Origin of the sequence: Buttiauxella warmboldiae, from assembly GCF_003818135.1 — a bacterium.
GTDB classification, from domain to species: domain Bacteria; phylum Pseudomonadota; class Gammaproteobacteria; order Enterobacterales; family Enterobacteriaceae; genus Buttiauxella; species Buttiauxella warmboldiae.
The window spans coordinates 1-42467 of sequence record NZ_RPOH01000023.1 but is presented as its reverse complement, the minus strand read 5'-3'; the positions used below and the strand labels follow the sequence as shown (position 1 = coordinate 42467).

41 protein-coding genes are annotated in these 42467 nt (G+C 51.2%); 14 read left to right on the top strand and 27 right to left on the bottom strand.

The features are described 5' to 3' along the window. Positions 1-97 precede the first annotated feature (97 nt). The 5 genes from EHN07_RS07190 to ftsY all read right to left on the bottom strand — a co-directional run bounded on the left by EHN07_RS07190 (position 98) and on the right by ftsY (position 5881). Positions 98-1201, bottom strand: coding sequence for a branched-chain amino acid ABC transporter substrate-binding protein (locus tag EHN07_RS07190; RefSeq protein ID WP_124023497.1), 1104 nt, complete (start codon positions 1199-1201; stop codon positions 98-100). Between the two features lie 221 nt (positions 1202-1422). Further along, complete coding sequence (gene rpoH, locus EHN07_RS07185) at positions 1423-2277, bottom strand: RNA polymerase sigma factor RpoH (protein ID WP_124023496.1); 855 nt, start codon at positions 2275-2277, stop codon at positions 1423-1425. 259 nt (positions 2278-2536) lie between these two features. Beyond that, positions 2537-3592, bottom strand: coding sequence for a permease-like cell division protein FtsX (gene ftsX, locus EHN07_RS07180; RefSeq protein ID WP_124023495.1), 1056 nt, complete (start codon positions 3590-3592; stop codon positions 2537-2539). Beyond that, positions 3585-4253: a cell division ATP-binding protein FtsE gene (gene ftsE / locus EHN07_RS07175; RefSeq protein ID WP_124023494.1), complete on the bottom strand. Its 669-nt coding sequence runs from the start codon at positions 4251-4253 to the stop codon at positions 3585-3587. Before ftsE ends, ftsX begins: the two co-directional genes overlap by 8 nt. A 2-nt stretch (positions 4254-4255) precedes the next feature. Next, positions 4256-5881: a signal recognition particle-docking protein FtsY gene (ftsY, locus tag EHN07_RS07170; RefSeq protein WP_124023493.1), complete on the bottom strand. Its 1626-nt coding sequence runs from the start codon at positions 5879-5881 to the stop codon at positions 4256-4258. Positions 5882-6041: 160 nt separating this feature from the next. Between ftsY and rsmD the strand changes: the two genes are divergently transcribed. Next, on the top strand, positions 6042-6617 hold the full coding sequence (gene rsmD / locus EHN07_RS07165; RefSeq protein ID WP_124023492.1) for a 16S rRNA (guanine(966)-N(2))-methyltransferase: 576 nt from the start codon (positions 6042-6044) through the stop codon (positions 6615-6617). A 10-nt stretch (positions 6618-6627) separates the two neighbouring features. Beyond that, positions 6628-6897, top strand: coding sequence for a DUF1145 family protein (locus tag EHN07_RS07160; RefSeq protein WP_124023491.1), 270 nt, complete (start codon positions 6628-6630; stop codon positions 6895-6897). Here the strand turns inward: EHN07_RS07160 and EHN07_RS07155 are convergent, their stop codons facing one another. Beyond that, positions 6898-7254 (bottom strand): DUF2500 domain-containing protein, encoded by a 357-nt coding sequence (locus EHN07_RS07155; RefSeq protein WP_124023490.1) that lies wholly within the window; start codon positions 7252-7254, stop codon positions 6898-6900. A 125-nt stretch (positions 7255-7379) separates the two neighbouring features. Here EHN07_RS07155 and EHN07_RS07150 point away from each other — a divergent pair, with 125 nt between their 5' ends. From EHN07_RS07150 to EHN07_RS07135, 4 genes are all read left to right on the top strand, one after another. Continuing rightward, positions 7380-8006 (top strand): lysoplasmalogenase, encoded by a 627-nt coding sequence (locus EHN07_RS07150; protein WP_124023489.1) that lies wholly within the window; start codon positions 7380-7382, stop codon positions 8004-8006. A gap of 106 nt (positions 8007-8112) precedes the next feature. Further along, the gene (gene zntA, locus EHN07_RS07145; protein ID WP_124023488.1) at positions 8113-10320 is read left to right on the top strand and encodes a Zn(II)/Cd(II)/Pb(II) translocating P-type ATPase ZntA; all 2208 of its coding nucleotides are present in this window, start codon (positions 8113-8115) and stop codon (positions 10318-10320) included. 143 nt (positions 10321-10463) lie between these two features. After that, positions 10464-10775: a type II toxin-antitoxin system HigB family toxin gene (locus EHN07_RS07140; protein WP_124023487.1), complete on the top strand. Its 312-nt coding sequence runs from the start codon at positions 10464-10466 to the stop codon at positions 10773-10775. Beyond that, positions 10772-11182 (top strand): helix-turn-helix domain-containing protein, encoded by a 411-nt coding sequence (locus EHN07_RS07135; protein WP_124023486.1) that lies wholly within the window; start codon positions 10772-10774, stop codon positions 11180-11182. The genes EHN07_RS07140 and EHN07_RS07135 overlap by 4 nt, the downstream gene beginning before the upstream one ends. Before the next feature lie 37 nt (positions 11183-11219). Here the strand turns inward: EHN07_RS07135 and EHN07_RS07130 are convergent, their stop codons facing one another. The 4 genes from EHN07_RS07130 to tusA all read right to left on the bottom strand — a co-directional run bounded on the left by EHN07_RS07130 (position 11220) and on the right by tusA (position 14466). Then, positions 11220-12509, bottom strand: a complete 1290-nt coding sequence (locus tag EHN07_RS07130; protein ID WP_124023485.1) for a TRAP transporter large permease — start codon at positions 12507-12509, stop codon at positions 11220-11222. 14 nt (positions 12510-12523) lie between these two features. Beyond that, positions 12524-13033: a TRAP transporter small permease gene (locus tag EHN07_RS07125; protein WP_124023484.1), complete on the bottom strand. Its 510-nt coding sequence runs from the start codon at positions 13031-13033 to the stop codon at positions 12524-12526. Between the two features lie 25 nt (positions 13034-13058). Then, positions 13059-14042 (bottom strand): TRAP transporter substrate-binding protein, encoded by a 984-nt coding sequence (locus EHN07_RS07120; RefSeq protein WP_124023483.1) that lies wholly within the window; start codon positions 14040-14042, stop codon positions 13059-13061. 178 nt (positions 14043-14220) lie between these two features. Continuing rightward, the gene (tusA, locus tag EHN07_RS07115; RefSeq protein WP_124023482.1) at positions 14221-14466 is read right to left on the bottom strand and encodes a sulfurtransferase TusA; all 246 of its coding nucleotides are present in this window, start codon (positions 14464-14466) and stop codon (positions 14221-14223) included. A 174-nt stretch (positions 14467-14640) separates the two neighbouring features. Between tusA and EHN07_RS07110 the strand changes: the two genes are divergently transcribed. From EHN07_RS07110 to EHN07_RS07095, 4 genes are all read left to right on the top strand, one after another. After that, complete coding sequence (locus EHN07_RS07110) at positions 14641-15306, top strand: 7-cyano-7-deazaguanine/7-aminomethyl-7-deazaguanine transporter (protein WP_124023481.1); 666 nt, start codon at positions 14641-14643, stop codon at positions 15304-15306. Between the two features lie 72 nt (positions 15307-15378). Next, on the top strand, positions 15379-15930 hold the full coding sequence (locus EHN07_RS07105) for a DcrB family lipoprotein (protein WP_124023480.1): 552 nt from the start codon (positions 15379-15381) through the stop codon (positions 15928-15930). 198 nt (positions 15931-16128) lie between these two features. Next, positions 16129-17178, top strand: a complete 1050-nt coding sequence (locus EHN07_RS07100) for an AI-2E family transporter (RefSeq protein ID WP_124023479.1) — start codon at positions 16129-16131, stop codon at positions 17176-17178. Positions 17179-17240: 62 nt separating this feature from the next. After that, positions 17241-18632, top strand: coding sequence for a M24 family metallopeptidase (locus EHN07_RS07095; protein ID WP_124023478.1), 1392 nt, complete (start codon positions 17241-17243; stop codon positions 18630-18632). A 17-nt stretch (positions 18633-18649) separates the two neighbouring features. Here EHN07_RS07095 and EHN07_RS07090 read toward each other — a convergent pair whose 3' ends face one another. From EHN07_RS07090 to EHN07_RS07080, 3 genes are all read right to left on the bottom strand, one after another. Beyond that, positions 18650-19897 carry an MFS transporter gene (locus tag EHN07_RS07090; protein WP_124023477.1) on the bottom strand — a complete coding sequence of 416 codons (1248 nt, stop codon included), beginning with the start codon at positions 19895-19897 and terminating at the stop codon, positions 18650-18652. An 89-nt stretch (positions 19898-19986) separates the two neighbouring features. Continuing rightward, positions 19987-20334 (bottom strand): DUF1294 domain-containing protein, encoded by a 348-nt coding sequence (locus EHN07_RS07085; protein ID WP_124023476.1) that lies wholly within the window; start codon positions 20332-20334, stop codon positions 19987-19989. Between the two features lie 29 nt (positions 20335-20363). After that, on the bottom strand, positions 20364-21560 hold the full coding sequence (locus EHN07_RS07080; RefSeq protein ID WP_124023475.1) for a BaiN/RdsA family NAD(P)/FAD-dependent oxidoreductase: 1197 nt from the start codon (positions 21558-21560) through the stop codon (positions 20364-20366). A 229-nt stretch (positions 21561-21789) separates the two neighbouring features. Here EHN07_RS07080 and pitA point away from each other — a divergent pair, with 229 nt between their 5' ends. Next, the gene (pitA, locus tag EHN07_RS07075) at positions 21790-23292 is read left to right on the top strand and encodes an inorganic phosphate transporter PitA (RefSeq protein ID WP_124023474.1); all 1503 of its coding nucleotides are present in this window, start codon (positions 21790-21792) and stop codon (positions 23290-23292) included. A gap of 73 nt (positions 23293-23365) precedes the next feature. On the opposite strand, the gene uspB is transcribed toward pitA, so the two are convergent. Continuing rightward, entirely contained in the window at positions 23366-23701 is a 336-nt protein-coding gene (uspB, locus tag EHN07_RS07070) for a universal stress protein UspB (RefSeq protein WP_124023499.1), read from the bottom strand. Positions 23702-24065: 364 nt separating this feature from the next. Here uspB and uspA point away from each other — a divergent pair, with 364 nt between their 5' ends. After that, positions 24066-24503: a universal stress protein UspA gene (gene uspA / locus EHN07_RS07065; RefSeq protein WP_124023473.1), complete on the top strand. Its 438-nt coding sequence runs from the start codon at positions 24066-24068 to the stop codon at positions 24501-24503. A 47-nt stretch (positions 24504-24550) separates the two neighbouring features. On the opposite strand, the gene rsmJ is transcribed toward uspA, so the two are convergent. Next, complete coding sequence (gene rsmJ, locus EHN07_RS07060; RefSeq protein ID WP_124023472.1) at positions 24551-25303, bottom strand: 16S rRNA (guanine(1516)-N(2))-methyltransferase RsmJ; 753 nt, start codon at positions 25301-25303, stop codon at positions 24551-24553. An 8-nt stretch (positions 25304-25311) separates the two neighbouring features. Beyond that, positions 25312-27354, bottom strand: coding sequence for an oligopeptidase A (prlC, locus tag EHN07_RS07055; protein WP_124023471.1), 2043 nt, complete (start codon positions 27352-27354; stop codon positions 25312-25314). Positions 27355-27521: 167 nt separating this feature from the next. Here prlC and EHN07_RS07050 point away from each other — a divergent pair, with 167 nt between their 5' ends. Both EHN07_RS07050 and gorA read left to right on the top strand, forming a co-directional pair. Further along, positions 27522-28364, top strand: a complete 843-nt coding sequence (locus tag EHN07_RS07050; protein ID WP_124023470.1) for a 23S rRNA (adenine(2030)-N(6))-methyltransferase RlmJ — start codon at positions 27522-27524, stop codon at positions 28362-28364. An 83-nt stretch (positions 28365-28447) separates the two neighbouring features. Next, a complete protein-coding gene (gorA, locus tag EHN07_RS07045) occupies positions 28448-29800 on the top strand; it encodes a glutathione-disulfide reductase (RefSeq protein ID WP_124023469.1) in 1353 nt (450 codons plus the stop codon). Between the two features lie 184 nt (positions 29801-29984). On the opposite strand, the gene EHN07_RS07040 is transcribed toward gorA, so the two are convergent. The 11 genes from EHN07_RS07040 to EHN07_RS06990 form a co-directional block, all read right to left on the bottom strand. Then, positions 29985-31046 (bottom strand): galactitol-1-phosphate 5-dehydrogenase, encoded by a 1062-nt coding sequence (locus tag EHN07_RS07040; protein WP_124023468.1) that lies wholly within the window; start codon positions 31044-31046, stop codon positions 29985-29987. 222 nt (positions 31047-31268) lie between these two features. Beyond that, positions 31269-31538, bottom strand: a complete 270-nt coding sequence (locus tag EHN07_RS07035; protein ID WP_124023467.1) for an HPr family phosphocarrier protein — start codon at positions 31536-31538, stop codon at positions 31269-31271. Between the two features lie 23 nt (positions 31539-31561). Next, entirely contained in the window at positions 31562-32422 is an 861-nt protein-coding gene (locus EHN07_RS07030) for a class II aldolase (RefSeq protein WP_124023466.1), read from the bottom strand. An 11-nt stretch (positions 32423-32433) separates the two neighbouring features. After that, entirely contained in the window at positions 32434-33171 is a 738-nt protein-coding gene (locus tag EHN07_RS07025) for a GntR family transcriptional regulator (RefSeq protein WP_124023465.1), read from the bottom strand. A 186-nt stretch (positions 33172-33357) separates the two neighbouring features. After that, positions 33358-34392: a zinc-dependent dehydrogenase gene (locus EHN07_RS07020; RefSeq protein WP_124023464.1), complete on the bottom strand. Its 1035-nt coding sequence runs from the start codon at positions 34390-34392 to the stop codon at positions 33358-33360. After that, positions 34392-35906, bottom strand: coding sequence for an FGGY-family carbohydrate kinase (locus tag EHN07_RS07015; RefSeq protein WP_124023463.1), 1515 nt, complete (start codon positions 35904-35906; stop codon positions 34392-34394). Before EHN07_RS07015 ends, EHN07_RS07020 begins: the two co-directional genes overlap by 1 nt. Positions 35907-35987: 81 nt before the next feature. Next, positions 35988-37382, bottom strand: a complete 1395-nt coding sequence (locus EHN07_RS07010; RefSeq protein ID WP_124023462.1) for a PTS galactitol transporter subunit IIC — start codon at positions 37380-37382, stop codon at positions 35988-35990. An 11-nt stretch (positions 37383-37393) separates the two neighbouring features. Further along, on the bottom strand, positions 37394-37675 hold the full coding sequence (locus EHN07_RS07005; protein ID WP_124023461.1) for a PTS sugar transporter subunit IIB: 282 nt from the start codon (positions 37673-37675) through the stop codon (positions 37394-37396). A gap of 43 nt (positions 37676-37718) precedes the next feature. After that, positions 37719-38183, bottom strand: coding sequence for a PTS sugar transporter subunit IIA (locus EHN07_RS07000; protein ID WP_124023460.1), 465 nt, complete (start codon positions 38181-38183; stop codon positions 37719-37721). Positions 38184-38725: 542 nt separating this feature from the next. Next, the gene (locus EHN07_RS06995; RefSeq protein ID WP_124023459.1) at positions 38726-39799 is read right to left on the bottom strand and encodes a fimbrial protein; all 1074 of its coding nucleotides are present in this window, start codon (positions 39797-39799) and stop codon (positions 38726-38728) included. A 13-nt stretch (positions 39800-39812) separates the two neighbouring features. Further along, the gene (locus EHN07_RS06990; RefSeq protein WP_244202375.1) at positions 39813-42326 is read right to left on the bottom strand and encodes a fimbria/pilus outer membrane usher protein; all 2514 of its coding nucleotides are present in this window, start codon (positions 42324-42326) and stop codon (positions 39813-39815) included. Positions 42327-42467 lie beyond the last annotated feature (141 nt).

Here is a 42467-nt window from a genome sequence, read left to right as displayed (position 1 = left end):
ATATGTGACTAAGAGACAGCAGCACCCCAGGAGAGGGAGAAAACCGGGCCAGTTCCCTCTCCCGGAGGAGAAGGAACTGGTGAGGGCGGCCGATAAATTATTTAGCGTCGGTCGCTGTGCCGTTGGCATGCCAGGTAAACACGCCAAACTCAAACCCTTTCAGATCGCCTTTCTCATCCCAGCTCAATGGCCCCATCACGGTTTCAACAGTTGCGCCTTTCAGATAGGTAGCGATTTCAGCAGGCTCCGCTGATTTGTTCAGGCCAGCAGCCAGCGATTGCAGCGCGGCGTAGGTGGTCCAGACGAACGCGCCGCTTGGATCTTGTTTCTTCGCTTTGATTGCCTCTACAACCGGTTTGTTGGCGGGAACCTGGTCGTAGTTCTTCGGCTTGGTCACCAGCAGGCCTTCCGCAGATTCGCCCGCAATGTTAGACAGGGAAACGTTCGCCACCCCTTCTGGCCCCATGAACTGAGTTTTCAGACCCGCAGCGCGAGACTGACGCAGGATCTGGCCCATTTCCGGGTGATAGCCGCCGTAGTAAACGAAATCGATATTCTCTTTCTTCAAACGAGCCACCAGGGTGGAGAAGTCTTTCTCGCCTGCGGTGATCCCGTCAAAAAACACCACGTTAGCGCCGCCTTTTTTCAGGTTGTCCTGAACGGAGCGCGCCAGGCCTTCGCCATACTGTTGTTTGTCATGAATCACCGCGATGTTTTTCGGTTTCACACGATCAAGGATATATTTCGCAGCCGTTGGGCCCTGATCGGAGTCCAGGCCTGTGGTACGCATTGTTAATTTGTAACCGCGCGCAGTCAGCTCAGGGGCCGTCGCCGCAGGGGTGATCATCAGAACACCTTCGTCTTCATAGATATCAGACGCAGGCTGGGTGGAAGAGGAACACAGGTGTCCAATGACGTATTTGATGCCATCGTTAACCACTTTGTTGGCGACAGCCACTGCTTGTTTCGGGTCACAGGCATCGTCATATTTGGTGATAACCAGTTTGTCGCCTTTGATACCGCCTTTGGCATTAATATCTGCAACCGCTTGTTCCGCACCGGTAAATTCCTGGTCGCCATATTGTGCAACCGGGCCAGACATCGCCCCAACGACCGCGACTTTGATCTCCTTCGCAACTGCTGCGTTGCTCATCGCAAGTGCAATACAACCCGCCAATAACGCTTTGCCCTTCATGTTCATCCTGAGAATCCCCATTCTTGTTGTGATTGGTATTTGTTGTGTTGTTTTGGCACGATTTTATTTTTGATTGACGAATACCGCGTATGCCTTCGCCGCACTCAGAGTTAAAAACATACCCGAATTTGCGGTTTTTGGAATAACAATTTTTTCACAATGGGAAAGGAAAGTGACGGGCATAAAAAAACCGCCCTGGCAGGCGGTTTTTTATCTGACGGAAGAACTTACGCTTCGATGGCCATGCGCAGCTTTTTCATCGCGTTCTTTTCAAGCTGGCGCACACGCTCGGCGGAAACGCCATAACGGTCGGCCAGTTCTTGCAGCGTGCTCTTGTTGTCTTCGTCGAGCCAACGTGCACGGATAATATCCTGGCTGCGTTCATCCAGCCCCAACATGGCATCGCTGAGTTTATCAGCGGCGTGCGATTCCCAGTTGTCGTCTTCAATACCGTCGGCAAAGTTAGAAGACTTATCCTGCAAGAACAGCACCGGCGCCATTGGTGCGCTGTCCGAATCGTCGTCGTTGCCCATATCGAACGTCATATCCTGCGCCGCCATACGCGATTCCATCTCACGCACATCTTTGCTGGAAACACCCAGCTCGCTGGCGACCATTTCCACTTCGTCCTGGTTGAACCAACCCAGACGCTGTTTCGTTTTACGCAGGTTAAAGAACAGCTTACGCTGTGCTTTCGTGGTGGCTACTTTCACAATACGCCAGTTACGCAGAACGTATTCGTGAATTTCAGCTTTGATCCAGTGCACGGCGAACGACACCAGACGGACCCCCACTTCCGGGTTGAAGCGGCGCACCGCTTTCATCAGGCCAATGTTACCTTCCTGAATCAGGTCAGCCTGCGGCAAGCCATAGCCCGAGTAATTACGAGCGATATGAACAACAAAGCGCAGGTGAGACAGGATCAGCCTTTTCGCTGATTCCAGGCAGCCCTGGTAATGCAGCTTTTCAGCCAGCTCCTTCTCTTCCTCAGCCGTTAACATCGGCCAGGAGTTAGCGGCCCGGATATAAGCTTCCAGGTTACCAACAGGGGCTAAAGCTAAATTTTGCATTTCTTTGGTCATTCAAACCCTCTCTTAGAGACTAACGTACAGGTTGCTACACCATGTTGCACCCGACTCCACGCCAGGGGGCAAACCGTACCACTCACAGTAACTTCAGACAGTGATGTTATCCACAAGTTCACTGTAAAGCTGTGCATATATTGCACACAAAATGTGACAGAGCTATGAAACTGGGCAGGAGAAACGGCACAACCGAGGTGGGAACGCGTCCCCTGCTGATGGGTACTTCGTAGCAGGGGACAAGTATATCAAAAAATTTTTACTGTGGGGTAAAACGACGTAAATGTTGTACCGTCGCGATCCAGGCTGCAAGCCAGCCGCTCATTGATGCCACCAGCAGCAACAGCAGGCATTCATCAAACCCTAAGCCCGTCAGATCGAATTTAGTACCAAACACCTGCGCCACTTCGGTGACCGCAGATGATAAGCGCCACACCAGAATTTCAGTCAGGATCAGCGACAAAAATGCCCCGCTAAAACCTAACAGCGCGCCGCCGTACAGGAACGGTCGCAGGATGAATCCATCCGTGGCCCCAATCAGTTTCTGCACGTTGATGGTATCGCGGCGAGCGAAAATGCTCAGGCGCACGCTGTTACCAATCACGAGGAATACAGCAGCCACCATTAACACGCCGATCATCGCAGCAACGCGCCCTACAAGACCCGTCAGCGAGGCAAGGCGCGCAAACCAGCTGTCATCCATGCGCACTTCATCGACGCCATTAATGCGGGCCACGCGATCGCGCAGGGTATTGAGGTGGTCGGTGGTCTGGAAATCGAGTTTCGGATTAACCACGGCAACCGCAGGCAGCGGATTCTCTTCGAGCATATCCAGCGCGCCGCCAAAGCCCGACCAGTTACGGAACTCGCCCAGCGCTTCGTCGCGCGACAGATAGTTAACTTTATCGACGCCCTCTTCCGCCTGAATCGCGCCGACCACCTGCTGCGCGGCGTTATCGTCCAGCGCTTTGTCGAGGTAAACGGTGATTTGCGGAGAAGGATAGTACTGCGTGGCCGCCTGGTTGACGTTCTTGTAAACCATATAGCACACGCTTGGCAGCGTCAGGGAGATGGCAATCACCATCACCGTCAGGAAGGTGGCTAATGGCTTGCTGCGCAAATCCTGTAATGCCCCTTGCCAGGCGTAGCGGAACTGCTCGTTCACACCGCCCTTAAGGGATTTGCTTTTCGACTGAGGGCCTTTGCCACGTTTTTTCACCGAGCGGCCTAAATCCCCGAGCTTATTGAGCGAGTTGATTTTATCCAGCTTGTTGCTAAAGCGCTTGATGTGGTTGAGCGCGCTACGTTTATTCACCTGTCAGGCCTCCATGCAAATGGCCGTCGCTTAACGTCAACATGCGATAATTACGGCGGGATATCAGCCCCATGTCGTGCGTTGCCATCAGAACCGTTACGCCCACGCGGTTAAACTCTTCGAACAGACGCAAAATCCCTTCCGAGAGCGCATCATCGAGGTTACCCGTGGGTTCATCCGCCAGCAACACCGCAGGCTTATTAACCACCGCGCGGGCAATGCCCACGCGTTGCTGTTCGCCGCCAGAGAGCTGGATGGGGAAATTTTTCGCTTTATCGAGCAGGCCCACTTTATCCAGTGCCGCCGATACGCGACGGCGAATATCTTCACCGCTGGCACCCGCGATAATCAACGGAATGGCCACGTTGTCATACACGGTTCGGTCCATTAACAGATGGTGATCCTGGAAGATCATCCCAATCTGGCGGCGCAGAAAGGGCACTTCGCGGCTCCTGAGGCGGCTAATATCATGGCCGCTGAAAAAGATCTTTCCGGCGCTTGGCCGCTCAATACCGCAGATAAGCTTCAGCAGGGTACTTTTCCCCGCGCCTGAATGGCCGGTCAGAAAAGCCATCTCGCCTGGTTGCATATGGAAGGTCACCCCCTGCAACGCTTGTCTCCCGCCGAGATAGGCCTTACTAACGTGTTCAAAGCGAATCATGGTTAATCCTCTCGGGCAAAAAGTGCCTCAATAAAATCGCCCGCATTAAACGGACGCAGGTCCTCAATACGCTCGCCGACGCCAATATAGCGAATCGGAATACCAAACTGGTCGGCCACGGAGAAAATCACGCCGCCTTTGGCGGTGCCATCAAGTTTGGTGAGCGTAATGCCTGTCAATCCAACGGCTTCATGGAACAATTTAGCCTGGCTAATCGCGTTCTGGCCGGTGCTGGCATCGAGGGTAAGCATCACCTCATGCGGCGCATCTTCGTCCAGCTTTTTCATTACCCGGACGATCTTCTTCAGCTCTTCCATCAGGTGCGCTTTATTCTGCAAACGCCCGGCGGTATCCGCCAGCAGCACGTCGACATTGCGCGCTTTCGCCGCCTGAATAGCATCGAAAATAACCGATGCCGAATCGGCCCCGGTGTGCTGGGCGATAACAGGAATATTGTTACGCTCGCCCCACACCTGCAATTGCTCGACCGCTGCGGCACGGAAGGTATCGCCTGCGGCCAGCATCACAGATTTGCCTTCCTGCTGGAACTGGCGCGCCAGTTTGCCAATGGTGGTGGTTTTCCCCACGCCGTTAACGCCCACCATCAGGATAACAAATGGCGTTTTGCCTTCCACTTTCAGCGGCTCATCGACTTTCGCCAGAATGTCGCCCATCTCTTCTTTAAGCAGGCCGTACAACGCTTCCGCGTCGCGCAGCTCTTTGCGGCTTGCGCCTTCTGTCAGGTTAGTGATGATTTTGCGTGTGGTTTCCACACCGACATCGGCAATAAGCAGCTGCTCTTCGAGCTCTTCAAACAGATCATCGTCGATTTTCTTACCGCGGAACAGACTGATAAATCCGGAACCGAGATTCTGTTTGGTTTTAATCAGGCTGCGTTTGAGGCGCGCGAAGAAACCTTCTTTGGTTGGGCGCTCTTGTTCGTGCTGGACTTGTTCGGCCTGAGTCTCTTCAGGCTCCAGCTCTGCCGGAACGCTTTCAACGATAGCGGCAACAACAGCAGCCTCTTCAACAACTTCTTCTGCCGGTGTTTCTTCGACAACGACGTCTTCCATGACGGTAGCTTCAACCGGAGCGGCTGCAGCCTCTTCAGGCTCAACAACGGGTTCAGCTGCAATAACAGTTTCAGATACCACAGACTCTTGCTCAGGCTGCCACTCTTCCGGCGATTCAACCTGCGCAGCGTCCGGCGTGATGACCTCTTCAGGAACCGGCAGCTCTTCGTGTTCGACCGCAACTTGCGCCGTAACTTCTGGTTCTGGTTCTGGTTCTGGAATGATTTCCGGTTCAGCCGCAGCCACTTCGCTTGCGAGGAGTTTTTCAGTGACGTCTACGATCTCTTCAGCGAAGGCTTCAGGTTCTTCATGCTTTTCAAGCACAACAGGCTCAGCTTCAGGCTGAATCTCAGTTTGCCGCTCTGGCTTAATCTCTTCTGGCTGTGCAGTTTCCTCAGCGGCTTGCGGCTGCTGGGTTTCAATAACCTGAGCCACAGCTTCTTCTGCAACCGTTTGTTCTTCTGCTACTTTTTGTTCTGGTTCTGGTTCAGAAGCCTGCTCTTTCTGGCCAAAGCCCAGCCATGAAAAAAAGCCACGTTTTTTCTCTTTCGCCATTTGCGAACACACCCCTCGCTGTTAATTCATGGCACAGGCCCGATTGAGCATGCCACGGGCACTGAAAATAATTATCTAATGAATGCCTTAGTCTATCACTTTCCCCGCTTTACACACACCGTTACACTAGACGGCAAGAAATCGCCTTGCTGTGAGTCCCATGAAAAAACCGCAATCTACTGGCAGCGGCCAGATCCGTATTATTGGAGGCCAATGGCGCGGCCGCAAGCTCCCCGTGCCGGACAGCCCGGGCCTGCGCCCGACTACCGACAGGGTTCGTGAAACCCTGTTTAACTGGCTGGCGCCGTCGATGGTTGACGCAACGGTGCTGGACTGCTTTGCCGGCAGCGGGGCGTTGGGGCTGGAGGCGCTATCACGCTATGCGGCCCGCGCCACTTTGCTGGAGATGGATCGCAACGTCTCACAGCAGCTGCAAAAAAATCTGCTCACGCTAAAGGCGGCCAACGGCAAAGTGGTTAATAGCAACACGCTTCATTTTCTGGCGCAGCCGGGCGAGCCGCACACTATCGTGTTTGTTGATCCTCCCTTCCGTAAAGGATTGCTGGATGAAACGCTGGCGCTGCTGGAGAGCAATGGCTGGCTGGCTGACGACGCGCTGATTTACGTCGAGAGTGAAGTAGAAAATGGCATGCCTGCGGTGCCTGCAAGCTGGTCACTGCATCGCGAAAAAGTCGCAGGCCAGGTCGCTTACCGTTTATTTAGTCGTGAAATCTAAGGAGCGGGTGATGTTGATTCATATTGGTCGATTATTGATGCTTGGCGTCTGGGCCTTTTTGTTGCTGAATATTTTCCATCCGTTTCCACGGCCGCTGAATATCTTCGTTAACGTGGCGCTGATTTTCACCGTGTTAATGCACGGTATGCAGCTGGCGTTACTGAAATCGACCCAGCCGAAAGACAGCCCGCCGCTCAGCCGCAGCCAGCAGATTAAGATTTTTATCTTTGGCGTATTCGAACTGCTGATCTGGCAGAAGAAGCTCCGCCAGGGCAAGTAATTATTCGGGGATAAAGCCCACAAAGCGCGTCCCCTGATACTGCAAGGTTCCTCTATCGCCAACGCTTATCGCGTGGTAAGCCTGCGCCGTCACCCGCATTTTCAGCTCCAGCCCGCCGCTTTGCGGGCGAAACCAAACCTCATAGCGCATCGTATCTTCCACCGGCGTGACCTCGCGTTGCCGTGAGCGACGATCGTGAGTCGGCGCTTCACGTTTTGTCGCCACCAGCACGCTTTTTTCCATCACCGGTGCCGCATCATTTTCCGCATTCTGGCGACGCTGTTGCACAAAGCGCAACGATGCCGCCACGACGATAATCGCCACGACTGCGATGAAAAAAAGGGGCATTTTACTCATAGATTTATCTCGTTTTGTCAGGCACTTTTAAGCATACCCTGCCGCTCGCGACGTTGTCATCCGTCGCTATTGACCGCTAGACTTAAATTCAACGGTAGATTAACTAATACAAAAAGGGACTCGCTATGCTCTGGTCTTTTATCGCTGTATTCTTTTCCGGATGGTTGTACGTAGACGCTTCCTATCGTGGGCCAGGCTGGCAACGCTGGGTGTTTAAACCCGTCACGCTCTTACTTTTATTACTGCTGGCGTGGCAGGCGCCGATGCTGAACGCGACGGGCTACCTGATTGTGGCGGGCCTGCTGGCAACCCTGCTGGGTGATGCCCTCACGCTGCTGCCCACTCAGCGCATGCTGTACGCCATCGGCGCATTTTTCCTCTCGCACCTGCTTTACACCCTCTATTTCGCCAGCCAGATGACGTTCAGCCTCTTCTGGCCGTTGCCGCTGGTCTTGCTGATTGTGGGAGCCTTGCTGGTTGCCGTTATCTGGACGCGCCTCGAAACCTTCCGCTGGCCGATTCTGACGTTTATCGGCATGACGCTGGTGATGGTATGGCTGGCGGGCGAGCTTTATTTCTACCTGCCAACGCGGCCAGGCTTCTCGGGCTTTATCGGTGCCACGCTATTGCTGTTGGGGAATATCGTGTGGCTGGGTAGCCACTACCGCCGCCGCTTCACGGGTGACAGCGCCATCGCTGCAGCCTGCTATTTTGCCGGGCACTTTATGATTGTACGCGCTCTGTATATTTGACCCTGCGGGCGGTTTTTACCGCCCCTCAAATTTCCCTCTTGACTCTGGAGTCAACTCCAGAGAGTAACATGGGTAATGAGAACATTATCATTACCCCGGAGGGCAGATGCTCAACACCCCAAAATCCCCGCTGTTTGCGAAAGCAAAACTCAGCCCGCTACCCGTAAAAACCGATACCTGTCACGGTAATGACTGTTGCGATAAAGCCGAGCCTGCTGCGGCAAGCGCAACGTTTACCGAGCCCCTTGATCGCTATAGCTGGCTGGTCGATGGTATGGATTGCGCCGCCTGCGCCCGCAAAGTTGAAAATGCGGTTAAGCAGCTGGCAGATGTGCAGCGTGTTCAGGTGCTCTTTGCCACCCAAAAACTGCTGGTCACCGCCGCCCATGATATTCGCCCGCAGGTTGAAAAAGCCGTCATAGCCGCCGGGTACAAGCTGAGAAGCGGCACCGCGCCCGCGCCAAAAACATCTTCTGTGCGTGAAAATTTACCGCTCATTTTACTGGCAGTGATGATGGCGCTGAGCTGGGGCGTTGAGCAAATTAACCCTCCATTTGGCAACATCGCGTTTATCGCCACCACGCTGGCTGGCCTGTGGCCGATTGCCCGCCAGGCGGTGCGCCTGATGCGCAGCGGCAACTGGTTTGCCATCGAAACACTAATGAGCGTCGCCGCGATTGGCGCGCTGTTTATCGGTGCAACCGCCGAAGCGGCGATGGTACTGCTGCTGTTCTTAATTGGCGAACGTCTGGAATCTTACGCCGCCAGCCGCGCGCGCCGCGGCGTGAGTGCGCTGATGGCGCTAAAACCCGAAGTTGCCACACGCATTCGTAACGGCGAACGCGAAACCGTCGCGCTGGGTGATTTGCGTCCGGGCGATATCATTGAAGTTGCGGCTGGAGGGCGTTTGCCCGCAGATGGCCGGTTGTTAACGCCATTTGCCAGTTTCGATGAAAGCGCGCTAACCGGAGAATCCATTCCCGTCGAACGCCAGCTCGACGAGAAAGTTCCGGCGGGCAGCACCAGCGTAGACCGGTTAGTACAGCTTGAGGTGATTTCAGAACCGGGCGACAGCGCGATTGACCGCATTCTGCGCTTAATTGAAGAAGCGGATGAACGCCGTGCACCCATTGAGCGTTTCATTGACCGTTTCAGCCGGATTTACACCCCGATTATTATGGCGATCGCGCTACTGGCGGCGGTTATCCCACCGCTGTTATTCGGACAAAGCTGGGGCGAATGGATTTACAAAGGCCTGGCGCTGTTGCTGATCGGCTGCCCGTGTGCGCTGGTGATTTCTACGCCTGCGGCGATTACCTCCGGGCTTGCCGCGGCGGCACGCCGTGGCGCGTTGATTAAAGGCGGAGCGGCTCTCGAACGCCTTGGCAGAATTCAACATATCGCTTTCGATAAAACCGGCACGCTGACCGCTGGCAAACCGCAGGTGACCACCATTGAAGTCAATGGCGAACTTCACCCAAACCAGCTGCTGGCCCTTGCCGCCGCCGTTGAGCAAGGTTCGTCACACCCGCTGGCGCAAGCGATTGTGCGTGAAGCACAAAGTCGGGGTTTAACCTTGCCTGAAACCAGCGCGAATCGGGCGCTGGCAGGGATTGGCGTAGAAGCCACCATCAACAGCGAAACCGTACTCCTGAGCACGCCGGGGAAACTCGCAGAAAATGTTCTCGATTCGCAGTGGCAGGCACGCATTACCGAGCTTGAGGCCGAGGGTCAAACGGTCATTGCCGCAGTGCAACAAGGCAAATTAATTGGCGTTCTGGCGCTGCGCGATACTTTACGCAGCGATGCAAAAGCCGCCGTGGCAGCACTGCATGATATTGGCGTTCAGAGCGTGATGTTGACCGGCGATAACCCGCGGGCTGCGGCTGCAATCGCTCAGGAACTGGGAATGGATTATCGCGCCAGCCTGCTGCCTGCCGATAAAGTCAGCGCGGTCAACGAGCTCAACGCCCGCGCGCCGCTGGCGATGGTGGGCGACGGTATTAACGATGCGCCAGCCATGAAAGCCGCCACTCTTGGTATCGCCATGGGCAGCGGCACCGATGTGGCGCTGGAAACCGCAGACGCGGCACTCACGCACAACCGCCTGACAGAGCTTGCCAGCATGATCGGCCTGGCTCGGGCAACGCATAACAACATCCGCCAAAACATCACCATTGCGCTGGGGCTGAAAGGGATTTTCCTGATCACCACACTACTGGGGATGACCGGTTTGTGGCTGGCCGTTTTAGCAGATTCAGGCGCAACGGCACTGGTTACGCTAAATGCGTTGCGGTTGCTGCGAAAGCGTTAGTTTGCGTGAAGGCTCGGGCAATTACAGCGCGGAGCTGGTAAGAAAAGCCCTGACGAATGACAATGGCGGCTCACGGCATCGGGTTGACTAATTGGCAACTCGGTGCTTATATAGTTGCCAATTAGTCAACTTCAGGCAGGAGTATGCACTTAATCTCACTCAAAGCGCTGAGCGAAGCCAGCCAAAGATTTCCGCAGCATGCACAGGCGTTGCTGATGCTGGCGAGAATTATCGAGAAAGGCCATTTTCCAACCCCTGAGTCGCTCAGGAAAATTTATCCCACTCTCGATAATTTTAAATATCTCGACAAGCATTACGTCATTAATATTGCGCGAAATGAGCTGCAGTTAATTGCCCTGATATTCTTTGACCGCCAAAAATTCTACGTGCGCGACATCATGACGCATGCGGATTACATCAGATTTACCGAAGCCCACCGGGGAAAGAAAAGATGATCGCAGATGCACTAAAAGCCACCGAGGCCCTGAAGATCGCCGTACCCTTTCTGGCTGATAACCCAGGTGAAAAAGAGTACCAGCAAGCGCTGGAGCTGGTGGAGTACTTGCTGACAAACGATGCCGCCAGCCCGTTGCTGGAGCTGGTCAGCGTTAAAATTTCTGCCTATGAAAAAAATCTGCCGGATGTCATCGCGTTTCGCGAGCAAATGGATGCGCTGCCGCCTGGTATTGCGGTACTCAAGACGCTAATCGATCAGTACCAGCTGAATCAAAACGACTTTCAGAATGAGATTGGTAGTAAGTCTATGGTTTCACGCGTATTGCGCGGCGAGCGGCAGCTCACTACCGAGCACATCAGAAAGCTGTCGCAACGTTTTGGCATTTCTCCGGCACTCTTTATATAACCCTCACTCGGTTTCAGTGAGGGTTATCCTGGGGCTTTTAGCTCGTCATTCCCAATATATGCGGCAGCCACAGGGAAACCGCCGGAATGTAGGTCACCATCGCCAGCACCACCAGCAGCATCGCGTAGAACGGCAGCATGGCACGCACCACCACTTCGATTTTCTGTTTACTCACCGCGCTGGCGACAAACAGCACCGATCCCACGGGCGGGGTAATTAACCCAATCCCGAGATTCACCATCATTATCATGCCGAAATGAACCGGGTCGATACCCAGCGCGTTGGTTACCGGCAGGAGTACCGGGGTGAGGATCAGGATAATCGGCGCCATATCCATCAGCGTGCCAATCAGCAGCAGCATGATATTGAGGTACATCAGAATGACGTATTTGTTATCAGACAGCGAGGTGAAGAACTCCGTGATGCGCGCAGGCAGCTGCATGTAGGTCATCACCGCGCCAAAGGCGGCAGCAAAACCGATCAAAATCATCACGATAGAGACGGTTTTTACGGTACGGAACATTAACTTAGGCAGCTCATTCCATTTGTAATCACGATAGATAAACATGGTGACGAAGAACGCCCAGACGCAGGCAACGGCCGCAGATTCCGTGGCGGTGAATACCCCGCTAAGAATTCCGCCGAGGATGATAACTACCGTCATCAGGCCCCAGAGCGCGTCGAAGAAAATCTTCACCGCCTGTTTGAAAGGAATGCGATCGCCTTTCGGGTAACCGCGTTTATGGGCGAAGCCAAGACACATCACCATTAGCGACACACCGAGTAATAATCCCGGCAGCACGCCAGCGATAAACAGCGTGGCAATCGACACCGTGCCGCCCGCCGCCAGCGAGTAAATCACCGAGTTATGGCTTGGCGGAATCAAAATCGCCTGCACCGATCCACTCGCGGTGACTGCCGCCGCATATTCACGCGGATAGCCCTTTTTCTCCATTTCCGGGATCATCACGCTGCCGATGGATGCCGTATCCGCCACCGACGAGCCGGAAATGGCGCCGAAGAAGGTGGAGGCCACGATATTCACCAGCGATAGGCCGCCACGAATAAAACCGACGAAGATATAGGCAAAGTTGACCAGGCGACGGGCAATGCCGCCTTCCGCCATGATGGCCCCTGCCAGAATGAAGAATGGGATCGCCAGCAGCGTAAATTTGTTCACCCCGCTGGTGATTTGAATCATGATCGCTTCCAGCGGCAAATCTATCCATAGCGCACCAACCATGGCGCTCAGCCCTACGGCAAAGGCGACGGGCATTCCTACAGCGAGCAGCACCGCAAGCGTTGCTAATAAAATAAATGCGTCCATGTTATCCCCTGGTCTTAACCGTGATTACCCAGCAGCACTATTGGTCGGTTCTCTTGAGAGCCAAACAGTAATCGCTCGACAACAAACAGAATCAGTAAAATCGCGCCCACGGGCAGCGGAAGGTAGGTTTGACCGGATGTGAGGATCGGGAATTCGGCAACGGGCTGTTCCCATAAATCTGCACACAGATAGAAGCTGTAATAGAACATCACCAGCGAAATAAGCAGCATCAGCAAATCGACAGTACGTGCGCACAGCCGCTGTATTGCCTGCGGCAGACGGTCTGTCAGCATATTCACCGCGATGTGTGAACCGGCGCGGTAACTGACCGCCGCGCCGATAAACGTGAAGGTCACCATGCAGATTATCGCCACCGGTTCCGGCCAGGATTCCCCACGGTTAAGGACATAGCGCGAGAAAATGCCAATCGGAATAATGATTGTCATCACCAGTAGCGACAGCCCTGCGACAATCATCGCCAGCAAATACACTTTATCCATTAAGTCTGAGTAGCGTTGCGACATAAGTAAACCCTCACAAAACAAAAAGTTACTTAACGTCAGCAATCGCTTTCATCAATTCCTGATGCTTATCGCCATACTGTTTGCGCACCGGCTCAGTCGCTTTCACAAACCAGGCTTTGTCGATTTCATGGAACTGCACGCCACCGGCTTTCATTTTTTCCAGCGCCTGCTTGTTATAGGCATTCCACAATTCACGCTGTTCCATTTGCGCGTCGCGCGCCAGCTTCAGGATTTTTTGCTGCTGTTCGGGCGTCAGTTTGTCCCACTTCACTTTGGAATAAAGCAGCATTTCTGGGGTGATGAAGTGCCCGCTCAGGGTGTAGTTTTTGGCGACCGGCATGTAGTTGTGGGCAATAAAAGTTGGCGGGTTGTTTTCTGCGCCGTCAATGACTCCGGTTTGCATCCCGCTATACACTTCGCTCACCCCCATGGCGACCGAGTTCGCCCCCATCTGTTTGAGGGTAGCCAGCGCCACCGGACTGCCCTGAACGCGGATTTTCATGCCCTTGAGGTCTTCCGGTTTCACTACCGGATTTTTGGTAATCAGATTACGCGTGCCGGAATCCATCCAGCCTAAGAAGACCAGGCGGGATTTCGGGTTATTAGTCAGCTTATCGCCAATCTGTTTGCCCAAATCGCCGTCGATCACTTTGTGCATATGATCTTCATCGCGGAACACATAGGGAAGGGTAAAGACTTCAACATCCGGCAGGATCGCGGCAACCGGCGCCATCGACACGCGGATCATATCGAGCGCCCCCATTTGCGCCTGTTCAATCATCTGTTTTTCATCGCCCAGCACCCCGCTCGGGAAAACTTTTATCTCTAAATCACCGTTGGTTTGTTGTTTGAGTTTTTCACCCATGTGCTGCACCGCAACCACGTTCGGATAACCTTCCGGGTGAACGTCGGCAGCTTTAATCACCTGGGCAAAAGCGGTCTGCGTCAACAGCATTGACGCGCCGGACAGGCATAAACCAGCAAAAACAGGCAGAAAGGTCTTCTTCATTGTGTCGCTCCAGCAGAGGTAGGAATTTGCGATAAGAAATAAAACATTGTTTTAATTTATCGATTAAAAGCTAGACTACGTGGAGAAAAGCGAGGGTGAAGCACTTCACAAAAAGCGATAAAAAAATGAAATTAGGGTTCAGAAGCCCAAAGCAGGAAAGCCAGGGGCTGGAGCGAGGTTACTGGCCTTTACGCAGCAGGTATTGATAAGGCAATGAGTCGACTTGTTTAGCAAGCAGTTCGTGTTCCATAAAAAGGCAAAAGCCGGGGATGTCGCGCGTGGTTGCAGGATCGTCGGCAATCACCAGCAGCGTTTCACCAGGCTGCATGCCGCGTACGGTTTTGCGCACCATCATCACCGGTTCCGGGCAGCGCAGCCCCAGGGCGTCAAGAGTATGGTCGGGATGGGAAAAAAAATCGGTCATCTGCGGTCTCGGGTTTATCAAACCGCGATAGTTTACGCCCGGTAAATTCTGGTGCAAGTGACGTGAACGATTGCGCTAAAATTAACCGTTGCAAAGCAGGTGTAACGCAGTATCATCGCACCCGCTTTAAAACATCAGGGTTCCCTCACCCCTTTCACCAAAAAGGCGACAATAATGACGCAGTTCAATTCGACTCAGCGCGCTAAAGCGCTGTTCTGGCTATCGCTATTCCATTTGCTGATCATCACCTCCAGCAACTATCTGGTGCAGTTACCGGTCTCGGTGTTTGGCTTCCACACCACCTGGGGCGCGTTTAGCTTCCCGTTTATTTTCCTCGCAACCGATCTGACGGTACGTATTTTTGGCGCCCCGCTGGCGCGTCGTATTATCTTTGCCGTCATGCTGCCTGCGCTGATTATCTCCTATGGTATTTCAGCCCTGTTTTATATGGGCAGCTGGCAAGGATTCGAGGCGCTGCTGCACTTCAACCTGTTCGTTGCCCGTATCGCCGTCGCGAGCTTTATGGCTTACGCGCTGGGCCAGATTCTGGATGTGCATGTCTTTAACCGCCTGCGCCAGAGCCGCTACTGGTGGCTTGCGCCCACCGCATCCACGCTGTTTGGTAATATCAGCGACACGCTTTCCTTCTTCTTTATCGCCTTCTGGCGCAGCCCGGATGCCTTTATGGCCCAGCACTGGGTCGAAATTGCCGTGGTGGATTACTGCTTCAAAGTGTTAATCAGCCTGGCCTTCTTCCTGCCGATGTACGGCGTTATGCTGAATATGTTATTGAAACGGCTGGCAGATAAGTCTGAAAATCAGGCATTACTACCCGGTTGACAGCGCTTGAATTATCTTGTGATAAGATGCTGAAATTGGCCGCAAAGGCTTGCTAACCTAAAGGAAGAAGTCATGGGTAACCTGGTAAAATATGTCGGTATCGGCCTGCTGGTATTAGGCCTGGCCGCTTGCGATAACAGCGACAGCAAAACCACTACTGCAGCGGCAGAAAGCAGCGCAAGCGCCCAGCCGGTTAGCCTGCTGGACGGAAAAGTCAGCTTTGCGCTGCCTGCCGATATGACCGACCAGAGCGGTAAACTGGGCACTCAGGCAAACAATATGCACGTCTATTCTGACGCCACCGGTCAGAAAGCGGTGATTGTGATTATGGGCGACGACACGCCAGACGATTTGGCGGCTTTAGCAAAACGCCTTGAAGATCAGCAGCGTGCTCGCGATCCCCAACTGCAGGTGGTGACCAATAAATCCATTGAGATTAAAGGCCACGCGCTGCAGCAGCTCGACAGCATTATCTCTGCAAAGGGCCAGACCGCGTACTCATCGGTGATCCTGGGTAAAATTGATAACCAGCTGTTAACCATGCAGATTACGCTGCCTGCGGATAACCAGCAGCAAGCGCAAACCGCCGCAGAGAACATCATCAATACCCTCACCATCAAGTAATAATGGTGGCGAACATAATACGGCCTCCGGTAACGCAACCGGGGGCCGTTTTTTTATCTGCCATGCTATCCACCACGCGATACCAACCCGCACGGCCACCGCCAGAGAGATAAGGCAACAGACTTTCAGACTCGGCTTGCGGGTAAGAAGTTAACGAAGCGCTACACTAAGAGGATCCCTCGCATTCAGGATCTTTTCATGCTTTCTCCAGAACCCGACAAAACCGGGCTACATATACTGATAAAACTTTCTGCGCTGGTGATTATTCTTGCCGGGATCCACGCTGCGGCAGACATCATCGTCCAGCTTTTATTAGCGCTATTCTTTGCCATTGTGCTTAACCCGCTGGTCACCTGGTTTATTCGCCGGGGGGTGAACCGACCACTGGCGATTTCCATGGTGGTGTTGGCGATGCTGGTGGTGCTGACCATGCTGCTCGGCGTGCTGGCGGCCTCGATGAGCGACTTCATCGAACTGCTGCCGAAATACAATAAAATGCTGACGCAAAAGATCTATGAAATCGAAAACATGCTGCCGTTTATGCATCTGCGTTTATCGCCGGAACGCATGCTGCAACGCATGGATTCCGAGAAAATGATGTCGTATGTCACCACGCTGATGAGCGAGCTTTCCGGAGCGATGGCCAGCGTGCTGCTGCTGGTGATGACCGTGGTGTTTATGCTGTTTGAAGTGCGACATGTGCCGTACAAGCTGCGCTTTGCGCTTTCCAATCCGAAAGTTCATATCGCCAGCCTGCACCGCGCCCTCAAAGGCGTGACGCATTATCTGGCGCTAAAAACGCTTATCAGCCTGTGGACAGGAGTGATTATCTGGCTCGGCCTGCAATTATTAGAGGTGCAGTTTGCGCTGATGTGGGGCGTGCTGGGCTTCCTGCTCAATTACATCCCTAATATTGGCTCGGTGATTTCTGCCATTCCGCCCATGGTTCAGGCGTTTCTCTTCAACGGCACTTACGAAATGGTGCTGGTTGGCGCGTTATTCCTGATAGTGCATATGGTGCTCGGGAATATCGTTGAGCCGCGCATGATGGGGCGCGGTCTCGGCATGTCGACCTTTGTGGTGTTTCTGTCACTGCTGTTCTGGGGCTGGCTGCTGGGCCCGGTGGGCATGCTGCTTTCCGTGCCGCTCACCAGCGTATGTAAGATTCTGATGGAAACCACGCAAGGGGGGTCAAAACTTGCGGTGCTGCTGGGGCCTGGACGGCCAAAAAGCAGGCTACCGGGATAGGTTCTTTTTTGGCCTGGTGGTAAGTTAATCTTCACCCAGTGAAAAAAAGGAATTAACCACCTATGCCGCATTCAGCCATCACGCTTGCCACCATTAAGCAGCCGGAGATTTACCTTAATGTCCCGAGCGTGGCATTAAATAACCAGACGCTCCAGGAGCGCCACAGTAAGGTTTTGCAGGCAATGGCGCGCCAGCATCTGGATGCGTTGGTTATTTATGCTGATAAAGAGCACGGCGGGAACTTTGAATACCTGACCGGGTTCATCCCGCGCTTTGAAGAGGGATTGCTGGTGCTGCATAACAGCGGCGAGGCGGTGCTGGTGCTCGGCAACGAAAACCTCAAACTTGCACCGCACTCCAGAACCCCTGCCCGCGTGGTGCACGCGCCGTGGTTTTCGCTGCCAAACCAGCCGCTGGAGACCACGCTTTCGCTAAGCGAAGTGCTGCAACAGGCCGGGCTGGTTGGGCAACAACGCGTGGGAATCGCAGGCTGGAAATTGTTCACCGGCCCGCACGATAACCCTAAGCCGCTGTTTGATATTCCAGCCTTTATTTTCCAGGCTCTTCAGGGCGCCCTGCCATCCAGATGTGAATTACTTAACGCCACCGGGCTGTTTATTTCGCCACGCAACGGTGCCCGAATCATCAATAACGCCAATGAAATCGCCCATTACGAATATGGCGCAAATCTGGCATCGGGTGCGGCGCTGACCGCACTGAACGCGATTGAAGTGGGCAACACGGAAAAATCGATTGCAGCACTGCTTGCGGCTGAAGGGCAAGCCAATAACGTGGTGACGATTGCCGCTACCGGCGATCGCTTCGAAAATGCCAATCTCTACCCTTCCGATAAACAAATCCGCAAAGGCGATAAATTTTCATTAACCGTCAGCTATAAAGGCGGGTTAACCAGCCGCGCGGCATATGTGGTAAGCCATGCCGATGAGCTTGCTGAAGGGGTAAAAGATTACCTTGATGTGGTCGCCATCCCCTATTTTCGCGCGGTAGTAAACTGGCTTGAACATATGCGCGTTGGCGTGAAGGGCCATGAAGTTTACGAACTGATTGAGCGCGTGCTGCCAAAAGCCGAATACCACTGGCACCTCAACCCTGGCCATTTGGTGGCTGACGAAGAGTGGCTATGTTCGCCGATTTATCCCGCCTCCGATATTCCTCTCTCCAGCGGGATGCTGCTGCAAATCGATATTATCCCATCGCGACAGGGTTACGCCGGAGCCAGCATCGAAGACACGATTGCATTGGCCGATGAGCCGCTGCGCCTGAAAATAGCCGCCCTTTACCCGGAATTGTGGCGGCGTATACATTCCCGTCGGGAATATATCCGCAACGTGCTCAATATTCACCTGCATGAAGATGTGCTGCCGCTCTCTAACACCGTAGGTTACCTGCGGCCCTATTTGCTCAATAAGGCGCAGGCGCTAGTTTGCCAGTAAGCCTGCTGCGGTGCGGCTCAGACTTGATGCTGCCTGAGCTGCGCCGAATTATCGAGCCTTCTGATCGCAGGGGTAAAACTGGCGGCAATCGTCGCCACCAGAACGGCGATGGCGCAGGCCAGTAACACCTCCGTATTGCCGTAGCGCATCGCCAGAGGGCCTGCGGCAAGCTCACCCACCGGGATCGCCACAAACGATCCCAGGGCGTCATAGGCGTACACCCGCGCCAGTTTCTCAGGCGGGATATGGGTTTGTAACGATTGCGCCCAGGCAACACCGAACAGGCCAAAACCGATACCGGCGACTAAAAATGCCGCCATTAGTACCGGTATTGCAGGAAACAGAGCCAGCGCCGCGATCGGCCCCGCGCAAAATACAATAAGAACGGTGCCGATGAAAAGATCGCGCCGTGGACGCCAGCGTAGCGCAATAAAAGAACCCACAATGAGGCCCGCGCTTTGAGCGGCAATGGCCATTCCCCAACCGGCGCGGCCAAATGTTGCATCCGCAACCACTGGCCCCAGCACCATCATCACACCGCTAAACGCGGCATTGACGATGGTAAACTGCACCACGATTGCCCAGACCCAGCTTCGCGAAATAAACTCCGCCCAGCCCTCTTTTAGATCCTGAAATATATTGGATTGCGAGCCTTGTTGCTGTGGCGTGTGGGTGCGCGTCATCAGATAAAGAGGGGCTGACGCGGCAAATCCTAACGCATCAACCGCCAGCCCCCAGCCCGGCCCCATCACGCTGATAAGCAGGCCACCCAACGATGCCCCAATCACCGTTCCGCCATAAATACCCAGCTGAATAAAGGCGTTCGCTTCCCGTAAAGCGTGCACCGGGACAGTTTGTGGCACCATGGATTGGGAAGCCGGCAACGATGCGCCCGCTGCGGCTCCATTGAGCGCGCCGAGTACCGCCAGCAGCGTGATGGTTGCCGAACCATCCAGAACGAGAGCGGCCACGACGCCCTGAGTGATGGCCGCAATCACCGAAGAGTACAGCAGAACACGGCTGCGGGAGTAGCGGTCGGCCAGTACGCCGCCAATCAGCAAGAATGCGACGTTAAAGATAGAGCGAGCGGCAATCACAATACCTAAATCAGCCGCAGAGCCTCCCATATCGAGCACCGCAAAGGCCAGCGCAATAGGCGCAATGCCGTTGCCTAAAACCGTCAGCAGGCGAGCAAAAAACAAATTGCGGAACGGCGCATAGCGAAATGCGCGCTTTGAAGGATGCGCGGTGGCTTCAGCGCTCATTGTTTAAAAGTCTCATTATTTCAATTAGTTTTCAGTATGGTTATTAGTAATGGCTTGATACGGGAAATGCCTGCATGGCAGAACAGTACCTACAAAATCCAGCGCCCATACATCCAGTATCCCGCCCCGGCAACCGCCACGATATTCACGGCGACACTGAGCATAAACCAGGTTCTGAACGGCTGTTTTTGAGTTTTATGCCGGAACAGCTGCTGGCCGAAAAACGCGCCAATCCAACCGCCCACAAGGCCAAAAACCAGTAATGTGGTTTCCGGCACGCGCCTCCAGCCTTTGCGCGCCGCCAGTTTATCTGCGCCGTATAGCAAAAACGTCAATAACGTGATGAATAACAACCCCATCCAAAGCGAATGAGTAAAGAAAAAGCTGGCTATTAACGCCAGCGCCAGCAAGGTGTAACAAACCCAATTGAGACTCATATCAGCAACCCGAATGAATAAAGAATGGGTTATTGCGCACCCACCAAATCCTGCGCGCAAGCCCAGGCAGAACTCCATGCCCACTGGAAATTATATCCGCCTAACCAACCACTTACGTCCATCACTTCGCCGATAAAATACAAACCGGGCACGTTGCGCGCCTCCATGGTGCGCGAGCTAAGTTCGCGGGTATCCACCCCGCCAAGCGTGACTTCTGCGGTGCGATAACCTTCGGTGCCGTTGGGCTGCACCTGCCAGTTTTGTAAGGTTTCAAGCACTTCACTTTGTTGACGGGTATTGAGCTGTTTAAGTGTGACATCCGGAATTTGCCCAAGCTGTTGCAGGCACTCCACCAGGCGCTTTGGCAGCACCATCGCCAGGGTGTTTTTCAGGCTTTGATTCGGATGAGCGTTGCGTTGCTCGTTAAGCAATTCATCCAGATCGGTATCAGGAAGTAAGTTAACGCTCACAAACTCACCGGGTTGCCAGTAGCTGGAAAGCTGCAATACCGCAGGGCCGGACAAACCCCGATGGGTAAACAGTAAACTTTCGCGGAAGCTCACGCCGCTGGCTGCGGTAATCACCGACGCAACGGAGACCCCAGAAAGCACCTGGAGCTGTTCAAGAAGCGGCTTATGCAGGGTAAATGGCACCAGGCCCGCGCGGGTTGGCAGCACTTTTAGTCCGAACTGCTCTGCGATCTTATAGCCAAACGGCGTTGCGCCCAGACCCGGCATCGAAAGCCCGCCGGTGGCGATAACTAATTTTGCCGCCTGTACGCTGTCGCCATTTAATTGGATCGTATAGCCGTTTTCGTCACGTTCTATAGCTAATACTTCACTACGCAGGCGCATGGCGACCTGCCCTTTTTCACATTCAGCCATCAGCATATCCACGATTTGCTGCGCCGAATCATCGCAAAAAAGCTGCCCCAGCGTTTTCTCATGCCACGCGATACCGTGTTTACCGACCATGTCGATAAAATCCCATTGGCTATAACGTGCCAGCGCAGATTTGCAAAAATGAGGGTTTTGGCTCAGATAAGCCGCAGGTTCGATATAAAGGTTAGTAAAGTTGCAACGACCGCCGCCAGACATCAGGATTTTACGGCCCGGCTTTTTCCCGTTATCAATAAGCAACACTCGGCTGCCGGCCTGGCCTGCCATCGCGGCGCAGAACATACCTGCCGCACCTGCACCAATAATAACGGTATCAAACTTTCCCACGACCTACTCCCGACTATGCTTAATGCAAGGAATTGTAAAGATAGCGGGCTGGTCGCACCAGCTAAATGCGTCTTAACATTGCCAGGTGATTGAAAATAAATATGTAAATCTTTTCATTGTTTGACGTTGAACGGACAAACATTAAGAAAAGTCCATATTTCTGTTGGCGCATTGCGAAGTTGTCTTACATAATGCGCCGCGTTCATGTCCTCAAAATGGCGTAACGTCTATGGAATTTCTGTTTAATGGCCTGGATCTACATACCGGGCTTTTGTTATTACTTGCTCTGGCATTTGTTCTCTTCTACGAAGCGATCAACGGCTTTCATGACACTGCTAACGCAGTGGCAACGGTTATCTATACCCGGGCAATGCGATCGCAACTTGCGGTAGCAATGGCGGCATTATTTAACTTCCTCGGCGTTCTGCTCGGTGGATTGAGCGTGGCGTATGCGATTGTGCATATGTTGCCTACCGATCTGCTGTTGAACGTAGGGTCCTCACATGGCCTCGCCATGGTGTTCTCTATGTTGTTGGCCGCTATTATCTGGAACCTCGGCACCTGGTATTTTGGTCTGCCGGCGTCCAGCTCCCATACGCTTATCGGTGCCATCATTGGTATTGGTCTGACAAATGCATTGATGAACGGCACCTCGGTTGTTGATGCGTTGAATATCCCGAAAGTGATTGGGATTTTCATGTCGTTGATCCTTTCGCCACTTGTGGGTCTGGTGATTGCGGGCGGGCTAATCTTTTTGCTACGTCGCTACTGGAGCGGCACCAAGAAGCGCCGCCGTATCCACCTGACGCCTGCCGAGCGTGAAAAACAAGACGGCAAGAAAAAGCCGCCATTCTGGACGCGTATTGCTCTGATTATCTCCGCTATTGGCGTGAGCTTCTCCCACGGCGCAAACGACGGGCAGAAAGGTATCGGCTTAATCATGCTGGTGCTGATTGGCGTTGCCCCTGCAGGCTTCGTGGTGAATATGAATGCTTCCGGCTACGACATTGCTCGTACTCGCGATGCCATTACGCACCTTGAGCAGTATTACGCGCAGCACGGCGATGCGATTAAGCACGTTGTCGATCTCAACCCAGCGATTCCCACCCCTGAAGAAGTGAAGGGCCAGGATAAGCCTGCTGAATTCCACTGCGACGCCAGCCGCGCCATGGTTGCAGTGCAGCGTGCGAAAGAGCTGCTGGGCAATATCGACAGCTACGACAAGCTGAGCGTTGAGCAACGCAGCCATATGCGCCGCCTGCTGCTGTGCATTTCGGATACGTCGGAGAAAGTGGCTAAACTGCCGGAAACCAAACCGGACGATAAGCGCTTCCTCAAAGAGCTGAAAACTGACCTGTTGTACACCATTGAGTACGCACCAATCTGGATTATCATGGCGGTCGCTCTGGCGCTTGGCCTCGGTACGATGATTGGCTGGCGTCGTGTGGCGACCACTATCGGTGAGAAGATTGGCAAGAAAGGCATGACGTATGCGCAGGGTATGTCCGCGCAGATGACAGCCGCCGTCTCCATCGGTATTGCGAGCTACACCGGTATGCCGGTTTCTACCACTCACGTGCTTTCTTCTTCCGTAGCGGGGACGATGGTGGTTGACGGCGGTGGTTTACAACGTAAGACTGTGACCAACATCATGATGGCCTGGGTGTTTACCCTGCCGGTGTCGATTCTGCTTTCTGGTTCTCTTTACTGGATTTCACTGCACTTCATCTAAGTCTGATGCAGTGAACGCAGTACGACAAAAAGCGGGTCAGGAAACTGGCCCGCTTTTTTATGTGCTCAAACTGTCAGTGCCAAATCATCAAACCGATAAGACTAATCACCACAAGTCCGCATAGCGCGCTGGTCAAAATAAACTGGCGGCGCAGGCGTTCACAGCGGCGAATAAACTCATCATCATGATGGTCAAGATAACGCTGGGCGTAGATATAACTCACCAGACGAATCTGTTTGCTGGGCTGCCCGTGGGCGGTAAAAAAACCGCTGCCATCGACATATTGATACAACAGCGGATCGCATCCGCGCAGTACCACCAGCAGAGCGCGCAAAGATGAGTAATAGCGCGCCATATTCACCAAACAAACCACACAAAGCGCCCAAAAAAGCGCGACGGTGCTGATCATCATATAACCCTCCCGGTGAAGCCCCGGAACATCACTCCAGGGCAACCGCTCACCCCGAAAACCAGAAAGACCGTTTAGCGAGCCCAAAAAGCCGATCCGGCTCACATTACTATTCCGGAACGACTTATTTAATAGTGTAGGAGATCCGCTAATTTTTTTGCCACATCGTTCGCCTTAATCAAAGCGATAAGCGCCATTTTTAGCGGAAAGGTATACAGCGGCGGCACATTGACGGTTTCCGCCATTGGTTATAGGGTAGAAATATCATCTACAATTTAGGTTTTTACGTGCGGGTAGCACCACAGCAATCCATAGTGCTATCCGACCAGGCTGGTCATCGACAACTTATGGAAGGAGTAAAATTATGGCTTACAAACACATTCTGATCGCGGTGGACCTCTCCCCGGAGAGCAAGGTACTGGTGGAAAAAGCGGTTTCTATGGCTCGCCCATACAACGCCCAGGTTTCCCTGATTCATGTTGATGTAAATTACTCCGATCTCTATACCGGACTGATCGATGTCAATCTGGGCGATATGCAAAAACGCATTTCTGAAGAGACGCATCACGCGCTGAGCGAGCTTTCCACTAGCGCAGGTTATCCGATAACTGAAACCCTGAGCGGCAGCGGCGATCTGGGCCAGGTTCTGGTGGATGCGATTAAGAAATACGATATGGATTTGGTGGTCTGCGGACACCACCAGGATTTCTGGAGCAAACTGATGTCCTCCGCACGCCAGCTGATCAACACCGTTCACGTTGATATGCTAATTGTCCCGCTGCGTGATGAAGACGAAGATTAAGTTTAGAACGTTTTAACCCTCACCCTCTCCCTGAGGGTGAGGGTTGTTTAAACTGCCGTTCCCGGATAAATATCAAAGCGGTGCCCTTTAGTGACCACCGCATTATGCGTTTCGATGCCACCGAGCGGCGGCGCGTAGTCCGGGCGTTTTACCACTACACGTTTGGTCGCCAGCTTTTGCGCGGGCAACAGCAACCCATCTGCATCTTCGTCCGGCCCCACCAGCGACTGGAACACCCGCATCTCTTTCTTCACCAGCGCGCTTTTCTGCTTGTGCGGGAACATCGGGTCGAGATAGACCACTTCCGGGCGCGGCGTGATATCGCTTAGCGCCGTCAGGCTCGAGGCGTGGATCAGCTGCAAACGTTCCTGCAACCAGCCGCCAATCTCCGCATCCTGATAGCCACGGCGCAAACCGTCGTCGAGCAGCGCGGCAACCACTGGGTTGCGCTCCAGCATCCGTACACGGCAGCCTACAGAGGCCAGCACAAAGGCATCGCGCCCAAGCCCCGCCGTGGCATCGACCACATCCGGCAAATAGCCGCTTTTGATGCCGACCGCTTTTGCCACCGCCTCACCGCGCCCACCGCCAAACTTGCGGCGATGGGCCATCGCGCCCGAGACAAAATCGACAAAAATGCCGCCGAGTTTGGGCTCGTCGCGCTTACGCAATTCGAGACGGTCGGGCGTCAAAACCAGCGCCATCAGCGAGTCTTCGTCGTGTATCAGGCCCCAGCGCGCGCTCAAAAGTGATAAGGCGCCGGAGTCGGCGCCTGATTCAGTTAGTAAACAGATTTTCACAGAATAGCTCAGCCCTTGATGCCGTAATGGGCCAGCATCGCGTCAAGCTGTGGTTCACGGCCACGGAAGCGTTTAAACAGCTCCATCGGCTCTTCGGAACCACCACGGGTGAGGATGTTATCAAGGAATGATTGCCCGGTTTCACGGTTGAAAATACCTTCTTCTTCAAAACGTGAGAACGCATCTGCCGCCAGCACATCAGCCCACAAATAGCTGTAGTAACCCGCCGCGTAACCACCAGCAAAGATATGGCTAAAGGCGTGTGGGAAACGGCCCCATTTTGGCGAGGGCACAACCGCTACCAGCTTTTTGATTTCATGCAGAGTTTCCAGCACTTTCGCCCCCTGCTCCGGGCTGAATTCCGCATGCAGACGGAAGTCGAACAGGCCGAATTCCAGCTGGCGCAGAATAAACAGCGCCGCCTGGTAGTTCTTCGCCGCCAGCATTTTATCCAGCAGCTCTTTTGGCAGCGGCTCGCCGGTTTCGTAATGGCCGGAGATAAACGCCAGCGCGTCCGGCTCCCAGCACCAGTTTTCCATAAACTGGCTTGGCAGCTCAACCGCATCCCACGGCACGCCGTTGATGCCGGAAACGCCCGCCGTTTCGACTTTGGTCAGCATGTGGTGCAGGCCGTGGCCGAACTCGTGGAACAGGGTGATCACTTCGTCGTGGGTGAACAGCGCAGGTTTGCCGTTGACCGGGCGGTTGAAGTTACAGGTCAGGTAAGCGACAGGTTTTTGCAGCGAACCGTCTGCTTTACGCAGCTGGCCGACGCAATCGTCCATCCATGCCCCGCCGCGCTTGTTCTCACGCGCGTACAAATCAAGATAGAAGCTGCCGCGCAACTCATTTTTCTCGTCATACAGCTCGAAGAAACGCACATCGGAATGCCAGACGTCGATATCTTTACGCTCTTTCGCGGTGATACCGTAAATGCGCTTAACAACTTCGAACAGGCCGTTAACCGCGCGCTCTTCCGGGAAATACGGGCGCAGCTGTTCATCGCTGATGCTGTACAGATGCTGTTTCTGCTTTTCGCTGTAGTAGGTGATATCCCACGGCTCCAGCTCGGTGACGTTAAATTCTTTTTGCGTAAACGCGCGCAGTTGCGCCAGCTCAGCCTCGCCCTGCGGACGCGCACGTTTCGCCAGGTCGGTTAAGAACTCGAGAACCTGCTGCGGGTTTTCGGCCATTTTGGTGGCGAGCGATTTTTCCGCGTAGTTGCCAAAGCCCAGCAGTTGTGCCAGCTCGTGGCGCAGCGTCAGAATTTCTTCCATCACCGGCGTATTATCCCACTTGCCTGCATTCGGCCCCTGATCTGATGCACGAGTCGCATAAGCGCGGTACATCTCTTCACGCAGTTCACGGTTGTCGCAGTAAGTAAGCACGGGCAAATAGCTTGGAATATCCAGCGTCAGCAGCCAGCCGTCTTGCTCTTTGGCTTCGGCCTGAGCGCGTGCGGCAGCCAGCGCGCTTTCCGGCATACCAGACAGCTGCGCTTCGTCGGTAATCAGCTTCGTCCAGCCCTGAGTCGCATCCAGCACGTTGTTGCTGTAGGTCGATCCCAGCTCAGACAGACGCGCGGCGATTTCGCCATAACGCTGCTGTTTTTCTGGCGGCAAGCCGATGCCAGACAGCTCGAAATCACGCAGCGCGTTATCCACGGACTTTTTCTCAGCCACGCTCAAATCGGCATAACATGCGCCGTCACGCAGGTTGCGATAGGCCTGATAAAGCCCTTCGTGCTGCCCAACCCAGGTGCTGTATTCCGACAGCAGCGGCAGCGTTTGTTCATAAGCTTCACGCAGCGGCGCGCTGTTTTTTACTGAGTTCAAATGGCTGACAGGAGAGAAAATACGCCCCAGGCGATCGTCCACCTCCGCCAGCGGCTGGCAAAGATTGTCCCAGTTATAAGGCGCGCCTTGCGCTACCACGCTTTCGACTTTCGCACGGCAATCATCCAGCGCTTGCTGCACGGCTGGCACAATATGTTCAGGGAGAAGTGCGGAAAACGGCGGCAAATCGAAAGGGGTCAGCAATGGATTGGTCATAAGCGCGATTCCTGATATCTGATAAGTGGAGCGCGATACGCGCTACAAAGGCAATGCTAACTAACATGAGGCTTAGTGTAGTTAATTTCAATGCCGGGCAGCGAGCATAAGGCTGTATACTGTGCACAATATGTTGTTCTTCTTTTGTCTTTGGAAACCCTGCATCCATGCTCAGTTATCGCCACAGCTTTCACGCCGGCAACCACGCCGACGTACTGAAACACACCGTTCAAAGTCTGATTATTGAATCCTTAAAAGAGAAGGATAAGCCTTTTCTCTACCTGGATACCCATGCAGGCGCAGGCCGATACAAACTGAGCAGCGAGCATGCTGAACGCACTGGCGAATATCTGGAAGGGATTGCCCGCATCTGGCAGCACGACGATTTGCCTGCTGAACTTGAGCCGTATATCAGCGCGGTGAAAGCCTATAACCACAGCGGCCAGCTGCGCTATTACCCGGGTTCCCCGCTGATTGCCCGCCAGCTTCTGCGCGAGCAAGACAGCCTGCAGCTGACCGAGCTGCACCCGTCAGATTTCCCGCTGCTGCGTTCTGAATTCCAGAAAGATAACCGTGCGCGCGTTGAACGTGCCGACGGTTACACCCAGCTGAAATCCAAACTGCCGCCGGTTTCTCGCCGCGGTCTGATCCTTATCGACCCGCCGTATGAAATTAAAACCGACTACCAGGCAGTTGTGACCGGCATCAACGACGGTTATAAGCGTTTCGCGACAGGCACCTATGCGCTGTGGTATCCGGTGGTGATGCGTCAGCAGATCAAACGCATGCTGCGCGAGCTGGAAGAAATCGGCATTCGCCGCATTCTGCAAATTGAGCTGGCCGTGCTCCCGGACAGCGACCGCCGTGGCATGACCGCCTCGGGTATGATTGTTATCAACCCACCGTGGAAACTGGAACAGCAAATGGCTAATGTACTGCCGTGGCTGCATAAAACCCTGGTTCCATCCGGTAACGGATCAACCACCCTGAGCTGGGTTGTGCCTGAGTAACGGCTATTGCAGCTATCGATGGAACCATTTTCTCGGCGCGCTACAATCGCGCATATTTTTTTCGACTCCATTAGGGAAACATCATGACCAGACATTATGACTACCTCGCCATTGGCGGCGGCAGCGGCGGGATTGCCTCCATTAACCGTGCGGCGATGTATGGGAAAAAATGCGCACTGATTGAGGCGAAAGAGCTGGGCGGCACCTGCGTCAACGTAGGTTGCGTACCGAAAAAGGTCATGTGGCACGCGGCGCAAATCGCTGAAGCGATTCATAACTACGGCCCGGACTACGGTTTTGACACCACGGTGAATAAATTCGACTGGGATAAATTGATTGCCAGCCGCACCGCGTATATCGACCGCATCCACACCTCTTACGACAACGTGCTGGGCAAAAACAACGTTGAGGTGATCCGCGGCTTTGCCAAATTTGTTGATGCGCATACGGTTATCGTTAACGGCGAAAAGATTACTGCCGACCATATTCTGATTGCGACCGGTGGTCGCCCAAGCCGTCCGTCAATTCCGGGGGCTGAATATGGCATTGATTCCGATGGCTTCTTCGCGCTGCCAGCATTGCCAAAACGCATTGCGGTAGTGGGCGCAGGTTACATCGCGGTGGAGATCGCAGGCGTAGTTAACGCGCTGGGTTCTGAGACGCATCTGTTCGTGCGTAAACACGCGCCGCTGCGTACTTTTGACCCGTTAATCGTCGAAACGCTGCTGGAAGTGATCAACACCGAAGGCCCAACGCTGCACACACAGGCGGTGCCAAAAGCCGTAGTGAAAAATGCCGATGGCAGCCTGACGCTGCAACTGGAAGATGGCCGTTCTGAAACCGTGGATTGCCTGATCTGGGCGATTGGTCGCGAGCCAGAAACAGACAACTTCAACCTGGCGGCGACGGGTGTGAAAACCAACGCTCGTGGCTATATCGAAGTCGATAAATTCCAGAATACCAACGTGCCGGGTATCTATGCCGTGGGCGATAACACCGGTGCAGTAGAGCTGACGCCAGTGGCTGTCGCTGCGGGCCGCCGCCTGTCCGAGCGCCTGTTTAACAACAAGCCGGACGAGCACCTGGATTACAGCAATGTTCCAACCGTGGTATTCAGCCACCCGCCAATCGGTACGGTCGGTTTAACCGAGCCACAGGCGCGTGAGCAGTACGGCGACGACAACGTGAAGGTCTATAAGTCCTCCTTCACCGCGATGTATACCGCAGTGACTTCGCACCGCCAGCCATGCCGCATGAAGCTGGTATGCGCAGGCCCGGACGAGAAGATTGTCGGTATTCACGGTATCGGTTACGGCATGGATGAAATGCTGCAAGGCTTCGCAGTGGCGCTGAAAATGGGCGCCACCAAGAAAGACTTCGATAACACCGTGGCGATTCACCCGACCGGTTCGGAAGAGTTCGTTACTATGAGATAGTATAATAAAACTACCTCAACACTTTTTTCATTCTGAAAACTGGCTTTAATAAGCCAGTTTTTTATTTCTATTTTTAGTGGTAATGATTCTAATTTTATATTCTTATCCGTAATAAATATTTAATATTTTGACTAATTTTTATTAGAGAATATTTTAGTAATATTAAAACCACTATCGTTATAAATTAATTATCATTTTTATTAACCATGCAAATAAGTACTTTAACGAAAAATTCTTCTCGATTATAGAGTTTGGGGAATACAGAGGGTGCTTCAGCCATGGCGATTCGCCTTGTGATCAAGGGTTTTACATTGATATCCCCTGAGCTCAGATAATGTAGAGAGGTCCTCCATTCATCTCCAGGGAAGGGGGCCGAAAGAGAATTCCAGGAACCTGCTACAGTAAGTTCGTTACGGATTATTTTCTCGAAACTCTCACGTGGAAATGACACATCTCCATAGGGGATGCCAAGCAACAGTACTGTTCCACCTTTTTTAGCCAGCATCAAGGCGGTAGAAATACCAACAGCACTACCGGAGCATTCAATAACAACATCTACTCCAGCATTTTCAGTCATTGCCATAAAATATTGTAGATAATTATCTTTATTGGCACATATACCATGATGAGCACCAGTCTGAAGCGCAATATCTAGCTTTCCTGTATCAGTATCAAAAGCAAATACTTCACTCGCCCCATAGATCTTTGCCCATTGAACGGCAAGTAAACCAATTGTCCCACAACCTACAACAGCAATACTGCTACCTTTCTTGATCTTAAGTTGATTGTATCCATGGGCTACTACGCTTGAAGGTTCGATAAAACTTGCTGTCTCGAAATCCATTGTTGAAGGGATTTTTACAACGTTAGCAACCGGAACTTTAATAAACTCTGCGAATGCACCTTTCTTATGTCCACCTAAGACCCTCAAATTATTACAACGTGAGTACATGCCTTTTTTACAGTAGTTGCATTCGTTGCATGGAAAGCAGTTACAGGCTGTGACTCGATCACCAATGTCTATAGAGCTTACAGCATCCCCTCTTTTGGCAACGACACCCGAAAATTCATGCCCCCAAGTGAGTCCCGGTTGATAAGAACCTAATTTACCGAAACGTGATATATCTGAACCGCATATTCCCGCGACTTTAACTTTTATCAGGATCTCATCAGGAGATTCAATTTCTGGAATATCAACGTCTTCAAACCTGACATCTTGTTTTGAATAAAGGTTTAATGCTTTCAATGATGATCTCCTCAGAAAATCATGATTAGTTGAGCTCTGTAGGAATACCTATAATTACAGTGTTTCGGATTTATTAAAACTTGACGAAGGCGACGTTGTTACGAAAAACACCATTTCATTGAAAAACAAAATACGCTAACCAACCTTAATATACTAAGGAGTACAGCGTGCCTTCGCCATAACAGCTATAATTAATGAGAGGTTAGAAAAAATTAAATATGGTTACTCTTTTTCTCCGAACCCACTGGAAAAAGCTATTTTTAGTTCATCCATAAGGTCAAGCTCATCTTGGCCATTGCAGATAAGATCTATCATTGAATTACCTTTTACACCGGCCCCCAAAATACTCATCATGCCCTTAATTTCAATTTCCTTTCCATTATTAATTAAGGTTAGTGATGAATCGTATTTTTTGATAATTTTTGCCAGTGTTGCAGCTGGTCGAGCGTGTAACCCTGTACTGTTAACTACCTTCACACTTTGCTTGATCATAATCGTCTCAGCATCAAAATAAATCAGGAAGCTTTACGTAATTGCTGATGGCCTTTATTCATCATCAGGATTTTCGAATAAACATCATCCTCAACAGCCATTTTTGCTGATGCCATGACCCGAGCCAAATTGGCTTCATTATTGTCGTTGTTATATGCCTTACCAACAGCGGTGATGAAAGCTTTACGCAAGTCACTGGCAATATTGACTTTTACGACATTATAATTGACAAAACTCCGGATAATATCCTCTGCAATTCCTGACCCGCCATGTATCACCAGGGGGACAGGAGACACTTCAGCAATACGTTTAAGCAGCGGAATATCTATGCGAGGGATGTCTTCGAGACCATGCACATTTCCTACAGAAACAGCAAGTAAGTCACAACCCGATCGATCAACAAAAGCTTTTACTTTTTCAGGCTCAGTCTTGCAGTCTGCTTCACTGACATGGTCATCTTCTTTTCCAAGGATTGCACCCAGCTCTGCTTCAACTGGTACACCAAAGGATTTACAGAAGTCCACCGCTTCACGTGTAAACTCGATGTTCTCTTCAAAAGAGAACGCTGCGCCATCAATCATAACGGAAGTAAATCCGGCCCGGACAGCCTGCTTAACATCGTCTAATGTCTTTCCATGATCTAAATGTAAGCTTACCGGAACATCCATTTTGTCAGCATGGCGTTTAACGATTTCGTAAATATAATCATAGCCAGACAACTGGGCATTAGTCGGTGCAATCTGAATGAAATTTGGTAACCCGGAACGTTCAATTGCGTTCAGAATAGAGATGGTTGTCTCCAGGTTAGTCGTATTAAATGCTCCGGCCAGTACATGTTTTTCACGAATACGGTCGAGCAGGATTTTACCGTTTACTAATGGCATAACATTTTCCTCTATCGTCGTTGGAGTACAGTACCTAAATAGTATTTATCCGATTTGAGCCAGACATTTCCGAACTCAACCGGGAGATCTTTTTCAAAGAAAACAAGCTGCTGAAGATGTAAAACAGGGGCGTCCTCACTAACTTCGAGATAATGACCTCGCTCACTTCCGACAATTTTTGCGGCATAGCGACTTTCAGAAAAACTGATACTTCTTCCTGAAAGTTTCTCAATGGTTGGAAACAAGTTCTGAGTATTAAAATCGACTGATTCAATGCCGGGGCACAATGCCATATTTATGCGGTTTTCAATCAACATGACCCGCTCACCTTCAACACTACGTACACGCTCAAGGTATAAAATGGGCGAACCAGCCTCAATTTTTAACTTTTCAGCCACATTTTTCGACGCCTGCTCAACACGAGATGTAATCATTTCGGTGGAGTAATCCAGATGCTGACTTTCGAGTGACTCAGCAAACGACAGCAAACCAGCGCCCAAAGAATAGGAAATATTCTCGTTCTTTACGAAAGTACCTTTGCCCTGTACCTGAATCAGCATCCCTTCATTAACCAGCATCGTTACCGCTTTTTTCACGGTGCCACGACTGACTTGCAACAACTCCATAATCTGGTTTTCTGAGGGAATTCGGTCACCTTTACCTAATTCACCTTTATATACGTTCTCCCTTATCCATTCAGAAACCTGAAGGTATAAGGGAACTTCAGAATCTTTCAGTATTGTGCTCATATAGGGTTCCTTTGGTAAGTAGATCATCTATATACAACTATGCACAAGTTACGCCAACATCGTCGTTTTTGTAAGCATTTCTGCATGATCCAGTTCACATTCTCTAACCGGAATCCTGTTTTTCATTCAGCACAACCTGCCGGAGTTGCAGGAAGGTGCATGCACTTCCTGCATTTCCCGTAAAAACTATTCTTCTGCCTTAATAATCACTTTAAGCACATCATTGGCTGGATTTGCTGCAAACTCGATCGCCTCATGCATGTCAGATAACGGCCAAGTGTGCGTGATCATATCCCTGACATTGATTTTTTCTTTCTCAACGATTTCAATAGCTTCTTTCATTTCGTACGGTGTAAGAGAATAGGTGCCAATAATTGATATTTCATCCCTGAACAGACGGCTGGCATCAATTTCAACAACCGGATTATTATCAAATGGTGAAAATACAATTACTCGTCCACCACGGCGAACAACGTTAACAGCCTGGGTAACAAGGGAAGAGACACCTGCTGCGATAATGACTACATCAACCCCTTTACCTGCTGTTATTTCCGACACCCGCTGTTCAAGATCTTCTTCTGCAGGATTAATCGCGTGGTTAATGCCTAGTTTCAGAGCCAATTCGCGTTTATAACGAGAGAGGTCTGAAACTATTACGGTGGATGCTCCCTTCAGCGCTGCAAGCTGGGCACTGACCAGACCAATGGTGCCTGACCCCATGACTAATACACTGTCTTTTGCATGAATATTGGCAGATTTAAGTCCATGCAGGCAGCAAGCTACCGGCTCAATCATTGCAGCTCGGTCCCAGTCCAGCTCGGGAATAATACGGTGTGTCAAATGCTCTACATGCAGTTGTGGGATGCGGATATATTCACTGAACCCCCCGGGTTCAAGATTCGTTTTCTTGAACTGATCGCACATCGTAAAATATCCACGATCACAATAGTGGCAATTAAAGCAAGGTACATGAATTGCAGTTACCACTCGCTCACCTACGCCATAGCGGATCACATTTTTCCCAATCTTGACTACTTCACCGGCAACTTCATGACCCAGGATAATTGGTCCTGTAACTGTTTGATGCTGAGCCTTATGAATATCGGTTCCACATAATCCGCAAGATTTCATCTTAATCAGAATGTCACCGTCACCAATTTCCGGTTGTTCAATATCTTGGTAACGAATGTCGTTCTTGCTGTAATAAACACTGGCTTTCATTAGCTTTCCCCATAACAGCGACGCTCAACAAGCATCTTGGATTCATAAAGCGGTTTATAAAGATCTTGATATAAAGCATCAAAGCGACTGACTTCATCTGAATCTGGCACATAACGTTTCAGCATTTCTTCTGAAGTATTTTTTGTCTGGGTCAAATCAAAGCCCACAGCTTTTGCAGCGAGCATTGCAGCCCCACGACTCACAGCTTCTTCAATATTGCAGGCGACAACTTCTCGATTCAGAATGGTAGCTTTAAGCTGTAACCAGTATGGATTTTTACAGGCGGCCCCAATAACATTAATAACAGGATAATGTCTTCCAGTAAGCGCTTCGTAAGAATCAAGTAAATTGCGGAGTTCGAAACAAAGTCCCTGAAAAATGAAACGTAATATTTCTTCAGGTCGCGATTTATCATCCATTCCATACAGTAAAGCTTTCGACCAGGTGTTTCGTTCAGGAGGACCGCTCCCTCTTAAATGAGGAATAAAAATCCCGTCCAGGTTTGCCGCGGAATCATCTTCATTCTGTTCATTGAGGGTATCAACCAGTCGAAGAAACGAGGGCATATCCATTTCAAATAATGTTCTAAACCATTCAATTGCATAACCAGCTGATGGTAAGGATGCATAAAGAGAATGGAATCCTTCCAGGACATGAACGCCATTGGAAACCCGTGCCTTAAAGAATTCTTGTGAAGTGTTCGTATGTTCTGTAACGACTAACAAGCCCTCAGTCGTGCCGGTAGAGTTAAGAATCTGCTCTTTATTATTCAACCCAACCGCTACTGAACCACACATATGATCATGGCCAGCAATTGCAACGGAAGTCGAAGTCGACAGCCCCGTTAGTTCAGCAACTTCCCGGGTTAGTGTCCCAATAGCAGCCCCTGCATATACCAGAGGACTGAACATTTCTGGCGGTATTTCGATTTTGGTAAGAAGTTCTGTATCCCATGTTTTTTCTTCCAGATTAAGTGCCATCGTTCTTGAAGCGAGGGAATATTCTGAGCGTTTCTCACCGGATAGTCTGAAGGCTATATATTCTGCGAGACATAGCCATTTACATCCATCCTTAGCAGCTGAAATATTATCTTGTAACCATTTAATTTTATTCACACTATAATTTGAGTGAGCTGGTATACCGGTTATACTATAAATATTCTCAACACCTAATACATCTATTATTTTATTTAATTGTGTTTTTGGACGAGTATCGTACCAAGTTAATGTCGGGCCAATTGGCTTGTCTTTATCATCTAGTAATACGCCAGCCTCACCTACACTAGCTACTGCAATAGCACTGACCGAAATACAAGCTGCATGCAAAGATGATGATAACTTGTTAAGTCCATACAACGTACCCTTCCAAATAAGTTCAATATCAAAATCAGTGTTCTGTCCATGAACTAATTTGGGTGTTTTAAAACTATATTGATCAACTAATTCGAATTCAGGTGTACTAAACAAACATACTTTGCAATTGGTCGTACCAATATCAATACCTATGGTAAACATTATGTTCCCCTTCTTTATTTAAGGGATGAATTATGATTTTTTATTTGATGCAGCATAGTATGCTGCATCAATTAGAAGATATTATTTGACTGTCGATGGTTCAGTAGTGTTTTGATTATTCTCAGCCACTTCTTCTTCGTGAAGTTGCTTTTTGGTTACACGATATAACCACAAGCACATTAAGAAGATAACAGGAATTAAAGCCAGCGCAATGAAATTACCTTCAAAAACTCTTACTGCCCAGTAACGGTATGGATTGCCACCATCCAGCAGACTGGATATTTCACCATCCGTATTAATCGGGAATTTCATGTCTTTGGCAATTTTAGTAAGAATAGGTGCAGCAGCAGATGCGATATATAAATTCATAGCCAAAATCGGGATGCCGATAATAAAGGCTCGAACAATATTACCTCGACATGCCAGGACAACCATTGAAATCGGTACCCATATATTAGCGAGATCACCTAATGGGAGTAAACGATTTCCAGGTAAAATAACAGCAAGTAATACACCAACTGGAATTAACAACAGTGCCGTAGACAGAACTGATGGATGTCCTACTGCGACAGCAATATCCAAACCAATATACAAATCATTCCGATCAGGATAACGCTTACGCAGGAAGCTTCTGACGGCATCTGACAAAGGCATCAAACCTTCCATAAGCAGTTTAACCATACGTGGCATGATAAGCATGACTGCCCCCAGGCTCATTGCAAGATTGAGAACACCTTTGAGGTCATACTCCGCCAGTAAACCTATGCCTGCACCCAAGATCACGCCCAGCATCATCGGTTCGCCAAAAACACCGAATTTTTTCTGAATTTGCTCTGGATCCGCATTGAGTTTGTTAATCCCTGGCACTTTATCTAGGATTAAATTACCAAGCACCCCGATAGGGAAGAAAATAACAGATGATAACGTTGGTAGCGAAATACCCGGTAAATTAAAGTATTTCTGAATCATTGGTGCACACCAGTCTGCCATAATGAAAGTAATAGCAGCTGTTGCCCCTGCAATGAGCAACCCGAACAGGAAACTACCTGTCACACCATAAACCATTGCGCCAACCATTGAAAAATGCCAGAAGTTCCAGACATCAATATCAACAGTTTTCGTCCAGTTCAGCGTAAGCATAAGGACGTTAATACCAATGGTCATTGGTACTACAAATGGCGCAATCTGAGATGCCCAAGCTATTGCAGCCAATGGAGTCCAGCCCAAGTCAACAACAGGGAGATCGATACCAGTATGGTTAACCATCGCTTTTGCTGCTGGTCCTAAGGTATCAACAAGCAATCCGAAAACTAAAAATATACCAATAAAACCCATGCCAATGGTTAATGCGGACCGTAATGCCCGACTAAACCCTGTTTGCAAACATATTGCCATTATAAAAATAATAATCGGCAACATGATTGTTGGCCCGAGCCCCAGAATAAACTGAACAGCGGAATACATTTTTTCCATCATGCTATGTACCTTTATTTTTTAAGGATAGCGACGATTTTTTCTAGTAATTCTTCTTCGCCAAAACCAGTTAACAGAGGTAGGCCATTGAGAATTGGTGTTTTTAATTCCATTTTCACTGCTGAGGTGACAATAATAATGTCAGCCATTTCATCCTGTTGAGCAATAGTTCCGATATTCGACTGAATTGCATCCACATTAATACCGTGACTTTTGCAGTATTGAACGACTTTCTCGGTTGCGACAGCTGACGTTGCAATTCCACTTGTACAAGCAAAAATAATTTTCTTATTCATAGGGCTCTCCGGATACAAAAGTTTATGTTTTATAATGTAGGGACTACTTTAACGTGGCAGTAAGTATCGCTTTAACTTCTTCAGCAGACCCCGATGCCATAATTAAATCCATTTTATCTGTCTGTCTAAACAGACCAATCAGCTTCATAAGAAATTCAAGATGTGCATCTTTTTCTTTTAGTAATAAGAAAAAGATGACATGAACTTTCATTGTTAATTCTGGATCTTCCGCCTGATTAAACTCGATTCCTTCCGGGCTAGTTACAACAACAACTTTTTCCTTCTGAACATGCTCAATATCAACGTGCGGGATAGCCACTCCGATTTTTTCCAGCTGCATCGCAGTCGGATGTTCATCTTCACGAGCTATAAGCGCATTCAGATAAGTAGGTTGAACAATATTCTCATTAATTAGCAGAGTATTAATTTCATCAAACAGCTCAAGGCGTCCAATCTTAGGATGTTTTAGTAAGATAAATTGAGTATCAAAACTGGCTGCAATTGACATAAAACACCTTAATTTCCTGTTTAAGTGCTAAATAGTACATATCCACTATCAGTCATGGTTGTCTATGTACAACCATGTGCAAGTGATTTAAAAACTATACCTTATGTACTGACTCTTCAATCCCATAGTGTATTTTTTGTGCATTCAATCACACAAAATGTATCAGTGGGTGAGCGATTAAATTTTACTATTATTTATCAATAGATTAAGATAATTAATTGATGAGATTTGTGAGTGCTGAGTATTAAAAGGAATTTCGAGTGATCGTTGATGATGCATATTTATTGCAATCAACACTCTGTGAAAAGGGACAGATAAAACGTGCACTGCATAGCATTGGTATGTATGTATTGAGAAGCAATAAAAAGCCTGAGACGCAACTGATGCAAAACTCTGGAAAATCTTAATGTTCCATGAAGCTTCGTCTTCTAAGGGTTTCCAGTATTTCTACACATAAATCCTGTATGGGTAAGCTACTATCATGAAGTACTCTAGTATTAATAAGGCCAGAACAAGTTCTGGCCTTATTTTTTAGATAAATATCAATTATATATCAGGCTAAAAGTCGCCAGACTGTCCGCCTGCCCGGCGGTGGCCCGGGCACCCGTTTTGACATACTGCGCATCATATTGCAGATTCAGCTGCGCCTGACTGGCGCTGTCTGGAAAGGGCTGAACATTGGTACTGTTTAACGGCACCGTATTTCCTGCCACGGCGCCGTAATTGTCACCATAGGTTATTCGAATGCCGACCCCGGTGGCCGCACCTTCCTGCTGGCTTAACGTCAGCACATCATGGTTGACGGCGTCTTTTTCCGATGGGCCATAAAAACCCATTTTCACGGCATTGTTTTGGCTGCTCTCACAGGTCAGCGGGATGGTGAAATGGTGTTTTGCCCCCTCAGCGCCATTATTGAGATCGCTGACGCTGGTCTGCCCCATAGCAACGGTAATGTCGTTATCAGAAACATAGCAGCTTGCGCGATGCACTTTCAGATCGGCGGCGGCAACATTGACTGTAACCCCGGCTGCGGAAATGATATTGCCGTTGCTGTCCTGGAGGATCAGCGTTCCGGCATTAATCTGGCCGCTGTTGGGCCGATCGTAAGCCACTTCCTGCGCCGTCTTATAAAACACGACGAAGAACTGGGTTGCCATTTGCACCGGATCGTCAGTGCTGCAAACCGCGACATCTTCATCACCAGAGGCAATGTAATGCACCGGGTTACCCGCGCAGTGGGTGGTTTCCCTGACTCCCACGGCAAAGCCAACGCCCGGAATATCAGGGATTTCATATACCGATGCCGGCGATCCCACACCGTTTGGCGTCACGCCACTGACCCCGGCGACATGTAACAGCTTATTCGCCACAAAGCGCATCACCACCGGGCCTGTCCCCGTGGGGCAATTATAAAATGAGCGGTTCTCCTGCCCAAGGATTGCGCCTGACAACATCGAGCCAGGCGGCAGCGTGGGGTAGTCGGTAATCGAGTAGTTCTGAAAGTTAATCACCGCGTCATTCATCGTCGGTGGGCAGAGCTGCCCGGCTACGGCCGTGGAAGGGATAAACAGACTGGCCGTCACCAGCAGCAGTAGCGCCTGGAAAATTCGCAACATAATTCACCTGTGATTATTGGCATTGCGCCGAAAGGAGCCGCACCGGGCTACCGGAGGCCGCCACCGGTAATCTCAGCGCGGCAGTACACTGATAAGACTGGCTGTTTTGCAGCCATTGAGCATGGACCACGCCTTCAGGCGGAACGCCACTCAGGTATACCTGGCCCCTCTCCCCGACAATACCCTTGCTCGATTTCACCTCTCCCTGGCCGGCCACAAATACGCCGGTGCCAAAAGGCAGCGGCCGTCCATGCCAGCTAAGGCTCAACAGCACCCTGGCTCCAACGTGAGTTTTATAATGAGCCAGCACCACCGCGCCGCTGGTAGGCACAACGGTCTGGCTGTTTTGCTCCAGATCAACGTCATCGCCCAACGTTTCGGTATCCAGTGAAAGGGTATTTTCATGGTAAGGAGAAAGGGTGGGCATAACCGCATAGCCCCGGCTGTCGGTATGGACGTTCGCGGCGCCCTCCACCTGCACATCAGAAGTCCCATCCGCACGCACCAGGCCGATGGTATCGCCGAGGCTCTGACTTAGCGTGACGCCATATTGAGTGGCAACAATACCGCCTGAAGCGCCGTAGTTCAGGCGGTCGCTGTAGCGATCGTGGCTGTATCCCACCGAGACATCTCCGAATCCACCGCGATAATCGAGTGACACATTGCTGTTAGCCGCATGATTCTGGTTATCAAAACCTTGCTGAAGGTTATAGCTAAGCTGGCTGTTATCGAGAGCGGTGCCATACAGCGACATTTGCTGGGTAGTGTGGCCATCAAGGTTGTTGTTGAGGCTGTAACTCGCCGAGCCACCGGGCAGCCACCGGCTTAGCGGTACGCTGACGGTAAGGTTAACGGAGCGTTCATTATCTTTATCGTCATAGTATGAGCGGGTAACGTAGTATCCGAGGCTCCACGAAACGCCCCGGAAGCTATTGTAATAACCCAGGTGCACCGTCTGGTCGACGGCAGAGGTATTCCAGTACTGCTGGCGATAAAACCCCGCGCTGAGATTCCCCCACTTGCCAAAATCCTGGGTCAGACTCATTTCAGTACGGCTGCGGCGGTTACTGACATGTGCATCGGGGTCACGGTACTCATTGGCTTCAGCGAAGGTATAAAAACGGCGGGAAGAGTAGCGGTAGCCCGAGATATTCAGGGAAGTGCCCACAGTGGCGAAATCTTTCTGGTACTGCGCGCGCACCGCCTGGCCGGTGTACTGCCCATCCTTGCCCAAATCCGTTTTTGCCAGCGTGGTATCGAGGCCCAGCGAGCCGAATTCGCCAATATCCTGCCCCAGTCCGAACGCCAGCGCCTGATAATGGTTTGAGATTTGCGCGCCGCCGTAGGCCGTCAGGCTCCAGGGAAGACCATAAAAGGCGGAGGCCTGAACAAAATTCGGTTCCTCGCCATCGCTATCGGCAGTGTTGTAGCGGCCCACGCTGGCGCTAAATTTGAAGCGCCCTTCACGCAACATAAAGGCGACGGCAGAATAAGGCTGGGTAAATTTTCGCTCTGAACCATCGCTTTCACGAATAGTCACTTCCAGGTCACCGCTTTGCGCCGTGGGAAAAAGATCGTTAATAACAAAAGCTCCTGGCGCAACGTAGGTCTCATAAATCACATAGCCATGCTGGCGCACCGTAATGCGGGCGTTGCTGTGGGCTACGCCGCGAATCGTGGGGGCAAAACCTCTCTGGCTGTCCGGCAGCATATTTTCATCGGACGCCAGTTTCATACCGGTAAACTGAAAACTATCGAAAACTTCACCCGAGGTATAAGAGTCACCCAGCGTCAGTTCGCTTTTCAGCACGCGGATATCACGTTCAAGCGAGGTGCCCTGCGTCTGCCAGTGCCCGGTCGTATTAAATTCATAAGAGGAGAAATTACGCAGACGCCATGCGCCAAGATTCAACCCGCTACGCAGGTTCAGGTAATTATCACTGTCGTGAAGGTTATCCACGCTGGTAGTGGAGCCGTTAAGCGTGTAATCGACAAAGGCCGCTGGTATCCCTTCGTCCCATTTTTCCGGCGCAACGTAGCCACGGCTTTTGCGTACCATCGCCGCCTGAGGAATGCTGAAATCCAGGCGCTGGGTAGCAAAGTCAAACTGACTGCTGGCATCCGGGATATATTTTCCCAGATCGGAAAAGGACTCCCCATCGCGAAGCGTATCGAATGAGGAAAAGGCCGCCGTATTCACCCCCAGCGCACGCAGATACTTCACATCCACGAGCGGTACCAGCTGATTATTGTGGCTGATAAACTCCAGCTCGCGCGCTCCAGCCTGCTGTTGATTAACGAAAACGGTAACCCGGTAGCTTCCCGGCCGCTGGCCGCCCGGCTGTGAAAAGTCGCTCAGATCGCTGGCCTGTTGCTGACCGGGAGTGATTTCCAGCGCTGCGGGATCAAAATAGTCATCCGCCTGTGCCTGCCGAACAGAAAATGCGAACAGCAGCGCGCCAGAAAAGATCGCCAGCGGGAGAGCGGAGCAGGCTAAGGCACTGGAGTGTTGTTTTTTATTCCGCATAAGCTTCCGGGCATACTGCCTTTTCTGGCTGTCTCTTATACATAATTTGCACCTCACTCTGGCAATCTGTAAGGGTGAGATCTGTAAGCTTCCCAGATTTTCCGTTCACCTGAACGCAGGGTTATCTCTGTGGCTTCTGTA

Excerpts from the sequence above, each read along its gene's own strand:
- EHN07_RS07085 (WP_124023476.1), bottom strand. The coding sequence starts at position 20,334 with ATGAGTCTCAATTGGGTTTGTTACACCTTGCTGGCGCTGGCGTTAATA.
- EHN07_RS07010 (WP_124023462.1), bottom strand. The coding sequence starts at position 37,382 with ATGATGGAAAAAATGTATTCCGCTGTTCAGTTTATTCTGGGGCTCGGG.
- EHN07_RS07005 (WP_124023461.1), bottom strand. The coding sequence starts at position 37,675 with ATGAATAAGAAAATTATTTTTGCTTGTACAAGTGGAATTGCAACGTCA.
- prlC (WP_124023471.1), bottom strand. The coding sequence starts at position 27,354 with ATGACCAATCCATTGCTGACCCCTTTCGATTTGCCGCCGTTTTCCGCA.
- EHN07_RS07150 (WP_124023489.1), top strand. The coding sequence starts at position 7,380 with ATGCTCTGGTCTTTTATCGCTGTATTCTTTTCCGGATGGTTGTACGTA.
- rpoH (WP_124023496.1), bottom strand. The coding sequence starts at position 2,277 with ATGACCAAAGAAATGCAAAATTTAGCTTTAGCCCCTGTTGGTAACCTG.
- EHN07_RS07110 (WP_124023481.1), top strand. The coding sequence starts at position 14,641 with ATGACGCAGTTCAATTCGACTCAGCGCGCTAAAGCGCTGTTCTGGCTA.
- EHN07_RS07160 (WP_124023491.1), top strand. The coding sequence starts at position 6,628 with ATGTTGATTCATATTGGTCGATTATTGATGCTTGGCGTCTGGGCCTTT.
- EHN07_RS07140 (WP_124023487.1), top strand. The coding sequence starts at position 10,464 with ATGCACTTAATCTCACTCAAAGCGCTGAGCGAAGCCAGCCAAAGATTT.
- EHN07_RS07135 (WP_124023486.1), top strand. The coding sequence starts at position 10,772 with ATGATCGCAGATGCACTAAAAGCCACCGAGGCCCTGAAGATCGCCGTA.
- rsmD (WP_124023492.1), top strand. The coding sequence starts at position 6,042 with ATGAAAAAACCGCAATCTACTGGCAGCGGCCAGATCCGTATTATTGGA.
- EHN07_RS07095 (WP_124023478.1), top strand. The coding sequence starts at position 17,241 with ATGCCGCATTCAGCCATCACGCTTGCCACCATTAAGCAGCCGGAGATT.
- EHN07_RS07125 (WP_124023484.1), bottom strand. The coding sequence starts at position 13,033 with ATGTCGCAACGCTACTCAGACTTAATGGATAAAGTGTATTTGCTGGCG.
- tusA (WP_124023482.1), bottom strand. The coding sequence starts at position 14,466 with ATGACCGATTTTTTTTCCCATCCCGACCATACTCTTGACGCCCTGGGG.
- EHN07_RS07020 (WP_124023464.1), bottom strand. The coding sequence starts at position 34,392 with ATGAAAGCCAGTGTTTATTACAGCAAGAACGACATTCGTTACCAAGAT.
- pitA (WP_124023474.1), top strand. The coding sequence starts at position 21,790 with ATGGAATTTCTGTTTAATGGCCTGGATCTACATACCGGGCTTTTGTTA.
- EHN07_RS07050 (WP_124023470.1), top strand. The coding sequence starts at position 27,522 with ATGCTCAGTTATCGCCACAGCTTTCACGCCGGCAACCACGCCGACGTA.
- EHN07_RS06995 (WP_124023459.1), bottom strand. The coding sequence starts at position 39,799 with ATGTTGCGAATTTTCCAGGCGCTACTGCTGCTGGTGACGGCCAGTCTG.
- EHN07_RS07100 (WP_124023479.1), top strand. The coding sequence starts at position 16,129 with ATGCTTTCTCCAGAACCCGACAAAACCGGGCTACATATACTGATAAAA.
- EHN07_RS07025 (WP_124023465.1), bottom strand. The coding sequence starts at position 33,171 with ATGAGCACAATACTGAAAGATTCTGAAGTTCCCTTATACCTTCAGGTT.
- EHN07_RS07105 (WP_124023480.1), top strand. The coding sequence starts at position 15,379 with ATGGGTAACCTGGTAAAATATGTCGGTATCGGCCTGCTGGTATTAGGC.
- EHN07_RS07030 (WP_124023466.1), bottom strand. The coding sequence starts at position 32,422 with ATGCCATTAGTAAACGGTAAAATCCTGCTCGACCGTATTCGTGAAAAA.
- EHN07_RS07090 (WP_124023477.1), bottom strand. The coding sequence starts at position 19,897 with ATGAGCGCTGAAGCCACCGCGCATCCTTCAAAGCGCGCATTTCGCTAT.
- EHN07_RS07190 (WP_124023497.1), bottom strand. The coding sequence starts at position 1,201 with ATGAACATGAAGGGCAAAGCGTTATTGGCGGGTTGTATTGCACTTGCG.
- EHN07_RS07015 (WP_124023463.1), bottom strand. The coding sequence starts at position 35,906 with ATGTTTACCATAGGTATTGATATTGGTACGACCAATTGCAAAGTATGT.
- EHN07_RS07000 (WP_124023460.1), bottom strand. The coding sequence starts at position 38,183 with ATGTCAATTGCAGCCAGTTTTGATACTCAATTTATCTTACTAAAACAT.
- uspB (WP_124023499.1), bottom strand. The coding sequence starts at position 23,701 with ATGATCAGCACCGTCGCGCTTTTTTGGGCGCTTTGTGTGGTTTGTTTG.
- uspA (WP_124023473.1), top strand. The coding sequence starts at position 24,066 with ATGGCTTACAAACACATTCTGATCGCGGTGGACCTCTCCCCGGAGAGC.
- gorA (WP_124023469.1), top strand. The coding sequence starts at position 28,448 with ATGACCAGACATTATGACTACCTCGCCATTGGCGGCGGCAGCGGCGGG.
- ftsE (WP_124023494.1), bottom strand. The coding sequence starts at position 4,253 with ATGATTCGCTTTGAACACGTTAGTAAGGCCTATCTCGGCGGGAGACAA.
- ftsY (WP_124023493.1), bottom strand. The coding sequence starts at position 5,881 with ATGGCGAAAGAGAAAAAACGTGGCTTTTTTTCATGGCTGGGCTTTGGC.
- EHN07_RS07130 (WP_124023485.1), bottom strand. The coding sequence starts at position 12,509 with ATGGACGCATTTATTTTATTAGCAACGCTTGCGGTGCTGCTCGCTGTA.
- zntA (WP_124023488.1), top strand. The coding sequence starts at position 8,113 with ATGCTCAACACCCCAAAATCCCCGCTGTTTGCGAAAGCAAAACTCAGC.
- EHN07_RS07120 (WP_124023483.1), bottom strand. The coding sequence starts at position 14,042 with ATGAAGAAGACCTTTCTGCCTGTTTTTGCTGGTTTATGCCTGTCCGGC.
- EHN07_RS07155 (WP_124023490.1), bottom strand. The coding sequence starts at position 7,254 with ATGAGTAAAATGCCCCTTTTTTTCATCGCAGTCGTGGCGATTATCGTC.
- EHN07_RS06990 (WP_244202375.1), bottom strand. The coding sequence starts at position 42,326 with ATGCGGAATAAAAAACAACACTCCAGTGCCTTAGCCTGCTCCGCTCTC.
- EHN07_RS07035 (WP_124023467.1), bottom strand. The coding sequence starts at position 31,538 with ATGATCAAGCAAAGTGTGAAGGTAGTTAACAGTACAGGGTTACACGCT.